General features: G+C 37.4%; 46 protein-coding genes and 1 tRNA gene (2 of these 47 only partly in view). 33 read left to right on the forward strand and 14 right to left on the reverse strand.

Translation table 11 applies throughout. The features are described from left to right. Both feoB and LVD51_RS20185 read right to left on the reverse strand, forming a co-directional pair. Positions 1-353, reverse strand: the beginning of a protein-coding gene (feoB, locus tag LVD51_RS03365) for a ferrous iron transport protein B (protein WP_236969777.1). Its footprint begins 1762 nt before the window's first position; 353 of the gene's 2115 nt are visible here — the first part of the coding sequence; it begins with the start codon at positions 351-353; its stop codon lies off the left edge, out of view. 19 nt (positions 354-372) lie between these two features. Then, positions 373-603 (reverse strand): FeoA family protein, encoded by a 231-nt coding sequence (locus tag LVD51_RS20185; protein ID WP_394803143.1) that lies wholly within the window; start codon positions 601-603, stop codon positions 373-375. 141 nt (positions 604-744) lie between these two features. On the opposite strand from LVD51_RS20185, the gene LVD51_RS03370 reads away from it, so the two are divergent. Further along, entirely contained in the window at positions 745-1953 is a 1209-nt protein-coding gene (locus tag LVD51_RS03370) for an NAD(P)-dependent malic enzyme (protein WP_262912708.1), read from the forward strand. Between the two features lie 69 nt (positions 1954-2022). On the opposite strand, the gene LVD51_RS03375 is transcribed toward LVD51_RS03370, so the two are convergent. After that, positions 2023-2096 (reverse strand) — tRNA-Ala (locus LVD51_RS03375). Between the two features lie 176 nt (positions 2097-2272). Here LVD51_RS03375 and LVD51_RS03380 point away from each other — a divergent pair. The 4 genes from LVD51_RS03380 to LVD51_RS03395 all read left to right on the forward strand — a co-directional run bounded on the left by LVD51_RS03380 (position 2273) and on the right by LVD51_RS03395 (position 9586). After that, the gene (locus LVD51_RS03380) at positions 2273-3670 is read left to right on the forward strand and encodes an MBL fold metallo-hydrolase (protein WP_236969778.1); all 1398 of its coding nucleotides are present in this window, start codon (positions 2273-2275) and stop codon (positions 3668-3670) included. Positions 3671-3688: 18 nt separating this feature from the next. After that, positions 3689-4885, forward strand: a complete 1197-nt coding sequence (locus LVD51_RS03385; protein WP_236969779.1) for an alpha/beta hydrolase family protein — start codon at positions 3689-3691, stop codon at positions 4883-4885. Between the two features lie 187 nt (positions 4886-5072). Further along, the gene (locus tag LVD51_RS03390) at positions 5073-7235 is read left to right on the forward strand and encodes a sodium-translocating pyrophosphatase (RefSeq protein WP_236969780.1); all 2163 of its coding nucleotides are present in this window, start codon (positions 5073-5075) and stop codon (positions 7233-7235) included. Between the two features lie 230 nt (positions 7236-7465). Beyond that, complete coding sequence (locus LVD51_RS03395) at positions 7466-9586, forward strand: carboxy terminal-processing peptidase (RefSeq protein ID WP_236969781.1); 2121 nt, start codon at positions 7466-7468, stop codon at positions 9584-9586. 77 nt (positions 9587-9663) lie between these two features. On the opposite strand, the gene LVD51_RS03400 is transcribed toward LVD51_RS03395, so the two are convergent. Continuing rightward, positions 9664-9960, reverse strand: a complete 297-nt coding sequence (locus tag LVD51_RS03400) for a hypothetical protein (RefSeq protein ID WP_236969782.1) — start codon at positions 9958-9960, stop codon at positions 9664-9666. A 131-nt stretch (positions 9961-10091) separates the two neighbouring features. Here LVD51_RS03400 and LVD51_RS03405 point away from each other — a divergent pair, with 131 nt between their 5' ends. Both LVD51_RS03405 and LVD51_RS03410 read left to right on the forward strand, forming a co-directional pair. After that, positions 10092-11939: an ABC-F family ATP-binding cassette domain-containing protein gene (locus LVD51_RS03405; protein WP_236969783.1), complete on the forward strand. Its 1848-nt coding sequence runs from the start codon at positions 10092-10094 to the stop codon at positions 11937-11939. A gap of 91 nt (positions 11940-12030) precedes the next feature. Beyond that, positions 12031-14457, forward strand: a complete 2427-nt coding sequence (locus LVD51_RS03410) for a YfhO family protein (RefSeq protein WP_236969784.1) — start codon at positions 12031-12033, stop codon at positions 14455-14457. A gap of 250 nt (positions 14458-14707) precedes the next feature. On the opposite strand, the gene LVD51_RS03415 is transcribed toward LVD51_RS03410, so the two are convergent. The 3 genes from LVD51_RS03415 to LVD51_RS03425 form a co-directional block, all read right to left on the reverse strand. Next, positions 14708-15658, reverse strand: a complete 951-nt coding sequence (locus LVD51_RS03415; protein WP_236969785.1) for a class I SAM-dependent methyltransferase — start codon at positions 15656-15658, stop codon at positions 14708-14710. Positions 15659-15962: 304 nt separating this feature from the next. Next, positions 15963-16898: a glycosyltransferase family 2 protein gene (locus tag LVD51_RS03420; protein WP_236969786.1), complete on the reverse strand. Its 936-nt coding sequence runs from the start codon at positions 16896-16898 to the stop codon at positions 15963-15965. 66 nt (positions 16899-16964) lie between these two features. Then, on the reverse strand, positions 16965-18137 hold the full coding sequence (locus LVD51_RS03425) for a polysaccharide pyruvyl transferase family protein (protein WP_236969787.1): 1173 nt from the start codon (positions 18135-18137) through the stop codon (positions 16965-16967). A gap of 634 nt (positions 18138-18771) precedes the next feature. Here LVD51_RS03425 and LVD51_RS03430 point away from each other — a divergent pair. From LVD51_RS03430 to LVD51_RS03445, 4 genes are all read left to right on the forward strand, one after another. Further along, positions 18772-20115 carry a glycosyltransferase gene (locus LVD51_RS03430; RefSeq protein WP_236969788.1) on the forward strand — a complete coding sequence of 448 codons (1344 nt, stop codon included), beginning with the start codon at positions 18772-18774 and terminating at the stop codon, positions 20113-20115. Beyond that, positions 20115-21599, forward strand: coding sequence for an MATE family efflux transporter (locus LVD51_RS03435; protein ID WP_236969789.1), 1485 nt, complete (start codon positions 20115-20117; stop codon positions 21597-21599). The genes LVD51_RS03430 and LVD51_RS03435 overlap by 1 nt, the downstream gene beginning before the upstream one ends. A gap of 7 nt (positions 21600-21606) precedes the next feature. Next, positions 21607-22632: a glycosyltransferase gene (locus LVD51_RS03440; RefSeq protein ID WP_236969790.1), complete on the forward strand. Its 1026-nt coding sequence runs from the start codon at positions 21607-21609 to the stop codon at positions 22630-22632. A 302-nt stretch (positions 22633-22934) separates the two neighbouring features. Continuing rightward, positions 22935-23786 (forward strand): glycosyltransferase, encoded by an 852-nt coding sequence (locus LVD51_RS03445; RefSeq protein WP_236969791.1) that lies wholly within the window; start codon positions 22935-22937, stop codon positions 23784-23786. 3 nt (positions 23787-23789) lie between these two features. Here the strand turns inward: LVD51_RS03445 and LVD51_RS03450 are convergent, their stop codons facing one another. Then, on the reverse strand, positions 23790-24977 hold the full coding sequence (locus LVD51_RS03450; protein WP_236969792.1) for a hypothetical protein: 1188 nt from the start codon (positions 24975-24977) through the stop codon (positions 23790-23792). Between the two features lie 293 nt (positions 24978-25270). On the opposite strand from LVD51_RS03450, the gene LVD51_RS03455 reads away from it, so the two are divergent. Together LVD51_RS03455 and LVD51_RS20105 are read left to right on the forward strand one after the other, a co-directional pair. Further along, entirely contained in the window at positions 25271-25747 is a 477-nt protein-coding gene (locus tag LVD51_RS03455) for a hypothetical protein (RefSeq protein WP_236969793.1), read from the forward strand. A gap of 9 nt (positions 25748-25756) precedes the next feature. After that, positions 25757-27235: a lipopolysaccharide biosynthesis protein gene (locus LVD51_RS20105; RefSeq protein ID WP_236969794.1), complete on the forward strand. Its 1479-nt coding sequence runs from the start codon at positions 25757-25759 to the stop codon at positions 27233-27235. A gap of 252 nt (positions 27236-27487) precedes the next feature. Here the strand turns inward: LVD51_RS20105 and LVD51_RS03465 are convergent, their stop codons facing one another. Beyond that, positions 27488-28276, reverse strand: a complete 789-nt coding sequence (locus tag LVD51_RS03465; RefSeq protein WP_236969795.1) for a class I SAM-dependent methyltransferase — start codon at positions 28274-28276, stop codon at positions 27488-27490. A 131-nt stretch (positions 28277-28407) separates the two neighbouring features. Between LVD51_RS03465 and LVD51_RS03470 the strand changes: the two genes are divergently transcribed. Continuing rightward, positions 28408-30042, forward strand: coding sequence for a M1 family metallopeptidase (locus LVD51_RS03470; RefSeq protein ID WP_236969796.1), 1635 nt, complete (start codon positions 28408-28410; stop codon positions 30040-30042). A 4-nt stretch (positions 30043-30046) separates the two neighbouring features. Here the strand turns inward: LVD51_RS03470 and LVD51_RS03475 are convergent, their stop codons facing one another. Further along, positions 30047-30538: a TlpA family protein disulfide reductase gene (locus LVD51_RS03475; RefSeq protein WP_236969797.1), complete on the reverse strand. Its 492-nt coding sequence runs from the start codon at positions 30536-30538 to the stop codon at positions 30047-30049. A 26-nt stretch (positions 30539-30564) separates the two neighbouring features. Here LVD51_RS03475 and LVD51_RS03480 point away from each other — a divergent pair, with 26 nt between their 5' ends. The 12 genes from LVD51_RS03480 to atpG all read left to right on the forward strand — a co-directional run bounded on the left by LVD51_RS03480 (position 30565) and on the right by atpG (position 43764). Further along, entirely contained in the window at positions 30565-32217 is a 1653-nt protein-coding gene (locus LVD51_RS03480; protein ID WP_236969798.1) for a DUF6029 family protein, read from the forward strand. Positions 32218-32235: 18 nt separating this feature from the next. After that, on the forward strand, positions 32236-33096 hold the full coding sequence (locus LVD51_RS03485) for an Omp28-related outer membrane protein (RefSeq protein ID WP_236969799.1): 861 nt from the start codon (positions 32236-32238) through the stop codon (positions 33094-33096). Between the two features lie 60 nt (positions 33097-33156). After that, on the forward strand, positions 33157-35589 hold the full coding sequence (pheT, locus tag LVD51_RS03490; RefSeq protein ID WP_236969800.1) for a phenylalanine--tRNA ligase subunit beta: 2433 nt from the start codon (positions 33157-33159) through the stop codon (positions 35587-35589). A gap of 11 nt (positions 35590-35600) precedes the next feature. Further along, the gene (locus LVD51_RS03495; protein WP_236969801.1) at positions 35601-35900 is read left to right on the forward strand and encodes a hypothetical protein; all 300 of its coding nucleotides are present in this window, start codon (positions 35601-35603) and stop codon (positions 35898-35900) included. A 4-nt stretch (positions 35901-35904) separates the two neighbouring features. Further along, positions 35905-36198, forward strand: a complete 294-nt coding sequence (locus LVD51_RS03500) for a cell division protein ZapA (RefSeq protein ID WP_236969802.1) — start codon at positions 35905-35907, stop codon at positions 36196-36198. A gap of 90 nt (positions 36199-36288) precedes the next feature. After that, complete coding sequence (gene rny / locus LVD51_RS03505) at positions 36289-37950, forward strand: ribonuclease Y (RefSeq protein ID WP_236969803.1); 1662 nt, start codon at positions 36289-36291, stop codon at positions 37948-37950. Between the two features lie 594 nt (positions 37951-38544). Then, complete coding sequence (atpB, locus tag LVD51_RS03510) at positions 38545-39816, forward strand: F0F1 ATP synthase subunit A (protein ID WP_236969804.1); 1272 nt, start codon at positions 38545-38547, stop codon at positions 39814-39816. Between the two features lie 40 nt (positions 39817-39856). Then, positions 39857-40060: an ATP synthase F0 subunit C gene (gene atpE, locus LVD51_RS03515; RefSeq protein ID WP_236969805.1), complete on the forward strand. Its 204-nt coding sequence runs from the start codon at positions 39857-39859 to the stop codon at positions 40058-40060. An 83-nt stretch (positions 40061-40143) separates the two neighbouring features. Then, entirely contained in the window at positions 40144-40656 is a 513-nt protein-coding gene (gene atpF / locus LVD51_RS03520) for a F0F1 ATP synthase subunit B (RefSeq protein WP_236969806.1), read from the forward strand. A gap of 21 nt (positions 40657-40677) precedes the next feature. After that, positions 40678-41217 carry an ATP synthase F1 subunit delta gene (atpH, locus tag LVD51_RS03525; RefSeq protein WP_236969807.1) on the forward strand — a complete coding sequence of 180 codons (540 nt, stop codon included), beginning with the start codon at positions 40678-40680 and terminating at the stop codon, positions 41215-41217. Between the two features lie 32 nt (positions 41218-41249). Further along, positions 41250-42833, forward strand: a complete 1584-nt coding sequence (gene atpA / locus LVD51_RS03530) for a F0F1 ATP synthase subunit alpha (RefSeq protein ID WP_236969808.1) — start codon at positions 41250-41252, stop codon at positions 42831-42833. 28 nt (positions 42834-42861) lie between these two features. Then, positions 42862-43764, forward strand: a complete 903-nt coding sequence (gene atpG / locus LVD51_RS03535; protein ID WP_236969809.1) for an ATP synthase F1 subunit gamma — start codon at positions 42862-42864, stop codon at positions 43762-43764. Between the two features lie 15 nt (positions 43765-43779). Here the strand turns inward: atpG and LVD51_RS03540 are convergent, their stop codons facing one another. Beyond that, positions 43780-44226: a DUF2147 domain-containing protein gene (locus LVD51_RS03540; RefSeq protein WP_236969810.1), complete on the reverse strand. Its 447-nt coding sequence runs from the start codon at positions 44224-44226 to the stop codon at positions 43780-43782. Between the two features lie 403 nt (positions 44227-44629). Between LVD51_RS03540 and LVD51_RS03545 the strand changes: the two genes are divergently transcribed. After that, positions 44630-45409 (forward strand): class I SAM-dependent methyltransferase, encoded by a 780-nt coding sequence (locus tag LVD51_RS03545; protein WP_236969811.1) that lies wholly within the window; start codon positions 44630-44632, stop codon positions 45407-45409. Between the two features lie 65 nt (positions 45410-45474). On the opposite strand, the gene proS is transcribed toward LVD51_RS03545, so the two are convergent. Beyond that, positions 45475-46941, reverse strand: a complete 1467-nt coding sequence (gene proS / locus LVD51_RS03550) for a proline--tRNA ligase (RefSeq protein ID WP_236969812.1) — start codon at positions 46939-46941, stop codon at positions 45475-45477. 229 nt (positions 46942-47170) lie between these two features. On the opposite strand from proS, the gene LVD51_RS20110 reads away from it, so the two are divergent. Further along, positions 47171-48412, forward strand: coding sequence for a hypothetical protein (locus LVD51_RS20110; RefSeq protein WP_317207893.1), 1242 nt, complete (start codon positions 47171-47173; stop codon positions 48410-48412). Positions 48413-48538: 126 nt separating this feature from the next. Beyond that, complete coding sequence (locus LVD51_RS03560) at positions 48539-50005, forward strand: PorV/PorQ family protein (protein ID WP_236969813.1); 1467 nt, start codon at positions 48539-48541, stop codon at positions 50003-50005. 199 nt (positions 50006-50204) lie between these two features. Here LVD51_RS03560 and LVD51_RS03565 read toward each other — a convergent pair whose 3' ends face one another. Further along, complete coding sequence (locus LVD51_RS03565) at positions 50205-52154, reverse strand: acetoacetate--CoA ligase (RefSeq protein ID WP_236969814.1); 1950 nt, start codon at positions 52152-52154, stop codon at positions 50205-50207. 20 nt (positions 52155-52174) lie between these two features. Further along, complete coding sequence (locus tag LVD51_RS03570) at positions 52175-53323, reverse strand: hypothetical protein (RefSeq protein WP_236969815.1); 1149 nt, start codon at positions 53321-53323, stop codon at positions 52175-52177. Between the two features lie 192 nt (positions 53324-53515). On the opposite strand from LVD51_RS03570, the gene LVD51_RS03575 reads away from it, so the two are divergent. The 4 genes from LVD51_RS03575 to LVD51_RS03590 form a co-directional block, all read left to right on the forward strand. Then, complete coding sequence (locus LVD51_RS03575; RefSeq protein WP_236969816.1) at positions 53516-54106, forward strand: thymidine kinase; 591 nt, start codon at positions 53516-53518, stop codon at positions 54104-54106. Positions 54107-54235: 129 nt separating this feature from the next. Next, positions 54236-55762 (forward strand): bifunctional phosphoribosylaminoimidazolecarboxamide formyltransferase/IMP cyclohydrolase, encoded by a 1527-nt coding sequence (purH, locus tag LVD51_RS03580; protein ID WP_236969817.1) that lies wholly within the window; start codon positions 54236-54238, stop codon positions 55760-55762. 16 nt (positions 55763-55778) lie between these two features. Then, positions 55779-56510 (forward strand): type III pantothenate kinase, encoded by a 732-nt coding sequence (locus LVD51_RS03585; RefSeq protein ID WP_236969818.1) that lies wholly within the window; start codon positions 55779-55781, stop codon positions 56508-56510. Beyond that, positions 56500-57671, forward strand: the 5' portion of a protein-coding gene (locus tag LVD51_RS03590; RefSeq protein WP_236969819.1) for a hypothetical protein. The gene runs 172 nt beyond the window's last position; 1172 of the gene's 1344 nt are visible here — the first part of the coding sequence; its start codon is at positions 56500-56502; its stop codon lies beyond the right edge, outside the window. The genes LVD51_RS03585 and LVD51_RS03590 overlap by 11 nt, the downstream gene beginning before the upstream one ends.

Below are 57671 nucleotides of genomic sequence, written 5' to 3' on the forward strand. Positions count from 1 at the left end.
CAGAGGATGAGATTCTTGTTTAGGCTTTTGAGCTGACTAAATAATAACAAGTGTTTGTCTAATTTTGTAATATCGGCCACATAGACGATGATCTCGTCAGTGGATTCTATAGAACTTGTTAAAATTTCCTTGGTGGCTATTTTTTCATCTTGGGTAGAAGGGAATAGAGAATAACAACCCGGCAAATCGGTAATGGTGCGTGAATGTCCATCCTCAAAGGAAGAACTTCCTATTTTTCGCTCTACGGTAACCCCTGGATAATTCCCTATTTTTTGGGATAAACCTGTGAGTCGATTAAAAACTGAACTTTTCCCACTATTGGGATTCCCGATTAATATTATGTTTTTGATCATATTAATTGTAGATTCGACGTTATATACATTTTACTTGGATACTACTCGCCTCATTTTTTCTTAGTGCAAAACAACCTGAATTGGTTTTGATGTAGAATGTATGACCAAAGGGTGATTTACGAATTACTTCTATTTTTTTACCCGGTAAAAATCCCAATTCTAATAATCTAACCTCGCAGAAAGAATTATGAATCTGATGAATTAGGGCAGGTGTATAAGTTTTGAGTTGACTCAAATCGATGATAGCCATGCTTATCTTTATTTAGACAAATAACAAATTACTGCAAATAAATGAAATTTTGCACAGATGGGGGCGAATTGAAATCATTATTTTTTTTATTTCTTCAATAAACTTAAGTATCAACTAAATTATCTATTAAACTCATTTACTATGATTGATTTATTCAGTGAAGCATTAATTTTGCACAAAAGATTGCGCGGCAAGATAAATATTATTCCCAAGGTAGAAGTCCGGAATATAAATGATTTGTCATTAGTCTATTCACCAGGGGTGGCCGAACCGTGTAAAGAAATTGCACGAGATCCGGAATTGGCATATCAGTACACCATCAAGGGCAATACCGTGGCTATAGTTTCCGACGGTACAGCCGTATTGGGATTGGGAGATATCGGCCCATTGGCGGCTATGCCAGTGATGGAGGGTAAGGCTATTTTATTTAAAAGATTTGCCAATATCAATGCATTTCCCATCTGTTTGGATACTACCGATGTCGACGAAATAGTACAGACCATTAGAAACATTGCTCCCGCTTTTGGAGGAATTAATTTGGAAGATATTTCAGCTCCTCGCAGTTTTATTATTGAGCAACGTCTGCAGGACTTAGGTATTCCAGTTTTTCACGACGACCAACACGGTACTGCTATTGTCGTACTCGCCGGTCTGTACAATGCGGCTAAGGTGGTGGGTAAGGACGTCAAAGATCTCAAAGTAGTAATCAATGGTGCAGGTGCGGCCGGTATAGCTATCGCTAAAATGTTGCGCTGCGTAGATCACATGAATCAAGAAGCTTGTATTCCAGTCAAACAAATTACCGTATGCGATAGCAAGGGAATCATACACAGAGATCGCAAAAATCTAAATTTTGCCAAAAAGGAATTGTTGGGATTTACCAATTTCGACAATCAAGTAGGCTCCTTGAAAGATGCTTTGGTCAATGCCGATGTTTTTATAGGGGTTAGCAAAGGCGATCTATTAAAAGCCAAAGACATAGAGACGATGGCCACCGATCCCATTATTTTTGGATTGGCTAATCCCACACCAGAGATCATGCCAGAAGAAGCCTATAAAGGAGGAGCTGCTATAGTGGCCACTGGACGAAGTGATTTGCCCAATCAAGTCAATAATGTATTGGGATTTCCGGGAATATTTCGCGGAGCCATGGAAGCTAGGGCTCCAAAAATAACTACGGCAATGAAACTGGCCGCCGTTCATGCGATCGCAGAATGCATAAAGTTTCCCACAGTCAGTGAAATTATTCCTTCAACCTTAAATGATAGAGTGGCCTATAAAGTGGCGGAAGCAGTGAAGGCACAGGCGATTAAGGATTTTGGTGAACATAAATATGCAGAAGGAATATAATATTAACCACTGGGATGAGTCATAAAAAAAAGCACTGTTTGAATTCAAACAGTGCTTTTTGTATTAAAGTGGAGGATATCGGAGTCGAACCGATGACCTCTACGCTGCCAGCGTAGCGCTCTAGCCAGCTGAGCTAATCCCCCAATTGTCGGCTGAAAACCCCTTGTATTTGGCATATAAAAGTATTCAACTTTCTTGAGTGAGTGCAAATGTAATAAAAAAATTTATTTGGACAAGAAGTTTTTTTCATCGGTTTATTGATGTTGAAATCCACAATTTATTTATGTAATATTGATAGTGTATAAAATAAAATAATAGTATGAATATTAAATTTTGTGGTGCCAATAGAGAAGTTACCGGAAGTTGTCATTTGATTACATTGGACAACGGTTATACCATATTGCTGGATTGTGGTCTGTATCAAGGATATGACGAGGATTATGAAAGTTTCAATAAGAATTGGTTGTTCGATCCCAAATCCATTGATTGTGTCGTTTTGTCCCATGCTCATATTGATCATACCGGAAGATTGCCCTATTTGGTTAAAAGTGGATTTAAGGGGAATATTTTTAGCACCCATGCTACTCGGAGTTTATGTGCCATAATGTTGCTGGATAGTGCTCGCATCCAAGAATATGATGCTGAATACAAAAATAAGCAAGCTGCTAAAAAAGGCAGTAAGGAAAACTTCAAGCCTTTGTATGAAACCAAACACGTTTCTGAAACCATGAATATGTTTCGTTCCGTGGGCTACAATCGATGGTTTAATATTCATCCAGAAGTAGAAATATTATATACCGATGCTGGACACATTCTCGGATCGGCTTCCATAACCATGAAGGTGAATGGGAAAAATGTACTGGGGTTCACCGGTGATATTGGTCGACCAGAACGACCCATATTAAGAGATCCTCAACCTATGCCTGAAGTAGATTTCCTCATATGCGAATCCACCTATGGTGATAGTGATCACGTCAGTAAGCCCATAGAAGATCAATTGTTCTTGGATATCGTTCAAGAGACTTGTATCGAGAATAAAGGCAAACTCATAATCCCAGCCTTTAGTGTGGGGAGGACACAAGATATTGTCTATATATTCGATCGATTATTTAACGAAGGGGTTTTACCTAAGATACCCATCTATGTAGATAGTCCATTGGCTGTCAATGCCACTCAAGTCTATGGATCTCATCCGGAGTGTTACGACGACGAGCTCAATGAATATTTATTGACCGATGACGATCCCTTTGGATTCAATACTTTGAAATACGTACGGGATGTAGAGTTTTCCAAATCACTCAACGATAAAAAAGAACCTTGTGTCATTATCAGTGCAGCTGGTATGGCCAATGCAGGGCGGATTCAACATCATATTGCCAACAATATTGAAAATCCCAAAAACACTATTCTTTTAGTTGGCTATGCCGCACCTTCAACTCCTGCCGGTATATTGATTAGTGGAGCCAAGCAGTTGAAACTATTCGGCAACTGGTTACAGGTCAATGCACAGGTCAAGAGAATCGATGCACTTTCAGCCCATGGAGACCGACATGAAATGCTGGCTTTTCTAAAGAATCAATTGACCAGCCTCAAAGGTTTATACTTAGTTCATGGCGAGTACGATACTCAGTTGGCATGGCAGGCTTTCTTGGAAGAGAGAGGATTTGATAACATACACATTCCCAAACTCAACGATGTGTACGAAATAAATAGTTAATCGATTAAAATCACTACCATGAAAACTTTTTGGAAAATTCTATTCATTACATTGTTTGCCACTAATATGTGGGCACAAGATTATTGCGATCAGCAATGGACATCCAATGTTTTTACCTCAATTGTCAAGACCGAATTGACTTATGACAGTACGGACAATGGCAAAACCTTGGAATTGGATTTGTTTACTACTTCAGACAATGATGCTTCTGTAAAACCATTAATCATACTAATGCATGGAGGAAGTTATATTACTAGATACGGCAACCGTTCTAGCATTGAAGAATTGTCGATATTGTTTTGCAGTAAAGGTTTTCTAGTAGCTTCCCTAGAATATACTACCTGGTCCATTTCAGAGAAAGGTTTTCCCGGAGCCAATGACATACTCGATGTGGCATTACAGTCTATATACGATCTCAATGCGGCTATTAATTTTTTGGTAGAGAACAATGGTTCAAATTCTATTCCATTATTTGATGCAGACAATATAGTTATCGGTGGCGGGTCGGCTGGAGCTATAACTTCTATTCATCGACTTTATCTGGATGCCACAGACAGCACCAATGCTCAAATATCGAATATTATTGAATCCAAGAATGGATATTTTACCAAAGAATCGGATCAATATAATATTGTCTCTGGAATCAATTTTAGCGGTGCTATTCTCGATACTTCGTGGTTAAAGGGTGAATCCACACCGCTTTTTTCTATTCATGGGGACATGGATGGGGTAGTGCCTTATGGAGAGGGTAGAATTCAAAACGTATTGAATGCCTATGGCAGTCAAGTCATCGATGCCAAGCTTACTGAGAATGGGATTCCTTCTTATCTCTATACCTTCGAGGGGGGGATGCATGAAGATATATACGACGACGGTCCTTACAGACCCCGACTGCTATTGGCCATCGATACCGTTATTCAAAAAGTCCAGGATCAGGTTTGTGTAATGACGCCTAATCAAGCTCGGGTTGAGGTCGCTTCTGTTCGTTTGATCAATACTTTGGTAAAAGATCGATTGATACTGGAAAACAATGCTCATAGACCCTTAGAATATCAGGTAATCAATATGTTGGGCCAGGTCGTAAATAGCGGTTCAATAGGGCTTGGACAGTCCCAAATACAGGTGTATGGATTAGAATCTATGCCCTATGTGTTTAGAACTATTGAAGGAGGAAATGGCCATGTAAATTCTACATTATTTTTATCGAGACCATAAATGCGATAGCTTGGAATATAAAATATGGAAAAAGTGTTAATTGTGAAATATAAATAGCTCTATGTTTAAGGGGTCGAAACTATTAAAATGTTGGTTTTTTGTTTATAAATTTCAAAATTTTGTACAAACACGAATAAAATATTACTTTTAGCGATCTTTTAAACAATAATAAATTAACATTTAAGAAATGGGACAAACGATTACTTATCTAATTCCCTTGACGGGAATCCTGGGCTTGTTATTTATGTTTTGGAAATCTTCTTGGGTTAGTAAGCAAGAAGTAGGAACAGATAAAATGGCAACTATCGCCAAGAATATAGCCGATGGTGCTATGGCATTTTTGAGAGCAGAGTACAAGGTGCTCGCTATTTTTGTGATCTGCGTGGCGGGTTTATTACTTTATAGTGGTACGGTTTCGGATGGATCCAGTCCACTGATTGCACTGTCTTTTATCTTAGGTGCTATTAGTTCGGCCATGGCAGGATTTATAGGCATGAGGATAGCGACCAAAGCCAATGTTAGAACCACACATGCTGCGCGAACTAGTTTGGGCCGAGCCCTAGAGGTGGCTTTTGCTGGCGGTTCCGTTATGGGATTAGCTGTGGTAGCTCTCGGTGTATTGGGTTTGAGTTTGTTGTTTATTATCTATTCAAGTTTTGGTTGGGAACCGGTGAAAGTAATTCAAGTGATTACTGGATTTTCTTTTGGTGCTTCATCAATAGCCCTATTTGCTAGAGTTGGTGGAGGTATCTATACCAAAGCCGCCGATGTGGGCGCAGATTTAGTGGGTAAAGTAGAGGCAGGTATCCCTGAAGATCATCCACTGAATCCGGCAACTATTGCCGATAATGTCGGTGACAATGTTGGTGATGTAGCGGGAATGGGAGCTGATTTATTTGAATCTTATGTTGGCTCAATTATAGGAACCATGGTTTTGGGTGCTGCATTTTTGGGCTTGTCGGGATTTGAGGAAACCAATATGTTCTCTGGTCTCAATGCCGTAATTCTGCCATTGGTATTGGCAGGTGTGGGTATTTTGACCTCTATTGTTGGGACATTTTTCGTAAAAGTAAAAGAAGGAGGAGATCCTCAAAAAGCATTAAATACAGGTGAGATAATATCTGCAGTATTAATGTTGGTATTAACTTATCTCATTATATCTGCCATTATGCCCGATCAGTGGGTATATCACGATACCCAATACAGTAGTTTGGGAATATTCTGGGCCGTATGTTTTGGACTTTTGGCTGGATTGATGATCGGATTTATTACAGAAAAATATACAGGAACAGGGACGAAGCCAGTATTGAGTATAGTCAAACAATCTGTTACTGGTTCAGCAACCAATATAATTGCCGGTCTGGGAGTGGGTATGCAATCGACAGCTCTTCCAATCTTGGTTTTGGCTGCTGCGATTATGGGAGCCCACCACTTTGCAGGCCTATACGGAATCGCAATTGCCGCCGTGGGAATGTTGTCCAATACTGGTATCCAATTGGCCGTAGATGCTTATGGTCCGGTATCGGATAATGCTGGGGGGATCGCAGAAATGGCAGATTTGCCTAAAGAAGTAAGACAACGTACCGACAAATTGGATGCAGTTGGAAATACGACGGCTGCCATTGGGAAAGGATTTGCCATTGGTTCTGCTGCCCTAACTGCTTTGGCCTTATTTGCCGCATATATGGAAACTACTGATCTTCGAACCATAGATATTGCACAACCAGTAGTGATGTCGGGATTGTTAATTGGAGCGATGTTGCCTTTCTTGTTTTCTTCATTGGCTATGAATGCCGTGGGAAGAGCCGCTATGGATATGATCCAAGAGGTCAGACGCCAATTTAGTTCTATCCCGGAACTCAAAAATGCCCTTGCCGTAATGCGAAAAAATGATGGTGTGGATATGTCGGATTGGTCAGATAGTGACAAGGCCGTATTTGATGCCGCCGATGGCAAAGCCGAATACGGTAAATGTGTTGAAATATCCACCAAGGCATCTATTAGAGAGATGGTTTTGCCTGGAATCATTGCCATTGCTTCTCCTATCTTGATTGGATTTACTTTTGGAGACGAGATGTTGGGAGGACTATTGGCAGGAGTAACAGCTTCTGGTGTGTTAATGGCTATATTTCAGTCGAATGCAGGTGGAGCTTGGGACAATGCCAAGAAAATGTTTGAAGAAGGGGTAGAAATCGATGGCCAGATGCATTACAAAGGATCGGAAGCTCACAAAGCTACCGTGGTAGGCGATACTGTAGGAGATCCATTTAAAGATACTTCTGGACCGTCATTGAATATTTTATTGAAATTGATGTCTGTGGTTGCATTAGTAATTGCTCCATTTATATAATAAGGAGGCATTAATTATTTATTAAAAAGGGAAGATGGAAGGCTTAAAATCACTATCTTCCCTTTTTTCGTCTACAATTAGAAGGATTTTGTCTTATTTTTATAATTTAAACAAGATTTTAACCTAGAATCTGTTATTATTAAATTGTAGTTTAGAATTACCTATTGTGTTCGTGAACCAAAAGGATGTCCAATCCTTTAAAAATATATGGAGTTATTAAATTGAATAAAATGATATTACGTGGAATTATTCTGGTAGCAGTCTTAGGCAGTGGATTGTTTATCAATAAATGGACTGAGTCCTCAATGGACGATATGTCTAGAGAACAAGTCATTGTTAAAGGCATTACCACATTTGTGGATTATCTTCATTACAGTCCTCAGGACTTGGATGATGATTTTTCAATTGGTGTGTATGACCACTATTTGAATGCGTTGGATGCTAGAAAACAATTCTTCCTGCAATCGGAAATCGATGAAATATCAACACATCGATTATCGATTGACGATCAAATACGCAATGCTCAATTGACATTTTTCGATGAAATCTATGATAAATACACTCAGGCATTCGAAAGATCGAGAGCCTATTATAGCGAAATCTTAGCTCAACCTTTCGATTATACTATCGATGAAGACTTGGATATGGATCCAGAACAAGTGTCTTTTGCCAGTTCGGAAGAGGAACTGAAGGATTATTGGAGACGGTTGTTGAAATATGAAACCATCAGCAGGATCATCGATAAAGAGAGCGCACTTCTGAAAGAAGAAGAGGGTAAATCATTTGAGGAAATAGAAAAAGAAGCAAGAGAGGGTACAGAAAAAATGTATACTCGTTGGTTTGATAATGTGGGAGATTTTAGAAAGTCTGACTTATTCGACCAATATATGAATGCTATTACTGGAATGAATGATCCTCATTCCAATTATTTTAGTCCAAAAGATAAAGAAGATTTTGAAATCGATATGTCTGGTAAATTGGAGGGTATCGGAGCAAGATTGTCTAAAGATGGTGAATTTACCAAGGTGGTAAGTGTGATTCCTGGAGGACCTGCTTGGAAAGGAAAGGAATTGGAGGAAAATGATTTAATTGCCAAGGTCGGCCAAGAAGATGAAGAGGCCGTAGATGTGAGAGGATGGAGAACCGATGATGTAGTGCAATTGATCAGAGGTAAGAAGGGCTCGAAAGTGAGATTAATCGTCAAAAAAGCCGATGGAGTGATGAAGGAGGTTTCCATTATTCGAGATGAAGTGGAAATCGGTCAAAGTTTTGCCAAGTCCTTCTTAATCAATGACGAAGCAAATAAGAAAAATATAGGCTACATTAAGTTGCCTCGATTCTATTTTGAATTTGACGGTGATCGTCGGTCATCCAAAGATGTAGCCATAGAAATAGAAAAATTAAAGAAACAGAATATAGAAGGTATTATCCTCGACTTGCGTTACAATCCAGGGGGATCTTTGAGTGATGTAGTCGATATAGGAGGTTTGTTTATTGAAGATGGCCCTGTAGTTCAGGTTAAGTCCAGAGATGACAAGCCCCATATTTGGGAGGATAAAGATTCCAAGGCTCGATATGACGGACCTTTAGTTATATTAGTCAATCAATTTAGTGCATCTGCTTCTGAAATTTTGGCCGCCGCTATGCAGGATTACAATCGAGCAGTTATTGTAGGAAGTAATTCCACTTTCGGAAAGGGGACAGTTCAGCGATTTTTTCACTTGGATCAGGCCTTTAGAGGTAAGAGTCCTTATTCTGATTTGGGAGATGTTAAATTGACCATTCAGAAATATTATCGAATCAATGGCGGTAGTGTACAGTTGAAAGGAGTTGTTCCAGACATTATTTTGCCCGATGTATACAACTATATCAAAATGGGAGAAAAGGAATACGACAATCCATTGGATTGGACTAAAATCGAAGCCCTAGACTTTGATCAAAATGTCTATAAGATTCACAATATGGATGAAATCAAACGGCGATCCGCAGAACGTGTGGCAAATAATAAAGTCTTTGAAATGGTGGATGAGAATGCGAAGAGGTTGAAGAAAAATAAAGATGAAACCATCTATCCGTTGGCATTGGAAGCGTTTGAATCCCTCGAAGAACAACGCAAAAAGGAATCAGAGAAATACAAGGATATCTTTCCTGTAAATGAATCATTAGTTATTTCAAATTTACCAGAAGATTTAGATAAAATTGAAATAGATTCATCATTGATCAGTGGCAATAAATCAGAAATTGACAATTTGGCAAAAGATATCTATTTGACTGAGGCATTGAGTATAATCACCGACGTTATAGAAACACACAGCAGCATTTCTGTGGCCAATAAAGATGCCAAAAAGTAAAATTTAAGATGTAATCTAGTCTCCATGCATGGCATGGAGGCTATGATCCATCCCCATCTGTGGGCATTGAAACAATACTATCTCAAACTATTGTAAAGTCGTTCTGCCAAGGTCAACCACTCCTCATCGTAATCCATGTTGTTCCTAGATAATCCCCCCCTGCGATACCAATACGACGCATTTCCGTAATCGCCTTCTGTTTTATGTATAAATCCATGGATTAGACAGGGTAGAGCCTGATCTAAGTGTTGGATTAGTTCATGTGCCTCATCTAAATCTCGACGGTGTAGATGCCATAAAGCCATAAAGCTAGGATTGTTCTGAGAGGGTAGATCTGTAGATTGTAGTTGTAGGAGGAATTCACTGAAATTCATTTTCGTAATTATTTCTGGTAAAATATAATAATATTTTAATCTATACAGTAGTTTTGCAATCAATAATTCCATAGAGTTCAATATGGGTTTAATGACCTATTGAATCAAATTTATCCAAATAACTAGGCTATATGCATATTTTAAGCGCTGAAAATCTTTCTAAATCTTACGGAGACAAGGTTCTGTTTGAAAATCTTACTTTTCACATGAATCAAGGAGATAAGATGGGACTCATTGCACCAAACGGAACGGGGAAAAGTACCTTGTTGAAAATGGTTTGTGGGATTATTCCATCCGATGCCCTAGGCAGTAAGATTTTTATACATCCATCCGTTAGGGTAGGCTTTTTGCAACAAGCAGAAGATGTCAATCCAGAGGATAGTATTATGGATTATATTTTTAGTTCCCCTCTACCTCAGATTCAAGCTTTAAAAAAATACAAACAAGCCGTGATTAATCAAGATGATAACTTGTTGACGGAAGCCAATCAATTAATGGATCAAAGCCAAGGGTGGAATATTGAAGCGCGAATAGAAGAGATACTATCTAAATTAAATGTGCCCGCATTCGATGCCGTATTGGGATCTCTAAGTGGGGGACAAATGAAGAGAGTTTCTTTGACCAAGTTATTGATCGATGATCCCGATTTGTTGATTTTGGATGAGCCTACCAACCATCTCGATGTAGAGATGATAAAGTGGTTGGAGAATTATCTCTCCATGGCCAATAAATCCATATTTATGGTGACCCATGATCGTTATTTTTTAGAAGATGTCTGCAATCAGATAATAGAAATATATGATGGGCAATTGTTTACCTATGCGGGAAGTTATTCACAGTATCTCGAGAAAAAGGAAGAGCGTAGGGCTTGGGAAGTAGAGCAGAAAGATAAGGCCAGTAAGGTTATGAAAAAGGAATTGGAATGGTTGAGGCGAATGCCCAAAGCCAGAACCACCAAGAACAAGGCAAGAGTAGATTCTTTTGACGATATCAAAAAAGCGGCCCAGAAGTCGATTTACAGTCATGAATTGACCTTTAATATAGAGCCGAGAAGATTGGGGTCTAAAATCTTGGAATTTGAAAACGTAAGCAAGAGTTACGGCAGTCACGAGGTGATAAAATCGTTTTCTTACAAATGGCAAAAAGGGGAAAAAATAGGGCTGGTCGGTAAAAATGGAGCGGGGAAATCTACCCTTCTCAATCTAATAACACAAAATATAGAGCCGGACAGCGGTCAGATCGTTCACGGAACTACCATTCACTTTGGTTACTTCAATCAACAGGGAATGCAGGTGGAGAATGATCAACCCATTATCGACATCATTAAGTCTGTGGCCGACCACATACCTACCAAGGGTGGGGGGACTATGACGGCGGAACAGTTGATGGAGAGATTCATGTTCCCCCGTTCTCAACAACGAGTCTATTATTCTCTCTTGAGTGGAGGAGAAAAAAGGAGATTGTATTTATTGAAGATTCTCATGACCAATCCCAATTTCTTGATCTTGGATGAGCCGACCAATGATTTAGATATTTTGACCCTCAATACTTTGGAGGAATTCTTGATGGAATTTGAAGGATGTGTGATTATCGCCAGTCACGATAGATACCTTACCGACAAAATCGCCGATCACTTATTGATTCTCGACGGTCAGGGTGGGATCAAAGATTTCAATGGCAGCTATGGCGCTTATCTGGAATGGCAACGCGAATTTGATGCAGAAAAGCAGAAATCAAAACAAGATAAAAGTCCTTCGACGAAGCCCAAAGAAAACGACTACGAACTTCGTAAGAAAGTTAAAAGCCTTGAAAATCAAATTGACAAGCTGGAAAAGGAAAAGGTCAAATTGGAAAACAAATTTAACGATCCCAATTTAAGTCTGGAAGAAATTCAGAAATGGAATACAGCCTTGGGGGAAATTAAAGAACAAATAGTAATAAAAGAAGAAGAATGGGAGGCCTTGGTTGAAAATTTATAAAATGTGATTAAAAGTTATTGGCATTTGTAATGTCAATTTTTTCCCATTGTAGTAAATTTAAATACCTTTATAAGCAAATAAATCCATTTAAATGATGAACAAAGTAGCGATTAAGAACAATGCTATCTCATTAGGAATATTTATACTCATCAGTATTGCCCTTTTTTACCCTCAAATCCAGGGCAAACAATACAGATCAGGAGATAATCTAGAGTATACCGCCAAGAGTGAAGAATTGCGTCAATTAAATAAGGAGTTAGGTCGCAGAGTGCTTTGGGCAGATGCTATCTTTAGTGGGATGCCAGCTTATTTTGTTCATTTGCCCTATACAGGGAATGTTCTCAAAGGTATAAATGATATTATTGTCTTTACCATTGGCAGACCCATTGGTTTATTCCTCTTGGGATTAATCATCGTGTTTTTGTGTTTAAAGGCCATTGGAGTCAGTCATTGGATGGCCACTATCGGGGCTCTCGCCGCAGTAATTACGACCAATAATTTTATCTTATACAGTGCCGGTCATATGAGTAAGATCATGACGGTATTCTATATTCCTTTTTTGCTTTCGGGTACCATTTTACTTTTTAGAAAGCGGATTTTTTATGGTTTCTTATTGTTTTCCGTCGGTGCAGTAATGACGATCATGGCCAATCACCCTCAGATGATATATTATTTTGCCTTGGTCCTCATCCCTTATTTTGCATATGAAACCTTTCGTTATATCAAGGCCAAGGAATGGATTACTCCCGTTAAAATATACGGCTTGTTGGTCCTAGGTGTGACCTTAGGGGTGTTGGGTAATATGTCAAGAATATGGACTACTATAGAATACACCAATGCATCGACACGTGGAGGTTCTGTTCTCAAAGAAGTAGCCAGTACCAATAGTGAAAAAGGATTGGGCTGGGACTATGCCATGCAATGGAGCAATGGTATTGTGGATATTATCCCTTCCTTGATTCCCGGAGCTGCTGGCGGAGCCAATCAAGAACCAGTGCCAGAAGGAAGTCAACTCGAAACTCTCTTAAAACAAAATAATTCTCCCAAACAGAATGGTCGATACTTAGGTCCGTTGTATTGGGGCAAATTGCCATTTACTTCTGGTCCCATTTATTTTGGCGCTGCCTTGTTGTGGATGGTCGTTTTTGGCTTTAAATATTTAGAAAACCAATACAAATGGTTGTTTGGAGGAGCTATTCTGTTGACCATCTTACTGTCAATGGGTAAGAATGCCGCCTTTCTCAATCATTTTTTATTTAATTATTTCCCCAAATTTAACAACTTTAGAGCTCCCAATAGTGCTCTGAGTATCTTGCCTATGTTCTTGGCCTATGCAGGTGTGATGGGGTTGGATAAATATAAAGAAGAGTTCCAGTCTCTTAAAAATAAGACCGTTCCCAAGTACTTTTGGATTAGCATCATAGTACTGGCCGGATTTTGCTTAATAATTGCCGTTCTAGGTACTTCGCTGTTTTCTTTTGAAGGGGCCAACGCCGATACCTATGCCCAACAAAATGTATTGAATATTATCGTGGAAGCCCGACAGATATTGTTGAAGCAGGATAGTATGCGTTCATTTATGTTTGTACTCTTGGCTGCATTGCCATTTTGGATTTATTTTACCAAGAAAATCAATTACCAAATTGCTACCGCTATCCTTGGTGTCGTATTAATGTTGGATGCCATTCCCATTGGATTTAGGTATTTTAATAAGGATAACTTCCGAACAGAGCGATCTATAGAAAGTGTATTTGCCCCTCGACCTGTGGATCAAGATATTTTATCCAGAGAAAATAATCGAGAAACCTATAGGGTATTGGACTATTCTGTCAATACCATGAATACCAATATGACTTCTTTTCATCACAATACCATAGGAGGATACCACGCATTGAAGATGTCTAGATATCAGGATATCCTCAATGGTTATATTGCAAAAAATAGTCCAGAGGTGTTGAATATGCTCAATACCAAATATATTATAGGACAGGATGGCAAACTCAATGTCAATACCAATGCCAATGGTGTGGCTTGGTTTGTGTCCAATGCAGAGTATGTCGATAGTCCAGATGCGGAATATCTCGCCCTAGAAAGCTTGCAAACCAAAGAGACTGCTGTGGTCAATGCAGTGGATTTCGGTGATGTCACAGGTAATAAAACCACTTTCTCCAAAGGTCAAGTTGTGCCGCTACAGCTGGTGCCAGATGATCTCATCTATGAAACGGAAAATGATGATGAAGGTCTATTGGTCTTGTCGGAATTGTGGTATGATGGTCCAGGATGGAAGGCTTATGTCGATGGACAGGAAGTACCATTGATTCGGACCAATTTTGCCTTGAGAGCATTGGTCGTTCCTGCTGGTAAGCATCAGGTGAGTCTACAGTTTAAACCTCAGAGTTATTTGATGGGAGAAAGGATTGCTCTCATAGTATCTCTTTTGCTTACTTTGGGCTTGATTTACTTTATCGGTAAGGAATATTTCGGACTGTTTGCCAGAACTAAGTCGTCATCTAAGTAGTAAATTATTTTCTTAGATTTTATTACGAAAGCTCGGCGCATCTCTGATCTTACACAGGAATGGAAGAAGCTTGTATGGCTTACGTTACAGATTTGCAGTGGAATACAGACTACTGTGATGATGAGATTCAAGGTAATACCCAGAGTGTTATCTGTATAGAGGTTAGACCGTAAATATTAATCACATATTCTGACAAATAATCTAATTTTAGGAAATATTAGCACATTAGAATGTAATTACAAAAGTACCACTACTTTTTATGTCTTAGGATAAAAGCACATGCATCTCCCTGATTTGTTTTGTTGAGTTCCTTTGCTCTTTCTTTGTATTGTTTAATATCTTCCTTGGAGAAAATGGATTTTTCTGGGTTAATAGCATAAGACTTTTCTGTCTTTAACGGAATATCGTGGGCGTTTTGTTCACTGCCCCAGAACTGAAATGCAGTAGAGTCGTAGATTACTTTTTCAATTACAAGATTATTTTCCTCTGCTAGTATTTTCATGCTTTCTACAGAATGCAAAAAGAAATGACGAGGGGCATCTAATTGGACCCAGTTTTCTTTGTAGTGATTCCAGGCATAGGAAGAAGTGGTAGGGACTCTTATGATGCAGTAGCCATTGGGGGATAACAACCGACTGACGGTGTTGAGGGTCTCCCTTGGATCGGACATATGTTCAAAGGAATGGTGAAACATGATTAAGTCGTATTGACCAGTAATTTCGTGAATGGTTTTTTTGAATACTTTAATGCCATTCGTCAGCTCTAAATCATGAATTACATAGGGATCAACTCCCATAAGATTTTCAAGCCCAATTTCATTTAATTCAAGTAATAGTTTTCCGTTTCCACTTCCGACATCGAGAATATTAGATTTTGCATTTATTTGAGCCTCTGATAATATTTCTAATTTCGTTCCGGGTAGGTATAGATTGAGTAATTTGCCGATTAAGCCTTTGCCCAACAAAGCATAGGTGTCTCGTTTTTTTCTCAAATAACCCAATTTTTTCAATTCGGGTTTTTGAAAACTATAATAATTATCTGGGTAATAATCCTGAATGTTTTCAGGAATTTCTGCTATTTGTAAACAGTTGCAGTTACTGCAATGGAAATATTCAAATTCATCTCGAAATCCAAACATCATTTCACGGACAAAATAGGTTTTTAGTCCGTCTACACTGTTGCAAACAGCACATTTTTTCATAGCTTCATTGTTTTAAGATGTCCTTTTATTATGTTAAAATTCGAGTAAATATATACAATTTGGTTGATTGTTGTACATGGTAATTAATTTTTACTGTTGTCTGTTTTCAGACTGCTCCGCTTTTATTTTATTGTTAATGTATGTCTATATAATTAGAGAACATATTATAATTGAATAGGGAAATTTTAAATTCATGTGGAATAATAGGATAATATCAACGACAAGAGTTATAGCTGTCTCTAACTATGTCTAGGCTTTGCGATAGTAATGTATTGATTCGTAGATTTTTATGGTGCGATCTGAGTTATTTGCTTAAATCTCGACTTAGATAGTAAGACATTCGTTGATTGAGATTAAGTTTTCTGAGTTTGAAAATTCTTTTCAATTCTACAAAGATATATTGAAAGGTATTCCCAATGTCTTTGAGTTTACCTTTGGCCAGTAGTTTGATAATTTGTAGAGAAAGTCTCAATTTAAAAACAACAATGGTCTGAATTTTTTTGGCAAAACCTTCTTTGTATTTAAGGTCTAAGATGCATCTTGATAAAATAGATTGAATTTTACCTCTTGGTGGTAGATTCAACACACTGTGGATGTGAGCGATTCTGGCCTTGGGAACAAGTAGAGATTTTCGATCTTGGTTTTGAAGGCGAATATTAAAATCATTGTCTTCACCATACATATAAAATACTGGATCGAATAAACTTTCTGTAGTTATGATATCTGTGGGAATTCCGAGACAAGCTCCACTGTATTCTTGAATGGGGTAACCGTCTTTCAATGGTTTTTGAAGAACCAAATCGGTGAGATATTGATCGGCTGAATAAAGGTAATGCTTTACAAAATGCTCTTCTATTTTTTGAAACTGATAATTGAAGATAATGGGGATAATAATGTTGTCTGGGTAGGAGAGGTGGGCATCTAACATGGCATCAATAAAATGCTCATCCACTACGGTATCTTGATTTAAAAGAATAATTAGTTCACAGTTTTTTTGAATAGCTGCGCGGTACCCCAGATTACAAGCCCTACCAAATCCTATTCCCGGTTTGGTAGAAACAATATGGCATTGATTACTAAATTTTAATACGTACTCATTTTCCTTGTCTTGGGTTGAGTTGTCTACGATAAAAATGTTGAAATCAACTTCTTTACACGAAGTCAGTGAGGCTATGCAGTTATCAATAACATGGCTACCATTATAGTATGGAATGATGACGCCGATGGTCTTTTGATTCATAGATACAAAGTATTTCCTAAAGAAGTTCAAATGGTTGAAAATACTTATTTGAAATTAAAACCATCATTAATTTAAACAGTTTTTTATGTTTTTTATGGATTGGTAGTATAATTCTTTTTGGTGTTCTGTATCCTCTATGATTTTTTGTCGGTCGGTATTCAGTGCAATTTTTGCCTTATCCAAAAAATTATTGCAACGACTAGGTTCATTAATTGGGGTTTTGCCCCATGTTTTTAAATATCCTAAAACCTTTTTTTGTTTTGGATTGAGTCCAATATAAGGGACTCCATAACTCATTGCGGATATAATCCCGTGTAGACTAGTACCTATATAGAGTCTACTTTGGGCTATTAAGAGAATGATTTCATATACATTGGGATTGTCGATGAATTCGTAAGAACATGATAATTGACCAGCTATAATTTTTAAAACTTTATCGTCTTCATGACCGGGAGCTGTCCCTATTGGACATAATACGATGGTAGAATTCGTTTCTTTACCCAACTGATTGAGTTGCTCTACGATCTGGGGAACGTTGTTGTTGTGTTTATGCTTACCAATTTGAACAAATATATAGGGTTGGTCTGTCAATTTCTTTATCGATGTTCTGACTTTAATATGAGACTTTAGATGGTCAATGGAAAAAACATCAGATAATATGATGGCAGAATCGGGATATAAATGCGAATGGTTAATGCCTTCTTCTTCCAAAAGTGAAAGGGTTATATTTTCACGTACTGCTATATAATCTGAGTCGGATAATCTCGGATAGCATTTTTCAGGTATTGATGTTCCTCCCACCGAATTGTAAGCCACAGTTATATCGCCTTCAAAGTCAGATTTGTTAATACAGAAGGGAAAGTTACTTTTCCCCCCAAGGATTTTTTTCGCTAAGCCCAAAGAAGAAAATACTCGTACCGTGACCTTATTTAAAAGTGCAAAATACAATGGATTGATAAATCCTAGTAATTTGTCCCAATTGGCACCTATACTTTCTCCTCCTGCCACTATTACATTGTGATGGCCAGATTTGTTTAATTCATTGACAAAGGCGTGATAGTTCTGGGTTTTTACCCCACCCACTTCGGTATAGTCAGCGTCTACTATTGAAAAATAATTAAATTGAAATTTGTCTGGATACTGAGATTCTAGGGCGTATTTTATCATTTTTGGAAATAGAAGATCTCCGTAATTGAATCGATCATAAGGTCCAATAATATTAATCTTTGTTTTTCCCATTATTATATAGTTTTACCAATTTGATTTAAGTATTGAGCTTAAAATCAAAGTTGAGGTAATTATTTAAGTGTAGTTTTAGAGAGTATTGGTTACAAGTAGTTTAGTAATATTTTCTACTTCAAAACCAATTTATTTTCATATAATATTAATGTAACGCAGATTCAATTCTTAAATTGTGGAATATATTGATATTTTCTTTCTATTTCTTATTTCAAATATCATAGGATACAGATTCTAAACTTAGAAAAGGACGACTATTTCCTGTCATACTCTATATCTTGAGTATTTGAGCTGAATAATATGTATTAGATTATTTGTAATGAAATTGTTATATAATTTATTTTTTTTGCGACTCGGAGAAGTTGAATTTTAGTAAGGATTTTAAATTTGAAAGGGAATTTTTCTTATTTTTCATTTCGAAATAAGAGGATGAAAAAATATTCCTTTTTCATCATTTTAATGAATAATGGAGTTGCATATGTGCTGGGTGAAATATACAATGAGATAAGTACATGATTAAACTAAGAAACTGTAAATTTTGGATTTTGACATCTGTAAGCAATAATTCTAGCTGTCTAGAAAATACTTCCTATATAATTTATCGATAAATAAGAATATTTTCAATCTTTGCGAAATGAAAAAAGTATTGATTCTTACCTATTATTGGCCACCTGCTGGGGGTCCTGGTGTTCAAAGGGCTTTGTATTTCGTAAAGTATTTGCGAGATTTTGGGTGGGAGCCCATTGTTTACACGGTAGAAAATGGGGAGTTTCACAACGAGGATCATTCCTTTAACAAAGACATCCCAGAAGGGATTACTGTATTGAAAAGGCCTGCACTAGAACCCTATTCCATATATAAAAAATTACTGGGGAAGAAAAAGGATGAAAAATTAAAACCAGTAGTCTTTACCGAGAAGACCAATAAACCATTGTTACATCAATTGTCGGTATGGATTCGGGGCAATTTTTTTATCCCAGATGCCAGAATGCTTTGGATAAAACCCTCGATTCGGTATTTGGTAAAATATTTGGAAGACCATCCTGTAGATGCGATTATGTCTACCAGTCCACCTCAGTCTATGCATCTCATAGCCAGTGGATTGAAGAGTCGTATGAACTTGCCGTGGGTGGCAGATTTTAGAGATCCTTGGACGAAGGTCAGCTATTACAACGATTTAAAATTGAGTTCATGGGCAGATGGGAAGCATAAGCGTTTGGAGAAGATGGTGTTGAATCACGCTGACAAAAGAGTGGCAGTAGGGTGGAAAATGAAATCGGATTACGAATCAATCGGAGGACAACCAGTAGAGGTGATTACCAATGGATTTGATGATGAAAGTATACCCAATCTTCCATCGGTGGATGATAATGGGAAATTGAAGATATTGTATCTGGGTAGTCTCTCCCGCAAGAGAAATCCTTTCTTACTTTGGGAATCGCTTTCGGAATTAATTGGGGATGGTACAATAGCCGAATCACAAATTGAACTTAATTTTATTGGAAATATTGATCCCATAGTTTTTGAATCATTAGACGGTTTGGGATTGAAAAACATATATACCAAGCGCGGATATGTACCTCATCAAGAAGTGTGGAAGCATTATAGTCAAGCCACAGTATTGCTTTTGATTGGTATTCCCAACCAACCTGAAATCTTGCCTGGGAAGTTATTCGAATATTTGGCCAGTCAAAAACCTATTTACTCCGTATTCCCCAATAACAGCGATGTCGAAAAAATACTGAGGGAATGTAAGGGAGGATTGTCAGCCAATGATAAAGACAAAGAACAATTAAAAGCCAATCTCTATTATTTTATCGATCTGTATCATCAGGGTAGGTTAAGTCAAACATTTGGAAGAGATGTAAAGGCGATAAAGAATTATTCTCGAAAATCCCTTACCGGTAAATTGGCCTCCATGCTAGATGAAATATCTTCTAATTCGGAATCATTGAAAAAGACGGAAACCATCACTTAATGGGAATTGTAAAAAGACAGAGTTCGAAGCAGGCCATATTACAAGTCTTTGGGATTTTGATTGGTGGAATAAGTGTACTATACATTTATCCCCTCAATACAGAAATGCTTGGATTTGCCAGATTTATTTGGGATAGTGGTCTCCTTATGTCATCCTTTATCCTATTCGGGGCAAATACCGGTATGGTAAAGTATTTCCCAGTGATGAATTCCAAATCGGGAGCCAATTTTAGTTTGCCCTTTTATTCTATTTTTTTAGTGTTTGGAATTATTATGTTTTCGGTCATTTATTATTTTTTTGGTGATGAGCTATTGAAGGTGCTGAATAAAAATAATATCGCTTTTTTGGAATACAATGGTTACTTTTTTATCAGTGCCATCCTCACTTCGATTATCATATTTCTCAATTACTACTGCAATACACTGAAGCGGATTGTAATTCCATTTATAGCCAGTAATTTTATCAAAAAGGTGGCGCTTCCTGTGTTGATATTGGCATTTGTATGGGGGCATATATCAAAGTTGGGATTTGCCAATTATTTGATTATTACATTGGTTTTGGCCATATTGTTACAGGTGGTATATATATATCGGCTGAATAGCTGGCGGATTGGAAAGGTAGACTGGGATTTCTTAGGTCGTGAATGGAAGCCTATACTGACCTATTCATTGGTGAGTATGTTTGGAATAATAGGAACTTCCTTTGCTTTTCAAATTGATTCATTTATGATATCGACCTTGATCGGCTATGACAGCAATGGAATTTATTCTATTGGGTTTTTTATAGCCAATATGGTTTACCTTCCTTATATGGCATTGTCTACCATTATGTCACCGATAATATCAAATAATATATCCTTGAACAATTGGAGTAAGATAGGCGAATATTATAAGCAGGGTGGAAATATTATGTTGACCATAGGGATTCCCGTTTTTTTATTGGGATATTTTTGTGTATCTGATCTTCAAGATATTTTTCCATCCAATAAAGACTTTGAAGTGTTGGAGATTATTATTTTGTTGATTGGGCTTACCAAACTATTCGACTTGGCTACTAGTTTCAATACTCAAATTATGGTGTATTCCGATCTGTACAAAATCAACTTAAAATTGATTTTAGTGATGGCAGTGCTCAATGTTTTAATGAATTATGTGTTTATTGTATTCCTGAATATGGATATTGTGGGAGTGGCATTGGCTTCTACCATAAGCATTTCCCTTTTCAACATAGTTAAATTAGTTCTTTTAAATCGACGATTTGGAATCCATCCCTTTACTCAAAAAACCCTGAGCTTATTAATCTTAGCAGCTTTGTTGTTTTTTCTTCTTCTTTTCATTCCGTCCGCCGGCAATCCTTATTTGTCGATTTTTTTAAAAACATTATTGGTCGGTAGTATCTATGCTGGAATTGTATATTTGTTTCACTTATCTCCCGAAGTTGAAAAGTATGGGATGGAATTATTGAATAAATTAAAGATCAAATAATCAAGATATGAAATATACTCTGATCATACCGGTCTATAATCGACTGAATGAAGTAGAAGAACTGCTTCAATCGGCAGAACAATTGAATTTTGATCGAAATTTATTCGAATTTCTATTTGTCGATGATGGGTCCAATGACGGTTTTAAAGAATTTATAGAAACCTATCAATCGGATTCTGGACTTAATATTGAAGCCATTTTTCAGCAAAATAAGGGACCTGGGGCGGCTCGAAACTATGGTATGAGTCAGGCGAGAGGTCAATATTTTATTTTTATCGATTCCGATTGTCTTTTCCCTCCCAACTATCTCCAAGCTTTGGATAAAGACCTTCAGCTTCATGGATATGATGCTTTTGGCGGTCCTGATACCAGTCATCCCCAATTTTCGGAATTGTTGAAGGCCATCAATTATAGTATGACTTCCTTTATTGGAACTGGGGGTACGCGTGGGGGCAAAAAACAAGTAGGTAGGTATTATCCAAGAAGCTTCAATATGGGAATCTCTAGGGCCGTATATGATAAGATAGGGGGGATGAACGATTTGAGACACGGGCAGGATATGGATTATTCAGCGAGAATCTATGAGGCCGGTTTCAATGTGGGATTTATCTTGGATGCCTTTGTGTATCACCAACGCAGAACGAGTTTGCCTAAGTTTTTTAGACAAATATTCAATTGGGGAGTGGCGAGAATCAATTTGGGTATCCTCCATCCCAGTTTACTAAAGCCAGTGCATTATTTACCGGGCTTATTGGTGGGCTTTTATTTGATTGTGTTTTTAATCAGTTTTGTTCTACCTGTGTTTAGTAAGATTTTACTCCTAATGCTTTTAGGTCATTTATTGGTATGCGGCTATGCTTTTTTTGAATCCTATAAGATATATCGAAATATCAAAGTGGCATTATTGTCTATTGTCACATTGAATATTCAAGTCTTTGGCTACGGGAGTGGTTTTCTATGGGCACTATACCAGAGAGCGCGAGGCAAGCGCGAGGCCAAAGGCTTTGTAAAGAATTATTACGGTAAAAAATAAACCAGGCCAAGAAGTCTACGATGCTTTGCATTTCAATTGGTCAACTCGCGATATTATTAGTCATTATTAAATGTAATTTGTATAATATTGTTTGTTAAATTGAATAATTAAAGATCATGAGATCAATATTTTTTTTGAAGAAGAATTCCCTCGAATGATATTATAATACTTGACTTTTGAAGGTTGAGTCCATCAAATTTTGTAGTTCTTCAATATAAATATAAACCCTTGTTATTAGCTTTAGTGATATTTTTATGTAATCAATAGTATATTCTGTGGTAAGTGATTTAGCGATAATAATTTTGAATTATAACTCTTATGGTGATACTATAAGATTATATACTAACCTAAGTAAATATCAGTCTATTCCAGAACATTGTTTTTATATTGTAGATAATCACTGCGATGATGGACCAAAATTGCAAAAATACTTTAAAAATACTGCCGTCCATTTAATTCATTCACCCCATAACGGAGGTTATGCTTTTGGCAATAATTTGGCTATTAGAGAAGCGATACGTGATAACAAGGATTATTATTTAATTCTCAATCCAGATATCCAAATCAATAGTGAGACTATTATACAAATGCTTCAATTTATGGCAAATGATAAGAGTATCGGTGCATTGGGATGTAGAATTATGGAAGATAAGAACACAATCTACTCCGATGGAGGCAGGGTAGATTTTCAGAAATCATGTAAACCTGGACACTTAAATGGTGGAAAACGAATAGATGAGGTGGTTTCTGTCTCTATAGTAGATCAACAAAGTATACAATATATCAACGGCAGTGTTTTACTAACTAGGAAAGAAGTTCTTGATGAAATTGGTCTCATGCGTGAGGATTTCTTTCTCTATTTTGAAGAAACAGAATGGTGTATTCGAATGACCAAGAATACTCATTACAAGTTAGTGGTAATGACGGACCAACAAGCTTATCACAAACGCAGTCAGAAGAATGAACTATACACTTATTATATGAATCGAAACAGGGTCATACTGTGTCGATTATTATCGGTGTCCTATGGCCACATTTTGTTGGGTCATGTCCTAAATATTGGTAAAATATTGATTCGAAGGGATTATACCTTGAAAAGATATATTGCCGCCTCCAGGGGAGTGATGAATGGCATAACACAAGTGATTAAATAAATTTCAGTTTTTCAAAATATGTTCTATACTTTCCATGGTCTGTTCGTTAATAGCAGATCGTGAAAAGGTATCTCTCAATCGGTGAAAATTGTGAGGCTTCAGTTTTTGGTTGAGAATATCGATGATTAAATGTTGTAGATCATTGGTGTCCTTATAGCAGTAGGTGACTTCTTTCCATATTGCTTCTTTCTCCACCTTTGAAGGTAGTAGGGTTGGTTTTTGGAACCTTAGTATATCACCAAATACTCCAGATTGCTTTGTTGTGCCGTATTCTTCTGTATATATTCTAAACCTTGTGTCTATATTGATGGGGGCAATGAAAAAATGTGTGGATTGGATAAGTTGCTCTAGTTCTGATTGAGGTAAAAAATGATTAAAATATATAACTTCAAAATGTTTTTGATCGATGGCTTTAAATTTTGATATGATATCTTTTCCATAATTGGAGTTGGCAGAGCCAGCAAAGATTAATCTTACGTTCTTAATGCTATGTTGATTAAAATTAATGGACTTAAAAGCCTCATAAATGGTTAAATAATCTCGTTTCCTAAAATCAATTTTACCTATTATTATAAAAGTAACTTGGTCAGATACATTCGACTTTATTTCCTTTTTTGGTGTGTCATTTATATTGGAAAAGGGTAGAACAATGGTTTTATGATGTTCTAAATTGAATTTATTTAAAGCATATTGGCGTAAATGGTCATTGGCGAAGGCAAAATAATCGATTTTCTTTATGATTTTTTTTCGATAGAAAAAATCTCCTAAGCCCAACCCTAGGCGCAGACTATATGAAATATCTTTCCAAATCATGTAAGGTGATATTATAAGACGATAATTTTCTTTTACACTTTGAAACCACCGATTGGTGTTATGTAATCTTAATATTATTTTATAAGAACCATTGAGCGAATTAAAACTTTTAAGATTGTAGGCCAATGTGTTGATTACAACAATATCACTATTGTCTAATTCATTTTTGTATTTTGAGAAATACGAAATAAAATTGGTTTTCCCATTGTGTAAATAAAATTTTACATTTGGCAGAGACTCTGTATCGAGACCTGTGTTTTTAAGGATCTTAGCAGTCGTGAAAATTTGTAATTGGAATGTTTCATTTTTAAAGCGCAGGATGGATTCTCTTAATACTTCCGCATGATAAAATAATTCAATAATGGATATTGTCTTCAAAAAATAGGGGTTTTTAATTTGATAGATTCCAATTGTTTCAACCCTTAAAAATAGCCAAAATTCAGTGTTTATATACAACACAGCTGTATTTATTTTCACTGTTAAATTAAATTTTCAATTTTTTTTGACAAAAATTACAAAGGATGTAAATAAATGTAATTGAATTGTTTTTTGTAGTGTTTTAACATGCTTTGTTATTTTAAAAAGTATGGTCACAAAAATTATATTGAGTTGTTTAAAAGAACAATACATTTATTTTATTTGATGATTAGAATATTTTCAATCTTTACCAGATGAAAAAGGTTTTATTAATTACCTATTATCGGACTCCATCTTATGGACCAGGTGTTCAAATAACCCCATATTTTGATAAATATTTGCGTGATTTTATTTGGAAGCCTCCGACCAAGGACTTGTTGTTGATTGGAATTTCCAATAAGCTGGAGATCTTACCTATTAAATTTTTTAACTATCTAGCCAGTAAAAATCCAAGTTATTCTATTTTTCCTAAAAGCGGCGATGTTGAAAAAATAATGAAGCACTGTAAAAGTGGTTGGTCTGCAGATATTGGTGACAAGCTGACACTAAAATCCGATTTAAGGCATTGTATATTGTTTTGTCGCAATAATACCCTCAGTAATGTTTATGGTGATTTAAAGGAAGTAATTGGGCAATGGTCAAGTAAAAAAAGGACGGGGAAGCTCGCCGTATTATTGGAAGATGCAGTTGTTTCCCACTATGGGAGCTTAACTAAAGAAGGTCAGATATAGATGGGAGTTGTGAAAAGGCAAAGCGCCAAACAAAGTTTACTACAGATTTTAGGAATCTTTATAGGAGGTATTAGTGTATTGTATATCTATCCATTAGACACTGAGATGTTGGGATTTGCTCGGTTTATCTGGGACACTGGTATATTATTTTCTTCAGTAGTGTTGTTGGGTTCTGACAGTGGGTTAATACGATTTTTCCCAAGAATGAGATTGAAGTCAGGACAAAATTTTAGCTTGCCATTTTACTCGTTGTTATTGTTGGTCGGTATCGTATTCTTTTCTATTATTTATATGATGTTTGGGGACCGCATCTTAACCCTGTTAAATAAAAATAATACAGAATATTTAGTCTATAATAACTATTTCTTTTTCAGTATTATACTTACTTCCATCATTATGTTTTTAAATGTATACTGCAATACACTGAAGAGAATAGTTGTGCCTTTTATTGCGAGTAATTTAATAAAGAAAATTACTTTGCCTTTGTTAATATTGGCTTCGGTTTATGGATATATCAATACCCTGACTTTTGCCAATATGCTCATAGTTACTTTGTTGTTGGCTATTTTGCTGCAAGTAGTATATATATATATGGTAACTGGATGGAGATTAGGAAAAATTGATTGGACCTATATTAAACGTAATTGGCAGCCTGTTTTTAATTTTTCTTTTATTAGTACATTCGGTGCAATTGGTTCCAATTTTGCATTCCAGATTGATTCTTTTATGATATCTACTTTAGTGGACTATAACAGCAATGGGATTTATGCCATAGCCTTTTTTATAGCCAATATGGTATACATCCCTTTTTCAGCATTGTCTGGAATAATGTCTCCGATTCTTTCAGAAAACATAAGTTCGAAAAATTGGCCTAAAATTGATGAACATTACAAACAGGGAAGTATTATTATGCTGACCATTGGTATCCCTATATTTTTACTTGGTTATTTCTGTATACCAGATCTTCAAAATATTTTTCCGACTAATAAGGATTTTCAAGTTTTAGGGGTGATTGTGTTATTGATTGGACTGACCAAGCTATTTGATTTGGCAACTAGTTATAATAGTCAAATACTTTTGTATTCAGATCTTTATCGGTACAACTTATTACTTACGGTACTTATGGCTATCCAAAACATTATATTGAATTATGTATTTATTGTTGTTTTCAACATGGGGATCATTGGTGTGGCCTTAGCCAGTACCATCAATTTATTTATATTTAATACTGCAAAATTAGTTTTACTTTATCGCAAATACAACATTAATCCATTTTCCCAAGCAACCATTTTTATCTTGATGTTGGGGGCATTCCTTTTTGGATTATTATGGATTGTACCTGATTTGTCAAATCCGTATTTATCTGTTTTGGTTAAGACTGTTTTTGTGGGCATTATTTATACAACCTTTGTCAAAGTATTTCATCTGTCTCCTGAAGTTGAAAAGTATGGAATGGAATTATGGAATAAGTTTAGGATCAAATTATAAAAAGTGGAATACCGCTTAATCTAACCAGTCTTTTTCCTCTCAATTATTTCGACGCCTTAGTTATAGATCTCTATACATCAATATCTTGCCTTTGGCCATCCTGATATCAATTTCCCCAATTTTTCGGAAGATTACCTCACTGTATGAAATTCCCTTTATGGGGCGAGAGAATATGTGAGGATAAGAATTAAGCTGATCGATATTATCCACCTATCCTCAAAATGGTAGTCTCTTGAACCCTCAATTATTAATTCATTTGGTATATGTCAGGATATAATAATAACAAGTAGATAAATAGTTTCTCAGATAGGGAATGTTGCTGATGAAACCAATCTGCTTTTTGGGGGGAAGATTAAATTTTACGTCGTAATTGGGATTAAATAAGTAAGGGGATTCATCCAAAATCGTATAATTCTCGGTTTTGACAATTCTCTTAAATCGTTCCACACTAATACCGGTGTCTACGTGTTCCATCAAACTCCTAATCTTAACATCTGGTTCTCCCGCTGTTTTAAGTATCCACTTATATATCGGTTTTGGAAAAAGGTGGAAATATGGCAATTTTGACAGAATTTTACTATTAAGGCCTTGCTGATGACCTCCAAATGGCATTTGCCATGGGGGAAATCCCAAGAAAAACAATGTTCCCTTATGCATAAACTGTTTTACAAAAGCCATGAATTTTTCTTGATTGGGAATGTGTTCTATCACATCTCTCATAATGATGACATCAAAACTACCTATGTCGGCAGGATCAATGAGATAAATATCCTTGCATATTAGCTGAAGTTTGGAATTATCCGCCGCACCGAGATATTTTTTCGCATTTTCGATTTGTTTGCAGTTGATGTCTATTCCAGTTACAGTACAACCCATTTCTACAAAAGGCTCAAGATTGCCCCCTTCTCCACAGCCAATCTCCAAAATAGAAGTGCTGGCATCGATCTTACCTTGGGTTTGCAAATAGGGTATGACGTGTTGTTGAGTGGTATAGGACTGTTCTTTGAAATATCGACCTCTGTCTTTATGTCTTTCTTGCATTGAGATGAAACTTTTTTCAAATATATAAATTGTTTCAAAGTTAGATTGATTCTCTCGATTTTAATTTAAATCTTAGACCGTATTCATTTTTTAAAAATTTGTTTATTTTTAAAAAAATAAATACAGATACTATGCGAAGTATGATTGGTCTTATATTGTTGTTTTTGCCATTGTTAGCTGCCGCCCAAGACCAAGTTTATAGTCATCAGGATAGTCTATTCGGTTCGATTACTCCAGAACGAGAATGGTGGGATCTCAATTACTATCACTTAGATATTGAAGTCGAACCCAAAGAAAAAACCATTTATGGGCAAAATACCATTCAATACACCGTTCTTCGACCCGGTTCGACGATGCAAATAGAGTTGCAAGATCCTTTGGAAATTCTTTCCATCCATCAAGATGGACAATTATTGACTTATCGCAGAGATGGATTTAGTTATTTGATAGAATTGTCGAAAAAACAAGTGGTTGGTCATGTCAATGAAATTGTAGTCAAATACGGAGGCCATCCAAAACCCAGTCCCAATCCTCCTTGGAGTGGTGGGATTACTTGGGATAAAGATGACAATGGGATAGATTTTGTGGCTTCGAGTTGTCAGAAGGATGGACCTAGTTTATGGTGGCCGTGTAAAGACCACCCCTACGATGAAACCGATAGCATGTTGATCAGTGTTACAGTGCCCGACCACCTAATGGATGTGTCCAATGGTAGATTGAGATCGATTACTAGTCCCAAGAAAGGGTATAAGACCTATCACTGGTTTGTGGCCAGTCCCATCAATAATTATGGGGTAAATATCAATATTGGGGACTATGTTCACTTTAAAGAAACATATGATGGAGAGGCTGGTGTCCTCGATTGCGATTACTATGTATTGAGGGATAATTTAAAAAAGGCGAAGAAGCAGTTTGAGGAAGTGCCTCGTATGTTGGACGCTTTTGAATATTGGTTTGGTCCTTATCCCTTTTATGTGGATGGGTTTAAACTGGTAGAAGCTCCCTACTTGGGAATGGAGCATCAAAGTTCTGTAACCTACGGAAATGGATATAAAAACGGTTATTTGGGGAGAGATCTCAGTGGTAGCGGTTGGGGAATGAAGTTCGACTATATTATTATACACGAATCAGGTCATGAATGGTTTGCCAACAATATAACCTATGCCGATATTGCCGATATGTGGATTCATGAAAGTTTTACGACTTATTCTGAAAGTCTGTTTTTGGACTACCATTTTGGCCTTGAAGCCAGTTCTGCCTATGTCAGAGGACTGCGATCGAGTATTGTCAACGACGGTCCTATTATCGGGCAGTATGATGTGCATCAACCAGGATCCAGGGATATGTATTTCAAGGGTGCCAATATCTTACATACCTTGAGACAAGTCGTCAATGACGATGATCTATGGCGACAGGTATTGAGGGGATTGAATGTAGAATTTTATCATGCCACCATTCGCTCCCATCAATTGATAGATTATATTGATTCTATGGTGACGGAGATTGATTTGCAGCCTTTTTTTACACAATACTTTAAAGATGCTCGAGTACCAATCTTTACATATAGAATTCAGAATAATCAAATCATGTATAAATATGATAATGTAGTAGCTGGATTTAGAATGCCGATAAAAATTTTACAAAATGGACAGGTATTCAGTTTGGATAATGCCTCCGATCAATGGCAAATGGCATCGATAGGAGAAGGGGCTATCGTGGTAGATCCCAATTATTACGTGGCTACATTCGATCTTTTGGGCCAATAATAAATTACTGAATTTCTTGAAGTGCGGCTTCCAATTTAGCTTCATCGCCATTGGAGTATCCAATATGTGAATACACCATATTCCCTGTCTTGTCCAAAACCACGGTAAAGGGAATGGTTTCAAAATTAAAGACTTGTTTCGAAGTAGATTCGGTATCGATATAGATGGTATAGGGCCATTTTCTCTGCTGTATCATAGCCCTTACCTTGCCGGCAGATCGCGCGTCATCGGTACTTATCGCCAATAATTCAACCTCGTATTTATCTTGCCATTCGGCATAATTGGTCTTAAGCGCATCCAATTCCTTCTTGCAAGGGCCACACCAAGTTGCCCAATAACTAATAATGATGTTTTTTTGTTTTGGGAGGGCATTTTGCAATGTCGTTCTGCTTCCTTTTATATCTTTGAGTTGAATTTGATGTAGGGGAAGATTTTGACCTACAACAAAAAAAGGAATAAAAAAGATAAAGAAAAATATTAAACGCTTAAAGATCATTCTAATATGGTTTAAGTAATTGAGATATGGACCTATTTAAAGAAATCCGCTTAAAAAGAAACGATGCTAAATTGATAAAATTTTTAGTCATTGTGTTTATTCTTTCCCTAGAATGTACAAATTTATCGGCACAAAATGAAGGCAAACAACCAGTCGTAGTGTCTGGACTGTGGTTGAATAATCTTAATTTTGCAATTGTAGATGCCAAGATAGGGGCCAGTAACACACCGTTTTACGAAGACAAAAAATGGGGAGGAGAATCATGGCTCAACTTGTCTGCTCTGTATAAAAACTGGAAAATGGAGGTGAGATTGGATGGTTTTCAAAATTCTATCCTTCTCAATCCCGAGGATGTATATTCGGATTTTGGATTAGGGTATGTCAATCTCAGGTATTCGGGGCAAAATTTTTCTTCTGAAATAGGCCATTTTTACGAACAGATCGGTAATGGCTTAATCATGCGCTCCTATAAAGATTTGCCATTGTTGATCGACAATGCTATTTTTGGAGCCAAACTGCAATTTTATCTTCCCGGAAATCAATCTATTATGGTGTATGGAGGTAAGCCTAAAGATTTATTCTCCCTATCAGATATGTATAGTGTTGGCGGTGAGTATCGATTGGACTGGGCTATAAAATCTGTTTATTTAAGTTCGGGCTTTGGGAGTAGTATTAAGATTTTGGAATCCGATATAGTAGATCATTTAATCAGTGAGGTGGAACTTTATCTACCCCAAGATAGTGTGGGATTGTATAAGAGTAGCCAACTGTATTCCATTTTCAATGATTTATCTTATGGGCCATTTTCTTGGTCGGCCGAATATGCGGTGAAATACCACGATACCTATTTCAATTCAGAATCCAAACGAAATTTGTGGACAGGGGGACATGTGTTTGGGAAGTTTGAAACCGCTTTGGGCCAGGCACTTTATTCCTCCATGTCATTGGATTACGATCATTGGTCGTTTCAGTTGGAAGGTAAATACGTGGATAAATTTTCAAATAAATCTGATCCATTTAGTTTTAATTATAGAAATGATCTACATTTTATACCGCCGATGGCTCAGGTTCAGACCTATCGTCTAAAGTCTCGATATATTCCTGCTACTCAGTTTCTCGGAGAACAATCCGCCCAGATCAATATAGGGTATGCCGGTGAACACGATTTATTTAGCTGGAACAATACCCTGATTTACAGCCTTGCCGATGTGAAATTGTATGAGGCATACGATTTAAATTGGGAGAGAAGTTATTCTGCTGGGAAATACATTATCGGAATAATGAAACAACAATATAATCAAGATGTGTATGAGGGGAAACCTGGAGCCCCACAGGTAAAAACATGGATTCCCTATGCTGAATATTATCGTGAATGGGAACAGAATAAGAGTTTGAAAATAGAAGGTCAAGCTTTGTTTACCGATGAAGACAAGGGAAATTTATACTATATGGGTATGGAGTACAACTCATCGGAGAAATGGAGCTGGGTTTTGGCTGCCATGTATGAGGCCGAGAAAGACAATATTTATCCAACCCTAGGGGTTTATCACAAAAGAAGGACAGGAATTTATAGTTTAAGTTTTGTAAAGCAAGTGGAAGGTATTGTATGTTCTGGGGGAATTTGTAGATTTGAACCTGCCTTTAGTGGGATTAAAATAACTACTCAAACACGATTTTAGTCGATGAAAATAAAGGAAATGAAATCGATTCAACTAGTAGGATTTATAGAATCTAATATAAAGCGAGGACAGATTAATTATTTATATACCTTGATGATTCTTATCCTGTGTATGTCCTGCAATGATGAGATCGATTATCAATTGGTCAGACCCGAGCCCGGACAGCAGAAAATATTGGTAGAAGAAGTAAGTGGTGTGCGCTGTCCCAATTGTCCCGACGGAACCAGGCTATTGACATCTATAGCTAGCGAATTTGACAGTGCAATTATAGTGGTTACCTATCATGCTGGTTTTTTTTCCGTCCCCTACCCAGAGAGTGTTTATGATTTTAAGACGGAAGAAACAGTGGCTCTGTTAAATTTATTGGGCAATCCAATTGGATATCCTTCTGCGGCAATTCAGCGATTAAAAGATGACGGACAATCCAGTGCACAGAGATTGACCAACACTTGGTACAGTACCATAAATCAGCTCATTGCTGATGTTCCAGAGCTTAGTTTACATTTGGAGGTGGATCAATTCGGAGAAGATACTCAAATTACCTATGGAGTATTAACCAATGATGATATTGACAGGCCATTGTACGGACATCTTTATTTGTTAGAAGATGGTTTGATCGACTATCAATCTGATTCTAGAGCCTCAGATGGGGTAGTAACCAATTATGAACACAACCATGTTCTCAAAAAAATATTGACGCCGTTGGAAGGTGAGTTATTGGGGAATTCTTTTGCGGAATTGAGTCGAGTTAATGATTCGATGACCCTTCAACTATCATCCATAGAGGAGGTGGTGGATCCAGCAAAGACATCGTTTGTGTTTTTTGTAACCGATGATGAAAAAGTGTTGCAGGTTGAAAAAGCGTATAACAATCCCTAATTGTCTGTACATTTTAAATATCTTTGCGTCCTATTTCTATTCAAACTTGAAAATGTTTAAATGAAAATTTCTTACAACTGGTTAAAAGACTATTTAGATTTTGAGGAAACCCCACATGAATTGGGAGAGATATTGACCGAGATCGGCTTGGAGGTGGAAGGTGTAGAGAAACTCGAGAATATTCCCGGAGGATTAAAAGGTGTAGTCACTGGAAAAGTCGTCGAATGCGAGCAACATCCCAATGCCGATCGACTGAGCAAGACCAAGGTCGATATTGGAGAGCCCACTTTGCTATCTGTCGTCTGTGGTGCACCCAATGTAGCTGCTGGTCAGAAGGTGTTGGTGGCACCAGTAGGTACGGTTCTTTACCCAGATGGTATAGACAAACCCTTTAAGATTAAAAAAAGCAAGATTAGGGGAGAAGTTTCAGAGGGTATGATATGTGCGGAAGATGAACTCGGATTGGGGGAAAGTCACGATGGCATTATGGTATTGGATGAAAGTCAGGCCGTCGGTGTGCCAGCCAGTGAAATTTTCGATCTCAAAATCGATTATGTATACGAGATTGGGCTCACTCCCAACCGGTCAGATGCCACTAGTCATATAGGTGTAGCAAGGGACTTGGCAGCTGCTTTGACCATTATTCACGATCGGCCATATACGGTGAAGATTCCCGAGGTAAGCTCTTTTAATACCCAAACCATTAAGCACGACATTGGTGTGGAAATAAGTGATATTGCCTTGTGTCCACGATATTCCAGTGTGACCATTGGAGAGTTGAAGATAGGTCCATCTCCGCAATGGATGGTAGATCGATTGAAATCTATAGGGGTTAAATCAAAAAACAATATCGTAGATATTACCAATTTTGTCCTACACGAAATAGGTCAACCACTGCACGCTTTTGACTTATCCGCTCTAAAGGGCAGTCAAGTATATGTAGAAACTCTGGAAGAGGGAAGGAAGTTTACTACCTTGGACGATGTAGAAATATCGCTTTCATCAGAGGATTTAATGATTTGTAATGCCCAGCACGAACCCATGTGTATAGGAGGGGTATACGGAGGTCTTCATTCAGGTGTGAGTGATAAAACCATTCATGTATTTTTGGAATCGGCTCATTTTCAACCAGAGACAGTTCGGAAATCGAGTAAAAGACATAATTTTAGAACAGAAGCGGCAAAGGTTTTTGAAAAGGGAAGTGATCCAGCCGTAACTAAATATGCCCTCCAACGGGCGGCATTGTTGTTGCAAGAATGGGCAGGAGGTGTGATTACTTCGGAAATATCAGACATATATCCTGAGCCAATATTGCCCAAAATAATTTCTGTTCGATATTCGCAGATTAAGCGGATTATGGGTTTTGATATATCAGAAGAAACCATTGTAAAGATATTGAAAGCGATGGATATTGAGATTATCAAACAGTTTGATGATCATATAGAAGTAGCCATCCCTACAGATAAGGCAGATGTGACTCGAGAAGCCGATGTTATTGAAGAGATTTTGCGTATCTATGGTTTTAATAGTGTACCGGTCGACGGTCGCTTGACTATAGCCTTAGATAGCGGTAAAAAGGAAGAGCATTTGCCATTGCGCAATCAATTGTCCAGTGTCTTAGTAGGTATGGGACTACATGAAATCATGGGGCTTTCTCTTACTGGGCAGAAGTATTTGCCTAGCTACCTAGAGGAGGAGCGTTTGGTAAGGATTAATAACACCTCAAATAGAGACTTGGACATCATGCGACCTTCCATGGTGGTTACGATGTTGCAGACTATAGAATACAATCAAAAAAGACAAATCAGTGACTTGCAGTTGTTTGAGTTTGGGTCTACATATATCAGTCCCCAACCCTCACAATATAAGGAAACACAGCATTTGGCCATTGGACTTGCCGGTAAGGTAAGGTCTTTGAATTGGATTTCGTCAGAAGAATCTTCTAGTTTTTACCAGCTTAAATCTATGGTAGAACGGATATTTGAAAGTCTAAATATAGGCAAGGTACAACAGTCGAATCTCGAGTCAGAAGACTACCATTATGGATTATGCTATCACAAGGGCGATACTGTATTGGCAGAATTTGGCGCTGTTGATTTATCTGTGTTCCCATCGGTAGAAGTGGAAGGGGAAGTTTTTATGGCAGATCTTCGTTGGGATGAATTGGTAAAGGCCAAGAAAAATATCTCTACCATAACTGAGATTAGCAAATATCCAAAAGTGGATAGAGATTTAGCGCTGATTACGCCCAATTCGGTTTCATATGGCGATATAGAAAAAGTTATTAAATCCACGGGTAAAAAAATAGTTGCCGATGTTCAATTGTTTGATGTATATGAAAACAAAGAGCAGCTGGGTGAGGATTTGAGATCATATGGAGTAAAAATTATATTTTCCGATCCTAAAAAAACCTTAAATGATAAGGAGGTGGATGTTGTAATTAAAAATATTTTAAATAAATTACATAAAAATTATGCAATTGAACTGCGTTAAAGTGGGCATATATGGAAATATTTAAAGAGCGATTAAATCAATTAGATCATAAGTTACGACAAGTAGGTGGTAAAATGAGTATGCTAAAGAGGCAAAATATGCAGCTATTAGCCGAAAATGTTCGATTAAAAAAACAATTGGAGAAAAATAAAAATAATACCTTTGTAAGTGATGAGAGCAGGAATGAGGCAGAAGGAAAAATTGAGACACATGCAAATGGACGAGAAGTGGAAGTGGAGAAGTTGAAGAGTGAATTAGATCACTATATAAAGCAACTGGGAGCATGCATAGAAGAACTGGAGAAAATATAAGTCGATGTCGGGAAAAAGCACCAAAAGTTTAAATGTAGTAATCGGAGGTATAAACATACCGGTGAAGATTGCAGCATCTGAGGAGAAAGAGATTGAGCGGGTGGTCGATAAGATTAATAAAAAACTCAAGGAGATTCAAATGCGCTATCCGGGGAAGGATATGACGGAGGCAATGGCCATGACATTATTGGCAGTATCTTTTGATAGAGAACAAGAAAAAAAGATGTATCCAGAAGAATCTGAATTGCTAAAGGAATTTGATCAAATTGATGAACTTTTAGATAAAATACTAAAATAGTATTTTTACTTGTCTTACACTTTAAGTGGGCGTTCAATGTCCTTTTATCTGGTTTCCTGCGTATTAGTTATTAAATATTAAAACGATACTATGGATTTTATGTTAAGCTTGTTAGCTGGTTTAATATTGGGTGCCATTGTAGGTTATTTTCTGGTTCGAAGTTTTGTAGCCAAAGGACAGAAGTCCAAGGTGGATGAAATGAATAAGAAGGCAGATTTAATCATACAAGAAGCTCGATTGTCAGCGAAGCGATTATTAGATGAGGCCGAAACCAAAGCTGAGAAAATAAACTCTCAGTCCGAAAATAAAAATGAAGCCATAAAGCAGAAAAAGATTCAAGAGGCAAAAGAGAAATTTGCAACCTTGAAATCTAATTACGATTCTTACCGGGCTCAAAAGAAAATTGAATTAAAAGAGAGAGAAGTAGAAGTTGTCAATCTCGAAAAGGATATTGAGCGAGCCAAAAAGGAATTAGCTACGAGAACAGAAGGATTGGAGAGTTTGGAACAAGAAGTAGCTGTGATCAGAGAAAATTTGGACAAACAACTCAAAGTAGTTGCCAAGAAGAAAGAAGAATTGGACAAGTCCAATGAAATTTTTATTGAGAAATTGGAATCTATTGCGCGATTGAGCGAACAAGAAGCCAAGGAACAATTGCTGGAAGCTGTCAAAGCCAAGGCCGAAAATGAAGCTTTGGCCCTTATCAAGCAGAGAATGGAGGAAGCCAAGTCAACGGTGAATAAAGAGTCCAAGAAATTAGTGATTCAATGTATTCAACGGATGGCTGCTGAGGTAACCATTGAAAACACAGTGTCTGTATTCAACTTGGAGTCAGATGATATCAAAGGACAAATAATCGGACGAGAAGGTCGAAATATTAGAGCCCTAGAAGCTGCTACAGGAGCTGAAATAGTGGTAGATGATACTCCGGAAGCCATAGTGATTTCCAGTTTCGATCCCATTCGAAGAGAGATCTGTCGATTGTCGTTGAAAAAATTGGTAGCCGATGGTAGAATCCATCCAGCTCGAATTGAAGAAGTGGTGACCAAGACTAAGAAACAACTCGAAGAGCAGATTAAAGAGATAGGGGAGCGAACCGTTATCGATCTCGATATTCACGGCCTAGATCCAACATTGGTCAGAATGGTAGGTAGAATGAGATTTAGATCTTCCTATGGACAGAATCTATTGAAGCACTCCATAGAGACCGCCAATTTATGTGCTTTAATGGCCGCTGAAATTGGATTGCCTAAGAAAATGATCAAAATGGCCAAAAGAGCTGGCTTGCTTCACGATATTGGTAAGGTAGCAGAAGAAGAGACAGAATTGTCTCACGCATTGGTGGGAATGGAAATGGCGAAAAAAGTAAACGAACACGGTTATATATGTAATGCCATCGGAGCTCACCACGACGAAATAGAAATGAGCAATATATTGTCCCCTATTATTCAGGCCTGTGATGCTATCTCCGGTGCAAGACCAGGTGCTCGAAGAGAGATATTGGAGAGTTACCTCAAGCGAATTAACGAATTGGAAGATTTGGCCATGGGCTATGACGGTGTCCAAAAAGCGTATGCCTTGCAAGCGGGTAGAGAATTGAGAGTTATTGTAGAAAGCGATAAGGTCACCGATGATTATGCCGATGATTTATCTTTCATGATATCTCAAAAGATCCAAGAAGAAATGCAATATCCCGGTCAAATTAAGGTGACGGTGATTAGAGAAAAACGAGCAGTTACTGTAGCTAAGTAGCGGAGTAAAGAGATTTTTATTTGGCTCATAAAAGTATCCCTGTCAACGATGATGTAATTCATCGTTTTCAGGGATTTTTTTTTGATAGCCGTTGAAGTCAATGATGAATAGAGGCTTTTTTTAATTGAATTCGTATAATGGCCAATTCACCATATGATTTTTTTTATATTATTTCCGAAGATATGGTTGGTGTAGGGATCCGAAGATAATCCTCAACTACTAGTCGATGGTAATCTGAATAATATTATGATAATGATTTCATGATAATGTTTTTCTCCCTAATTAGACAGGATATTGGAATCCGTTGACCAGTGTTGGATATTTTACCAGAAAGGTATTTGTAAAGCGGGAAAAACACCCTAAAATATTTTTAAAAATTATGTGAAAATTTAGGTCATATATAAGATTTTTATATAGGCTAACCGCTTATTTTCTTTGGCTTGAATCCTTGCTATGAGGGAGAAACACAATTTTTTTGCTTCAAACACAATAAATGCCCAATGATTTAAATTTACTTCTCAATTTACTTTGTCTAATCAAAGATAATATCATACATTTGCGGCAACTTTTAAGTGAAGCAATATCGTGATGTATATGAACCGTATTTTTAGACTGAGTAAGATCGTTTTTTTGGCTGTAATTCTATTGGGAATCAATAGCCATAGGCTGCTGGCGCAAGACCACGAAGAAGGTGGTCATGATGATCACACCGAAGCGCATCATGGTGAGGCTGGCGCTCATGAAGATGGAGAACATGTGGCAGAGTTTGATCCTGCCAATACAGCCTTTCATCATATCTCGGATCAAAATGTATATTCATTGGGATTTGCCGACATTCCATTGCCTTGTTTCTTTTATTCAAAAAGCGACGGCTGGAATGTGTTTATGAGTTCCAAATTTGGGATCGGGCACCACGGCAATGGACATTATGCAGTAGACGGATATGTCCTAGTTGAAAGTATTGCGCGAAGAATTAACGATGAGAGTTTTCCTAAGGGGAAGATTGAATTAGGTGAGCATCCATATGTTTTTGAATATGTTACTGTGGATGGCAAAGAGAAGGAAAAAGTATCTCTCAGTTATGAAGGGAAATTGTATCCCTTGGAAAATAAGTCGACTTTGGACGGTGGATTGATGGGAGGAGGACTTACTTCCTTTTACGATTTTTCTCCTACCAAGAACGTAGTGTCTTTATTGTTGATGGTATTGTTGCTGTTCTTTGTGTTTAGAAAAATAGCCAGAAGATATAATGAAGATGCATATAGAGCGCCGAAGGGAATTCAGTCCTTTATGGAGCCTATTTTTATATTTATACAAGATGAGGTAGCTAAGCCGTTTTTAGGTCATAGATGGCAGAAGTTTTTGCCCTTCCTCATGTGTTTGTTCTTTTTGATTTTGGCTTTGAACTTATACGGTCAGATTCCATTCTTTGGCAACGCCAACGTGACGGGGAATCTTACTTTTACAATGGCATTGGCCTTGGTTACTTTTTTTGTGGTCAATCTCAACGGGAAAAAAGATTACTGGATGCATGTTTTGTGGATGCCTGGAGTACCAGTATTCGTTAAACCGATATTGACTGTTGTGGAGATATTGGGATTGTTTATTAAGCCTTTGACATTGATGCTTCGTTTGGCTGCCAACTTAACGGCTGGTCACATGATTATAGTAATCTTTGTCAGTTTGTTATTTATTTTCAATGATGCTGGTCAAAATATGATAGGGTCAGTACCGGGATTGGCACTGTCCGTTCCTTTGACCATGTTTATGATGGCTTTGGAATTATTGGTGGCATTGGTACAAGCATTTGTATTTACCATCTTGACTGCTTCCTATATTGGAGCGGCTATTGAAGAGCATCACTAAGAGCGTGTATTATTTTTTTTAATTATATAAATTTATAGAAATGACAGGATCAATCGCAGCAATAGGAGCAGCAATCGCAGTAATCGGTGCCGGTATAGGTATTGGTTGGATCGGTGGCAAAGCTATGGAATCTATTGCACGTCAGCCAGAAGCTGTAAATGATATTAGATCAAATATGATCTTGATGGCTGCCCTTGTTGAGGGAGCTGCCTTGATCGCGATCTTATTGTCATTTTTCGCATAATCGGCGAAGAAAAAAAGTAGCTCATTATAGCGATTGGCTAAATGAGCTACTTAATTTTAAAGAAAAATAATAATAGAATATATATGTTTGTTTTAGCTGAATTTAATGTTTTAAGACCGGAGCCAGGTTTATTGTTTTGGTCGATATTGATATTTGTAATTTTTTGGTACTTAATGTCAAAATTCGCCTTTAGACCAATAGCGCAAGCTTTGATCAAAAGAGAAAACCACATTCAAGATGCCTTGAATGATGCCAAAAAAGCTAAGGATGAATTGCGTAAGATTCAGACTGAAAATTCTAAATTGATGGAAGAAGCTCGCGCCGAAAGATCAAAGATGTTGAAAGAAGCTAAAGAACATCGAAATCAAATAGTAGCTGAAGCTAGAGTGGCGGCCAAAGAAGAGGCCAATAAAATCGTAGCCCAAGCCAATCAAGAGATAGAAAGCTTAAAGAAAACGGCTTTGCTCGATGTCAAAAATCAAGTGTCTAATATTGCATTGGAAGTAGCAGAGAAAGTAATTCAAAAGAAATTATCTGATGATGCTGGACAAATGGAATACCTGAACGATTTAGTGAAAGATATCAATTTATCTTAAGCCAATAACCAAAATTAGAATATGTCATCTATTCGAGTAGCAGAACGATACGCCAAATCTTTATTGGACTTGTCTATTGAGTCCAACGAAGTAAAAGACGTATATAAGGATATGAAGGCCTTGAAGCAAGGATTGCAATCTTCTGAGTTGCGCAATCTTCTTAAAAGCCCCATTATTCAAAGTAATGTTAAAAACCAAATATTGGACAAGTTGTTTACCTCTGCGTTTCAACCTTTGACCATGAAGTTTTTAACTTTAGTGACTCAAAAAGGTCGAGAAAATGTGTTGGATCAAATCGTATCTGCCTTCTTTGAATTGTACAACGAATACAAAGGTATCACCAATGTGACGCTAACTTCTGCCATAGCTTTGGATAAAGCCATGGTGGATAAAATTGCATTGCAATTGGAAAAGTCAAATAGTACGAGAGAAAATGTGACTATCGAAACCAAAATAAACCCCGATATTATCGGAGGCTATATATTGGAATTCGATAACAAACAATACGACGCCTCGATTAGAGGTAAATTCCAAAGATTAAGAAAAGAATTGTCCCGATAATTTATTCCTAGTAATTTTTAAAAATTGATAAAATGGTTGATGTAAAACCTGATGAAATATCCGCAATAATCAAACAAGAGCTTTCTGGCTACAAGACTGAAACACAATTAGAAGAAGTAGGATCTGTACTCCAAGTAGGGGATGGAATTGCTCGTATCTATGGGTTGAACAGTGTACAAGCTGGTGAATTGGTTGAATTTGAAACTGGAACGCAAGCCATCGCCCTTAACCTTGAAGAAGACAATGTAGGTGTGGTTTTACTAGGAGAAAGTGATGGTATCCGTGAGGGTTCTATCGTTAAAAGGACTGGTACAATCGCTTCTATTCCTGTTGGAGAACCATTGTTGGGAAGAGTAGTGAATCCATTAGGTGTTCCTATCGATGGAAAAGGAGCTATCGAAGGTGAATTGTATAGCATGCCTTTGGAAAGAAAAGCACCTGGTGTTATTTTTAGACAACCGGTAAAAGAACCTTTGCAAACAGGTATCAAAGCAATTGACTCAATGATTCCTATTGGTAGAGGTCAACGGGAGTTGATTATCGGTGACCGTCAGACGGGTAAGACGGCTATTGCCATCGATACAATTATCAATCAAAAAGAATTTTACGATAGAGGGGAACCCGTTTATTGTATCTATGTAGCCTCAGGGCAAAAATCTTCTACCGTAGCACAAGTTGTGAAAGTATTGGAAGAGAATGGTGCCATGGATTATACTGTGGTTGTAACTGCATCAGCAGCTGATCCTGCTCCACTGCAGTTTTATGCTCCTTTTGCCGGTGCTGCTATTGGAGAATATTTTAGAGACACAGGTCGTGCGGCCTTGATTATATATGATGATTTGTCAAAACAAGCAGTGGCTTATCGTGAGGTATCCCTATTGTTGAAAAGACCTCCAGGTCGTGAGGCATATCCCGGTGATGTATTCTACTTGCACTCTCGTCTTTTGGAAAGAGCGGCAAAAGTAATTGACGATGATGGTATTGCTCAGCGAATGAATGATCTTCCCAAAGAATTGCTTGCCAAAGGTAAGGTGAAAGGAGGTGGTTCATTGACAGCTTTGCCTATCATTGAGACTCAGGCTGGTGACGTTTCTGCCTATATTCCTACCAACGTAATCTCAATTACCGATGGTCAGATTTTCTTGGAAACCAATCTATTTAACTCTGGTATTAAGCCGGCGATTAATGTGGGTATTTCTGTATCTCGTGTGGGTGGATCTGCACAGATCAAATCAATGAAAAAAGTATCTGGTACATTGAAATTGGATCAAGCACAATTTAGAGAATTAGAAGCATTCTCCAAATTTGGTTCAGACTTGGATGCCGCTACTAAATCTGTTCTCGACAAAGGGGCTAGAAACGTAGAGATCCTTAAACAAGATCAGTTTTCTCCAGTACCAGTAGAAGAACAAGTAGCCATCATTTACCTAGGTACCAACAATTTATTGAGAAGAGTACCTGTAGAGAAAGTAAAAGAATTTGAAGCTGAATTTTTAGGTCAATTGAAAGCTAAATATCCAGAAGTTCTTAACAACTTTAGAAAAGGTAAATTAAATGCCGAAGACATTGATCAAGTAAAGGCATTGGCATTAGAAATAGAGAAGTTATTCGTATAAAATATTATTATAACAGGATTATATAGTTATGGGCGCAAATTTAAAAGAAGTAAGAGAACGTATTAGTTCAATCGTTAATACGCAGAAAAGTACCAAAGCCATGAAAATGGTTTCAGCAGCTAAATTGCGTAGAGCTCAAGAAGCCATCGTGAAATTGCGCCCATATTCTGATAAATTGGATCATATACTTCGCAATATATTGTCCAATATCGATGGTGATCTTAATTTGGATTTTAGTAAAGAAAGAGATCCTGAAAAAGTAGTCATCGTTTTAATAACTTCTAATAAGGGATTGGCTGGTGCTTTTAATACTAATCTAATTAAGCAAGCTGTCAATCTATTAGACAAGAAATATGCAGCTCAACGTCAAGCTCAACAAGTTGAGGTTATCTGTATAGGGAAAAAAGGTTTTGACTACATCAGACGTCATTATCCCGATGTGACCATCAACAAAGATTTTGTTACACTATTTGATGATTTGTCGTATCAAAATTTAATGAAGGTTTCTAGTTTGGCTATGGATGATTTTACTGCGGGCAAAGTAGACCGCGTAGAAGTGATTTACAGCAAGTTTAAAAACGCAGGCATTCAATTGCCAGAAGCAAAGCAATTCTTGCCCGTGGAGACGGTTAAAATCTATTCTGACTCTAGTCAAAAAGAATCCTTTAAAGCCGACTATTTGTTTGAACCCAACAAAGAGGATTTATTGGAAGAGTTGATCCCAAGTATCTTGCATACTAAATTTCAAAAGTATATATTAGACACTCATGCTTCTGAACACGGAGCGCGGATGACGGCAATGGATATGGCAACCGAAAACGCCAATGATTTGTTGAAAGATCTTAAAATCACTTACAACAAAGCGAGACAAGAATCCATTACCAACGAGATTTCTGAGATCGTTGGGGGTGCAGCAGCCTTAAAAAGCTAAAATTTTTCTTAAGTGTTATAGGTATTTAGTATTGCGTTTCCACACTTGGGTTCTACCGAAGAAGGAAACTCCAATACTTCCTCTGACATTGAGTTTATTGATATCCTCATCGAGCCATACCGCACAATCAAAAGTGCGGCCACCTCTGGGATCCAAAATGGTTCCATTGGTATAGGTGTTGCCCGATGGTTCCAAATCCCAAATTATATCCATATTGATCAGCGATTTATTTTTTCGCTCGCCAGGGCAATTATTGCAATGTGTGGTTTTTCCTTTAGGCAATATTTTGACCACCTTGGCATTGATTTTGTCACCAGCCTTGTAAAACTCTACAACGGACACTTCGTTTCCATTTTTGTCATCTATGGTTATCCACTGTCCCAATATTGACTGAGAATGTAGAATCATTGTATTACTTAGAAATACAATAGATAAGAAGAGTAGTCTTGGTTGGATTGGCATATTATTAAAAAATTAACTGAATTTAAAAATCTAAATTTTTTATTTTATAAAAAACTGTTTTTATCCACCTGGTTATATTTTTGGATAAGTCGCTGTTGAAACTAAATTATTTTTCTGGCTTTAAAAAATTTATTCCTAAATCTCTGGATAGATACCTTAGTTTTAACAGTAATTAGGACGTATTATTCTACTATATGTTGTTTGTTAAAGACTTAAAATTACAATTGAAATTTAATATTGAAATTTTTATAGGATATTCACTCACTCTTGAATCATGTTTCTATTTTTGAAATCAATTTGTTTTTTATTGACTTTGGAATTATACCACCTTCGTTAAAAGATGTGTTATTATCAGAGGAAATAAGGATTTATCGAGTTCAGTGAATTGTAAATTTATGACGAAATGAAATTAACCAAGATAGAAGATTATTGGTCTAATGTAGGGAGGACATTGGAAGAAAGAGATAATGAAGAGCAAGTAATAGCTGGTGATAATGATGTATTTTATAAATATAAGAGAAGTCGTTTTTTGCAAGAACTATCCACTATAGTCGAATGGCAAGATCAGGCCATATTGGAATACGGTTGTGGCCCTGGGGGTAATCTCAAGTTTTTAAGCCAGTTTCATCCTTCTAACTTATACGGGGTAGATATTTCTAGTGAGATGTTGTCCCATGCTAAGGCCAATACCAGAGATCTCAATTGCCCAGTATCATTGATGCAAAACGATGGCAAAACCATATCATTAGATAATAAAAGCTGCGATATATCTATTACCTCTACGGTTTTACAGCATAACATAGAGGATGAAAATGTCATTCATATATTGCGTGAATTAGCTCGGATAAGCCGGAATAAAGTCATTGTATGTGAACACACAGAGAAAAACAGAAAACAGCTTCACGATCATTTTGTAGGCCGTCCATTATCTTTTTTCGCTAGTCATATGGAGAAGGCAGGATTTGAGTTGAAACAAACTCAATATTTAAACATTGAAGTGAGTTATTTTCTTTTGGGAATAATTCGTAAAGTTTTTAATCCCAAAACCAGAAAAGAAGGAGAGTCCATCAGTAAAATATCTAGCAGGATGCAGAAACTCGTATTCCCTTTGAGTCGACGATTGGATCCACTCTGGAAATCAAATCGAGAAATGACAATAATGGTATTCGAAAGGGTATCTTAAAAAAAGAACAGCAACCAATATCGGAATTGATTGCTGTTGGGTAATATTGAAATTCGTTATCTTAGTTAATATGCTTTGGCAAATACAACTCTCTGTTTGGATGGTTTGCCAGTAAAGATACATTGACCCTCTTCTTGTTTATTGTTCAAAGGAATACATCGTATAGTGGCTTTTGTTTTTTTCTTTATAGCCTCTTCTGTTTCAGCAGTTCCATCCCAATGCGCATATATAAATCCTCCCTTTTTTTCTAAAGTTTCTTCAAACTCTTCAAAAGTGTCGACATAAGTAGTGTGATCTTCTCTAAATTGAAGGGCTCTATTGAATAGGTTATTTTGAATATCTTCCAATAGTTGTTGGACATATGTGGTTAAACCATCTAGGGCAACCGATGTTTTTTCCTTGGTATCCCTACGAGCAACTTCCACTTGTTGGTTGGCCAAATCCCTCATCCCAATACCGATTCTTACTGGAACACCTCTCAATTCGTGTTCAGCGAACTTAAATCCAGGTCGTTTCTTGGTGTCGTTGTCGTATTGTACGCTTATTCCTGCTGCCTTCAATTCATCCATCATGGCTTGCGCTGCAGCATCGATCTCTGGATTGGGTTTAGGAATGGGCACAATCACTACTTTTATTGGAGCCAATTTGGGTGGGAGAACCAATCCGTCATCGTCAGAATGCGTCATAATAAGTGCGCCAACCAATCTTGTGGAGACCCCCCAAGAAGTGGCCCATACATATTGCTCTTCATTGTTTTCAGTTAAGAATTTAACGTCAAATGCTTTGGCAAAGTTTTGACCGAGGAAGTGTGAAGTCCCGGCCTGTAAGGCTTTTCCGTCTTGCATTAAACCCTCGATAGTATAGGTGTCTAAGGCTCCGGCAAATCTCTCCGTTTCTGTCTTAGTTCCCCGAATGACAGGCATGGCCATATATTCTTCAGCGAAGGTGGCGTAGACTTCTTGCATTTTTCTAGCCTCTTCAATGGCTTCAGCCTCAGTACTATGGGCAGTATGTCCTTCTTGCCACAAAAATTCAGCAGTTCTAAGAAAAAGTCTCGTCCTCATTTCCCATCTTACCACATTGGCCCATTGATTGATCAATAATGGAAGGTCTCGGTAAGACTTGATCCAGTCTTTATAAGTGTTCCATATGATGGTTTCCGATGTTGGGCGCACAATGAGTTCTTCTTCTAATTTGGCATCGGGATCCACAATAATTCCCTCGCCATCTTCTCCATTTTTAAGTCTGTAGTGAGTAACCACGGCACATTCCTTGGCAAATCCCTCCACATGGTCGGCTTCCCTACTCAAAAAAGACTTGGGAATAAATAAGGGGAAATAGGCATTGACATGGCCTGTTTCTTTAAACATATGGTCGAGCTGGGCCTTCATATTTTCCCATATCCCGAATCCATAGGGCTTGATAACCATACAGCCTCTCACCGCTGAATGTTCAGCTAAATCAGCCTTTTTTACGATATCTACATACCATTGGGTATAATTCTCTTCTCTAGATGCCACGCCTTTTGCCATAATATTTTCTTTCTGTTTAGCTATAAAACCTATAATTGTATTAAAAATTTGTTAACCTTGAAACTATTCGCTCATTCTATCCGTCATAGTAGTGTATTTAATTTTCTATCAGGATATAACAAATGATGTTAATTGATCGTCTTTAAGGTATTAATTCGTTATATTTATGGTTCAAAAGTAATAAAATAGTGAAAGGATTTTCTTGGTTATACAAATAAAATATTTAGATATGAATGCTTTAAAATATAAATTCGGTTTAATGTTGGCGCTGTGGCTAACGACTTCTATGTCTGCTTGGGCACAGTTTGATGACGTATATTTTGATCCATCCCAGGATCTGTATACTCCAGCAAGTAGTCAAGTAGCCTCTGTTGATGATGATCGATACCAGTCGCGTTCGTATCAAAGTCAAAACTACGATGACCAAGCTTATGCATATGATGATGATTCATATGATTATTACAACGATGATAGATATGATTACGAAGTAAATAATTATTATTTCGATGATTATGCCTATGCAAGAAGAATTAGTAGATTTCACAGACCATTTTATGGCAGTAATAGAATGTTTATAGATCCATTTATCTATGACATGTATGCTTGTAATGTTTACAGTCCAATATCTTATTATTCTCCATTTAGAATGTCTTTTAATACATTTGCTCCCTTTGGGGGACTGTATTACGGTTCTGGATTTGGAATGAATATTGGCTATGGTTCATTTGGACGGTATGGATATGGATACGGTTCTCCTTACGGTTATGCATCTCCGTATGGAATGTATGGATACTACAATGATCCAATTTATCGTTATAACTATTATAATTCAAGATATCCATATGTATATCAAAATTCAGTAAATCACACCGATCGACCAGTTTATTATCAAGGCGCAAGATCGAGTGCACGAACTGTTCCCACTGCGAGAGATGGTAGAGTACAGATTCGTACTTCGCGAACAACTGACAACTATCAAGCACCTACTACGAGAACATCACCTAGATCTGCGGATCGATCTAATAGAGATTACAATACTTCTCCCAGATCAACGACAGTATCACCTCGAAGTAGTTCAGGAAGTAGTTCAACTGTTCGAAGTGCATCACCTAGAAGTAATACCTACGATCGTTCTACAGCTACGAGATCAGCAACTAGTAGTGATAGATCCAATGTGAGCAAATCTACAACAACGAGAAATTCCTCTAGAATGTCTAATAGTAGTTCGACTAGAAAATATACTCCATCAACTAGAACGACCACTACTAGATCAACAACTAGAACGACGAGAACTTATACTCCATCGACGCGATCTTCTAGCAGTAGTTCAAGAGGTTACAATAGCGGAAGCAGTAATAGTAGACCTAGTTATACTCCTTCAAGAAGTAGTAGTTCTAGATCTTCATCTTCAAGTAGTAGTAGCTCCTCATCAAGTAGTAGTTCTAGTAATCGAAGAACATCACCAAGATAATCATAGTAGATTGCCTATGATATAGGTTAATTAAACTATAAGTCATTCATTACGCAAAGAAAATAAGTGGCTACCCTGTAATTCAAATGTATTATCGGTAGCCATTTTTTTATACAAATAAAAGATATGATCTCTAGAATATTCCTCACCGTAATAGCAGTATGTGGTTTGAATTTATTATCGGCACAAAACTTATTGGATGCGTATCGATATTCCTTTCAAAATCCTACAGGTTCTGCTCGTTTTAATGCCACCAGTGGTGCAATGAATGCCATTGGAGCAGATATTACAACAGGGAGCCATAATCCTGCCGGTATAGCCGCTTTTTGGAAAAGTGAATTGTCATTGACTGGAAACATGGCATTATTGAATACCAATACTAGTTTTATCTCCGTAGGGAGCACAGATAAGTCTTCATCCTTTGAGACCACTATTAACAATGCAGGTATAGTATTCACCACTTACTCACCCAATAAAAACTGGATGGCTAAAAGTTTTTCTATAGGTTACAATAAATTGATGGATTACGATAGAGAAACCTATTACCAAGGGCAGAGTTTGGGAAGTATTAGTGAACGATGGGCTGGTCTGGCTCAAGATTATTATCCAGATGATTTGGGGTATTTTGAGGATGGGATAGCCTACGATGCTGGTGTAATCTACGATATTGAAGGAGATGCAACCTACGAATACGATTATTTCCTTCATGAAGACAAAGCTTTGGATCGCAGTCAAGTAATTGATGAGACAGGAGGATGGAATGAGTTGGCCATTAGTTTTGGAGGAAATTATAGAAATAAGTTGTTGATAGGCATGACTATCGGAATTGATTTTATAAACTATACCAGTGAAAAATTTTACACTGAAACCAATCCTGATCTTGCCTCAATACCACAGTTTGGGGAGTTAAAATTTCAGGAAGATTTGACCGCAAGTGGAATTGGAATTAATGCCAAACTTGGTGCTATTGTAAAAATTACACCAAATATCAATTGGACGGTATTTGCCTCAAGTCCTACAGCACTTTCAATGACAGAAAATTTTACCAATAGGATAAACTATCAATGGTATACCAATGATGGAAGCGTGGGTAGTGGAAGTGGTGATTCGGGAGAAGGACAAGCGGAATATTCTTATATTAATCCATGGAAGCTGTCCACAGGGATAGGTTATATAGTGGGTAAGAATGGTTTTATTGATGCCGAAATCGATTATGTGGGCTATAATTTTTCCAAGTTTCAGTTTGATAATATAGGAGATCGCGACTTTGAAAATGCATTGAATAAGGACATTGATGACAGTTTCGATAATGCCATCAATTTTAGAATTGGAGGAGAATATGTGTTTGGATCGTTTAGAGGTAGAGCCGGCTATCACTTTTACTCATCTCCACTTGAGGAAATATCCAATACCAATGGTTTTAGCTTAGGAATGGGCTTTAGAGGCGAAAATTGGTTTTTAGATATCTCATATCTCAATAGAAATAGCAATAGCCTATACAGCCCTTATTATGTACTCAATGCCGTTGTGCCAGAATTGGACATCGAAAAAAGAGTGGGCAATGTGAGTTTGACCATTGGGTTTAAAATATAATCTTGTCCATCATCTTTAAATGTATTCCGTATTTATCCTAGAGATATTGGTTTTTCTATGGGTATGATTTAGGAAATGACTTCTATATCATTTATTTATCTATTGGCTTTTTATGGTTTTATTTCAATAGTATGGTCATGGACAATGTAGGAGAGACTCTATTGCCAAAGGAATAATATCAGATACCGATAGGGTAATTCTATGGATTGATTTGTTTGGCAAATTCGCAATAAAAGGCCAGACTTTCAGGGTTGCGCATGGCATCCTTCTGTAATGCATTTTCCCCTTGTCGTCCCAATAATATTTTCTTAACCGGGGTTTCCATTTTTTTACCACTTATGGTATAAGGAATGTCAGGTACTTCTATGATTTGATCGGGCACATGTCGTGGCGAACATTTAGATTTTAAACCCTGTTTTATTCGATCTTTGAGATTGTCGGTTAAGGGGTGATTCAGTTTTAAAAATAAGGGCATAAAATGGTCCCCATTTTTCAATTCTAGGTTAACGATTAGGGAATCTACGATATCGTCAAATTGGTCTAGTACACGGTATATTTCGGCAGTACCTATTCTTACGCCGTGACGGTTGAGGGTAGCATCTGATCTCCCGTGGATGGTTATCATTCCTGCGGAGTCTATGGTGACCCAATCTCCATGTCGCCAAACACCAGGATAAACATCGAAATAACTTTCGCGATACCTTTCTTTATTCTCATCATTCCAAAAGTATATCGGCATATTGGGCATGGGTTTGGTAATAACCATTTCTCCCGTTTTATTGAGCACAGGATTCCCGATTTCGTCATAGGCCAATAGATTGATGCCTAGACCGCGACATTGTATTTTTCCTTTTATCACAGGTTTTATAGGGCAGCCCCCTACGAATGCTGTACATACATCGGTTCCACCACTCATGGAACACAACCATACATCATGAGCTACTTTACTGTATATCCAGTCAAATGCTTCTGGGGGCAGGGGAGAACCTGTGGATCCAATGGATCTTAAGTATGGCATCTTGGGCAAATTTATGTCTTGTTTCATACAGGCGATAATAAAAGGTGCACTAGTTCCAAAATGGTGGATAGGCAATTGAGCTGCATGGTTCCATAGATTGTCGAGATTAGGGAATCCTGGACTACCATCATACAATACTGCCGTACCCCCTACGAGGAGGGAGGCCTGTAAGAAATTCCACATCATCCAGCCTGTGGTTGTAAACCAAAAGAAGCGGTCGCCAATCTTGACATCGTTGTGGAATGTAAGATATTTTAAATGTTCCAATAACATCCCTCCATGACTGTGAGTAATCGATTTGGGCAAACCAGTTGTACCCGATGAATACAAGATCCACATCGGATGATCAAAGTCTACTGGATTGAAGCGCAAAGGCTGTACCTTGTTGCGATATATATCTGACCACGAAACTATTCGATGGTCATTCATCCCCTCGGTTTCAATGTCTGGATTGGGGTAGAAGAGTATTTTTTCAACCGATGGCAATTGTGCGATAATTTCCTTTACAACCTCGGTTCGATCATGAATTTTGTTGTTGTATCTATAGCCATTGGTTATTATAAGAATTTTTGGTTGGATTTGTGAAAGTCGATCGAGCACACCTTGACTGCCGAAATCTGGTGAACAAGAGGCCCAGATGGCCCCCAAACCATTGGCTGCCAAAAAACCATATGTGGCTTGTGGAATATTGGGGAGGTAGGCAGCTACCCGATCTCCTTCAGATACCCCATGATCAATAAGGAATTGCTGAACACTGGCTACCTCTGCACTGAGTTTTTTCCATGAGATTTCTTCAGGACCTTGATTTTCAGAGAGGGCGATTAGAGCGGGACGACGATCTGAATAATTTCTAAAAATATGTTCGGTGTAATTTATTTTTGATCCTTTGAACCACTGATAGTTGGGCATTTCACTACCACTCAAGATCTCAGAGTAATTGGCGTGATCAATAATTTTGAAATATTCCCAGAGACTGGACCAGAATCGAGGAATGTCATCGACTGACCACTGCCATAGAGATTCATAATTTTGAAAACTATAGCCATGGTTCTTTTTTAACCACTGCATATATTTTGAAAGCTGGCTGTTGGCAGCAGATTCAGTAGACGGTGTCCAAAGAATATCATTCATATTTGAGAATTTTCGAAAGTTTAATACAATCGACGAACTTGTTTCATGAAGGCATTGACAATGGCCTTCTTTTCTGGCTTGGACCAGTGAAAATCTTCTACCAATTCAGAAATGGCAAACTCTTTTGCCTCTGCATAGGTATAAAAAGATTGAAATTTTTTAAGTGCTTCTTGAAATGGAATAGCTTCACCACCAAATAATTGGTTAATATATAAGATCTTGTCATTGATTCCGAGTACAGAATTGAGATTTTCGATCTTGGCATTGCCCAATCGCCCAGATAAATCACTATCCATTTGGACGTCGAACAATTCAGAGAATTGAGAATTATCTACGGTAGTACTGCTGTGTTGACTCGTTGTGGTTTCTCGATGATATACTTGGTCTTGGCCCCTATTAGATGATGGTGTCTCTTCTTTGTGTTGCGGTGTAGTCACATACTGAGTCCTAGGATATTGTTCTACTTCTGGACTGGGTTGTATCTCAGATCCAGATTGAGTCCCTTGAGCTTCTGTTTCTCGATATTGAAGTGGACTTGGTGGAGTGTTGATACCTTGTGCTGCCGGGGTTTGGGGCGCTGGATTGTATTGTGGAGGCACCTGTTGGTTTACCGGTTGTTGTGTACTTGGTTGAGAAGGTTTAATTTCTTCTACGGTATCTTGTTGACTTGGGCTAACACGATTTATTTCGTTGTTGTTCACCGGGACTGAAGAATATTGGTATGATGTTGGTGCTTGTGCCGCTGGTCTATGGACTGTTGGAGTCTGAGTGTTTGGACTATGAGGTGGTGGTGTCTGAACATTAGGTGTTTCCACTCTATGGGGAAGAGGGGAGGACGTCGGTTGACTGGCAACAGTTGGTGATGGGCTGGCCGGTTGCTGAATCTGGCTATGGTCTGGTATCTCTACTGCTGGAGTAGAATATATGTTATTTGATTTTGTCTCATTGGCGGTTGAAGGCTGACCTTTAGGTAGCGAACTTTCTTCCGGTTGAGAGACAGGCTTGGCTGAGGGTGAATTCGACTGTTTAGGCCATTCTATAAACTCATCATAGAGTCTGCGAATATCTTCCAAAATAATATCCCTGTCTAGGGGAGTCAAACCATCTGGATGTAGGTTGAGTAATGTATCAATTCTTTTTAGATGATATTTAGCCTTATTTAAGTCCATTTTTTACTAACTTTTAATTGAATAACGAAGAATTAATTTTAACATTGTCTTTTAATAAGTATGGCTGTAACGAGATCAAATAAAAAAGGTCTAATTGTGTTAGCCTTTTTATGGATCATGTTATTTTTGGGATACAATATCCTAAAACACCCTAAATATAACAATTATTATCATATTATATAATTAAATCATATGTTTATAGAACCCCATGCTCATAAACAGCGCAGTGGTTGGATAGAAGTTATTAGCGGCTGTATGTTTTCGGGCAAAACGGAAGAATTGATTCGGCGATTAAAGAGAGAACAAATTGCGCGAAGGCAGGTCATGGTATTTAAAAAGTCATATGACAATAGGTATAGTGAGAAGGAGGTTATTTCTCATAACAGCAGTGCAATAGAAAGCATTAACATAGATTTTATTCAGGAAATATACCATTGGATTGAGGATTGTCCAGTAATTGGCATTGACGAGGCCCAGTTTTTTGACGATGAAATAGTAGATGTGGTTCAAGATTTGGCTTTAAAGGGCCGGAGAGTAATTATTACGGGTTTGGATATGGATTATATGGGGAAGCCTTTTGGATCTGTCCCACAATTGATGGCCGTGGCAGAATATGTCACTAAATTACATGCAATTTGCAAACACTGTGGTAGTTTGGCAACACATTCTTATCGACTGATTCCTTCCAAAATCAAAATATTGTTGGGTGAGAAAGATCAATATGAGGCCAGATGTAGGCTTTGTTTTGATATGGGCAATATTTTGGATTTTGAGCCCAAATAGATGATGTATCAAAGACTTCATATCCATTTACTTTGGATTGAAATATTTACTACTTTTGCAATCTATTTTGTAAATCTGATATATATCAGCGGACGATGGTGAGCCAGAATGTCCTACAAACTATTATTTATGGGAAAAAATATAAAAATAAAATCGGCCTTAATTTCTGTATTCTCAAAAGAGGGATTGGCACCTATTGTGGATACTTTAGTAGAAAACAATGTTACTATTTATTCAACAGGAGGAACTTATAAGTTTATAGAAGACTTGGGCCACCCCGTTGAGAAGGTAGAAGATTTAACGACTTACCCCAGTATCTTGGATGGTCGTGTAAAGACTTTACACCCGAAAGTTTTTGGTGGAATTTTGGCACGAAGAGAGGACAGCCATCAATCCCAATTAGAGGATTATGAAATTCCTGAGATTGATTTAGTCATCGTGGACTTGTATCCGTTTGAAAAGACGGTGGCGGAAACCGATGATGAATCTGCTATTATTGAGAAAATCGATATCGGAGGGATTTCCTTGATTCGAGCAGCGGCCAAAAACTACAAAGATGTGGCTGTAGTACCTTCAATGGCTGAGTATTCTTATATTTTGGACGTGTTAAAAACTCAAAAAGGGGAGACTACCTTAGAGCAGCGCAAATATTTGGCAACGAGATCTTTTGGTATTAGCTCTCATTACGACAACGCAATAGCCAATTACTTTTTGTCGAATACCAATGATGACTTTGAGGTGAAATACCGGGGGATTACCGAGATGAGATATGGAGAGAATCCTCATCAATCTGGTGCCTTTTACGGTGATATGTCTGAAGTATTTACCAAATTGGGTGGCAAGGATTTGTCTTACAACAATTTGGTTGATGTAGATGCAGCCATTCAGCTAATGGCAGAGTTTGAAGATCAGAAGACTACATTTGCAGTGTTGAAACACACCAATGCTTGTGGTATAGCTACAGCAAATACCACTCACGAGGCTTGGACAAAAGCTTTGGCTGCCGATCCTGTATCTGCCTTTGGGGGAATATTGATTACCAATGGAGAAGTGGATTTGGCGACTGCTGAAGAGATCAACAAATTGTTTTATGAAGTATTGATCGCTCCATCATTCCAACCAGAGGCCTTGAAGCTGTTGTTGTCTAAGAAAAAGAGAATTATCTTATCGATTAAAGATTTTTATCGTCCCATAAAAAGTTTTAAATCCTTGATAAATGGAGTATTGGTTCAAGACACGGATTTAAAAATTGAATCAAAGGAAGACTTTACCATTGCCACTAAGGTCGCTCCAACTGCTGAAGAAATGCAAGATCTCGTATTTGCCAATAAATGTGTAAAACACCTTAAATCCAATGGTATTGCACTGGTGAAGGATGGACAATTAATCGCTATGGGCTGTGGTCAGACCAGCAGAGTAGATGCTCTGAAACAAGCCATTGCCAAAGCCGAATCATTTGGATTTACCGTAGCGGGATCAGTTATGGCTTCCGAAGCATTTTTCCCTTTTAGTGATTGTGTAGAAATAGCCCACGAATCTGGTATCCATGCAGTGGTGCAGCCTGGAGGTTCGATTAAAGACAAAGACAGTATCGAGTATTGCGATTCACAGGGAATGGCTATGGTCACTACAGGCATAAGACATTTTAAGCATTAATGCAAGGCTGAATTATATGAAAAACTTGGTATTAGATTTTGGCAACACCAATCGAAAATTGGGATTGTTTGAAGAAAAAATCTTAATAGATAACTATATCTATAACCGAGTAAACTTTAATATAACAATATTGGACGAAATATGGACTTCATTTCAGCCGAATCGAATCGTTATTTCGTCCACTTCTCATCTCAGTGCTGAGGAAAAGAAATGGATGAGTGATAAGAAGGTATTAGAAGTAAGCCACGAACTTAGTTACCCATTCGATATATTATATACTACGCCAGCAACATTGGGACGAGATCGATTGGCAGCCGTTAGCGCTGCTGATTCGTTGTATAGAGGACATTCCAGTTTAATCATCGATGCCGGAACTTGCATTACTTATGATTTTATTTCTAAAGAAGGACAGTACATCGGTGGCAATATTGCTCCGGGAATTGATATGAGACTGAAGGCTATGAACACTTATTCCGATCATTTGCCCTTGGTCTCAAAAGAAAATATACCAGAATTGCTAATGGGTAATTCTACAGAATCTGCACTTCAGAATGGCGGAATTAAGATGGCCATTATGGAAGCAGAAGAAATAATAAGAAGGTTAAGATCTTTATATGGTGACTTTAACATCATATTAACAGGAGGTGATGGAGACCTATTTGAAAAATATTTGAATTATAAGCTATTTGTGCATCCGGATCTCGTTTTATTCGGACTAAATGAAATTTTAATAAACAATGAAGTTTAATTATATCTTTTTAACAGTATTGATCTTGATAGGTAGTCGAGATGTTTGGGCACAACTCAGTGAAAATTCACCATTATCTGCTATAGGTATCGGCGATTTGTCTGAGCGATCTGTCGTATCCACTAATTCTATGCCCGGCTTTTTAGCCACCTATGCCGATCCTTACAACGTAAACCTTGTCAATCCTGCTTCCTACGCCAGCTTAGCGGCCACGGCTTTTGATCTAGGTATAGATGCTGTGTATTCTAAGATTAAGGATAACAACACAACCCAATCTGCTTGGGGAGGTAATTTTAAATACCTATCTCTTTCTTTTCCATTGTCCAGTCCGGTAAACATTTTATTGGATCGCAAGGAAAAGCCATTTAAAATGGGAATGAATATTTCTTTGTTGCCTGTCAGTAGGATGGATTATCGGATAAACCAGACTATCAACAGTGAATCAGAAGGGGAAGTCTTGAGACAATACGGGGGCAATGGAGGACTAAATAAATTTCAATTGGGAAGTGGGGGTAAGTATAAAAATCTTTCCTTTGGACTCAATATTGGATTCTTATTTGGAAGCATAGAAAACGAACAAGCGCTGTTAGATTTAGCGAATACTAACGCATACCACTCCTATACTAAGAATAGTCGGACTTACAATGGATTTATTTGGAATGCTGGACTTCAGTATCGGTATTACTTGAATCAAGATGTTGAAAATCCAGAAAATTCATCTTGGTTGACTTTTGGATTATACGGAAACACCAATATTGGAGTCAACGTAGATCAGGAGAATATTGTACTTCGGAGAAATGCTGGATTTGAGGGATTAGACGATGAAAATATGGCCAATGAGTTTATTGATACCATTTCTATTTCGTCCAGTAATGGCTTGGAAAGTTCTCTTCCTGCGGAAATAGGATTGGGTATTATGTATTCCAAATCCAATCGATTGAGAGTAGGGTTAAATTTTGCTTACAATAATTGGGAAAATTTTAATAATATCTTAAATATTGGTACTTTGCGTAACTCTTGGAACGTGGCTTCGTCATTGGAGTACACCCCTAATCCGGGTGCGATATTAAATTATTGGGATCGCGTTTCATACAGAGGGTCTGTATATTATAACAATGATGCTAGGGAATTTAGTGGAGATGGATTAAGTAAAAAAGGAGT

This window comes from Membranihabitans marinus (genome assembly GCF_021729155.1).
Classification (GTDB): Bacteria; Bacteroidota; Bacteroidia; order Chitinophagales; family Saprospiraceae; genus Membranihabitans; species Membranihabitans marinus.

What these genes read in the sequence shown, in the direction of transcription:
- LVD51_RS20185 (WP_394803143.1), bottom strand. Translation starts at nt 603, where the DNA reads ATGGCTATCATCGATTTGAGTCAACTCAAAACTTATACACCTGCCCTA.
- LVD51_RS03370 (WP_262912708.1), top strand. Translation starts at nt 745, where the DNA reads ATGATTGATTTATTCAGTGAAGCATTAATTTTGCACAAAAGATTGCGC.
- LVD51_RS03380 (WP_236969778.1), top strand. Translation starts at nt 2,273, where the DNA reads ATGAATATTAAATTTTGTGGTGCCAATAGAGAAGTTACCGGAAGTTGT.
- LVD51_RS03385 (WP_236969779.1), top strand. Translation starts at nt 3,689, where the DNA reads ATGAAAACTTTTTGGAAAATTCTATTCATTACATTGTTTGCCACTAAT.
- LVD51_RS03390 (WP_236969780.1), top strand. Translation starts at nt 5,073, where the DNA reads ATGGGACAAACGATTACTTATCTAATTCCCTTGACGGGAATCCTGGGC.
- LVD51_RS03395 (WP_236969781.1), top strand. Translation starts at nt 7,466, where the DNA reads ATGATATTACGTGGAATTATTCTGGTAGCAGTCTTAGGCAGTGGATTG.
- LVD51_RS03400 (WP_236969782.1), bottom strand. Translation starts at nt 9,960, where the DNA reads ATGAATTTCAGTGAATTCCTCCTACAACTACAATCTACAGATCTACCC.
- LVD51_RS03405 (WP_236969783.1), top strand. Translation starts at nt 10,092, where the DNA reads ATGCATATTTTAAGCGCTGAAAATCTTTCTAAATCTTACGGAGACAAG.
- LVD51_RS03410 (WP_236969784.1), top strand. Translation starts at nt 12,031, where the DNA reads ATGATGAACAAAGTAGCGATTAAGAACAATGCTATCTCATTAGGAATA.
- LVD51_RS03415 (WP_236969785.1), bottom strand. Translation starts at nt 15,658, where the DNA reads ATGAAAAAATGTGCTGTTTGCAACAGTGTAGACGGACTAAAAACCTAT.
- LVD51_RS03420 (WP_236969786.1), bottom strand. Translation starts at nt 16,898, where the DNA reads ATGAATCAAAAGACCATCGGCGTCATCATTCCATACTATAATGGTAGC.
- LVD51_RS03425 (WP_236969787.1), bottom strand. Translation starts at nt 18,137, where the DNA reads ATGGGAAAAACAAAGATTAATATTATTGGACCTTATGATCGATTCAAT.
- LVD51_RS03430 (WP_236969788.1), top strand. Translation starts at nt 18,772, where the DNA reads ATGAAAAAAGTATTGATTCTTACCTATTATTGGCCACCTGCTGGGGGT.
- LVD51_RS03435 (WP_236969789.1), top strand. Translation starts at nt 20,115, where the DNA reads ATGGGAATTGTAAAAAGACAGAGTTCGAAGCAGGCCATATTACAAGTC.
- LVD51_RS03440 (WP_236969790.1), top strand. Translation starts at nt 21,607, where the DNA reads ATGAAATATACTCTGATCATACCGGTCTATAATCGACTGAATGAAGTA.
- LVD51_RS03455 (WP_236969793.1), top strand. Translation starts at nt 25,271, where the DNA reads ATGAAAAAGGTTTTATTAATTACCTATTATCGGACTCCATCTTATGGA.
- LVD51_RS03465 (WP_236969795.1), bottom strand. Translation starts at nt 28,276, where the DNA reads ATGCAAGAAAGACATAAAGACAGAGGTCGATATTTCAAAGAACAGTCC.
- LVD51_RS03470 (WP_236969796.1), top strand. Translation starts at nt 28,408, where the DNA reads ATGCGAAGTATGATTGGTCTTATATTGTTGTTTTTGCCATTGTTAGCT.
- LVD51_RS03475 (WP_236969797.1), bottom strand. Translation starts at nt 30,538, where the DNA reads ATGATCTTTAAGCGTTTAATATTTTTCTTTATCTTTTTTATTCCTTTT.
- LVD51_RS03480 (WP_236969798.1), top strand. Translation starts at nt 30,565, where the DNA reads ATGGACCTATTTAAAGAAATCCGCTTAAAAAGAAACGATGCTAAATTG.
- LVD51_RS03485 (WP_236969799.1), top strand. Translation starts at nt 32,236, where the DNA reads ATGAAATCGATTCAACTAGTAGGATTTATAGAATCTAATATAAAGCGA.
- pheT (WP_236969800.1), top strand. Translation starts at nt 33,157, where the DNA reads ATGAAAATTTCTTACAACTGGTTAAAAGACTATTTAGATTTTGAGGAA.
- LVD51_RS03495 (WP_236969801.1), top strand. Translation starts at nt 35,601, where the DNA reads ATGGAAATATTTAAAGAGCGATTAAATCAATTAGATCATAAGTTACGA.
- LVD51_RS03500 (WP_236969802.1), top strand. Translation starts at nt 35,905, where the DNA reads ATGTCGGGAAAAAGCACCAAAAGTTTAAATGTAGTAATCGGAGGTATA.
- rny (WP_236969803.1), top strand. Translation starts at nt 36,289, where the DNA reads ATGGATTTTATGTTAAGCTTGTTAGCTGGTTTAATATTGGGTGCCATT.
- atpB (WP_236969804.1), top strand. Translation starts at nt 38,545, where the DNA reads ATGAACCGTATTTTTAGACTGAGTAAGATCGTTTTTTTGGCTGTAATT.
- atpE (WP_236969805.1), top strand. Translation starts at nt 39,857, where the DNA reads ATGACAGGATCAATCGCAGCAATAGGAGCAGCAATCGCAGTAATCGGT.
- atpF (WP_236969806.1), top strand. Translation starts at nt 40,144, where the DNA reads ATGTTTGTTTTAGCTGAATTTAATGTTTTAAGACCGGAGCCAGGTTTA.
- atpH (WP_236969807.1), top strand. Translation starts at nt 40,678, where the DNA reads ATGTCATCTATTCGAGTAGCAGAACGATACGCCAAATCTTTATTGGAC.
- atpA (WP_236969808.1), top strand. Translation starts at nt 41,250, where the DNA reads ATGGTTGATGTAAAACCTGATGAAATATCCGCAATAATCAAACAAGAG.
- atpG (WP_236969809.1), top strand. Translation starts at nt 42,862, where the DNA reads ATGGGCGCAAATTTAAAAGAAGTAAGAGAACGTATTAGTTCAATCGTT.
- LVD51_RS03540 (WP_236969810.1), bottom strand. Translation starts at nt 44,226, where the DNA reads ATGCCAATCCAACCAAGACTACTCTTCTTATCTATTGTATTTCTAAGT.
- LVD51_RS03545 (WP_236969811.1), top strand. Translation starts at nt 44,630, where the DNA reads ATGAAATTAACCAAGATAGAAGATTATTGGTCTAATGTAGGGAGGACA.
- proS (WP_236969812.1), bottom strand. Translation starts at nt 46,941, where the DNA reads ATGGCAAAAGGCGTGGCATCTAGAGAAGAGAATTATACCCAATGGTAT.
- LVD51_RS20110 (WP_317207893.1), top strand. Translation starts at nt 47,171, where the DNA reads ATGAATGCTTTAAAATATAAATTCGGTTTAATGTTGGCGCTGTGGCTA.
- LVD51_RS03560 (WP_236969813.1), top strand. Translation starts at nt 48,539, where the DNA reads ATGATCTCTAGAATATTCCTCACCGTAATAGCAGTATGTGGTTTGAAT.
- LVD51_RS03565 (WP_236969814.1), bottom strand. Translation starts at nt 52,154, where the DNA reads ATGAATGATATTCTTTGGACACCGTCTACTGAATCTGCTGCCAACAGC.
- LVD51_RS03570 (WP_236969815.1), bottom strand. Translation starts at nt 53,323, where the DNA reads ATGGACTTAAATAAGGCTAAATATCATCTAAAAAGAATTGATACATTA.
- LVD51_RS03575 (WP_236969816.1), top strand. Translation starts at nt 53,516, where the DNA reads ATGTTTATAGAACCCCATGCTCATAAACAGCGCAGTGGTTGGATAGAA.
- purH (WP_236969817.1), top strand. Translation starts at nt 54,236, where the DNA reads ATGGGAAAAAATATAAAAATAAAATCGGCCTTAATTTCTGTATTCTCA.
- LVD51_RS03585 (WP_236969818.1), top strand. Translation starts at nt 55,779, where the DNA reads ATGAAAAACTTGGTATTAGATTTTGGCAACACCAATCGAAAATTGGGA.